Raw genomic sequence first — 57671 nt, 5'->3', positions numbered from 1 at the left:
CCCCTGGTCATCGTCAATGTCATGCGCGGCGGGCCATCCACGGGCCTGCCCACCAAACCCTCGCAATCCGACGTCATGCAAACCCGCTGGGGCACGCACGGGGATCATCCCATTATCGTGCTCACCCCGGCATTCGCGTCAGAGCTGTACGCGGAAACCGTGCGCGCGTTCAACCTTTCTGAACGCTTCTGGAACCCCGTCATCCTGCTGTACGATGAAGTACTGGCCAAGGCGCACGAAGACATCGAGCTTCCCTATAAAAAAGACCTGAGTATTTACAAAGAAAAGGTCCACAAGATCAAGGACCTCGATATCTACGACCGTGAGATCGGCCAGAACCCCCACCGGGTGGATTTCTTCAAGGGTTATCCCATCCACATAGACGGCCTGGAACACGACAAGCACGGCTGGCCCACATCCGAACCCGGAACCGTGCAGAAACAACAGACCCTGCGCATGCAGAAGATCTACCATTACCTGGACGACATCATCAAGTACAACGAATACTACATGGATGACGCGGAAATCCTGGTATTCGCCTTCGGGGTTTCCGCGCGTGCCGCCCTTCCCGCTGTTGAGATGGCGCGAGAACTGGGTATCCGTGCCGGTCTTTTTCAGCCTCTGACCCTGTGGCCGTTCCCCAAACAGATCCTGCGCCGGCGTTTTTCCCGCATCAAAAAGGTGTTGACCGTTGAGCTCAACATGGGCCAGGTCCGCTACGAGATGGAGCGGGTGGCCGCAGACGACGTGGAAAAACGCGCCCTTTTGCGGGCAAACGGCATTCCCTTTACTCCGGGGGAAGTCCTGGACCAGATCAAGGAGTTTTAGCATGAGACATTACGAACGATACATCCGCTACCGCACCTTCCCCACTCCCTGGTGCCCGGGATGCGGTGACGGTGTGGTACTCAAAAGCATCGCCATGGCTTTTTCCGAGTTGGAACTGGACCCCAACCACATCGTGGTGGTGTCGGGAATCGGCTGTTCGGGACGCATGCCCACCTTCTTTAACACCAACACCCTGCATACCACCCACGGCCGCGCCCTGACCTTTGCCACCGGCATCAAGCTGGCCCGGCCGGACAAAATGGTGGTGGTGATTTCCGGAGACGGAGACGCCACCGCAATCGGCGGGAACCACCTCATCCATGCCGCCCGCCGCAACATCGGCATCAACCTGATATTGATCAACAACGGCGTATACGGCATGACGGGCGGGCAGGTATCGCCCCTGACGCCCCAGAAATTCATTACCGAGACCACTCCTTACGGCAATATCGAGCCCAAGTTCGATATCGCCGAACTCCTGATCGCGGCCAAAGCCTCTTTTGTGGCCCGCGAAACGGTCAACCGCCCGGTGCAGTTAAAGGATGTGGTCAAGAAGTCTTTTCAACATAAAGGCTTCTCCGTGGTGGAAGTAATCAGCAATTGCCACATCAACCTGGGAAGGCGCAACCGCATGAAAGACCCCATCGCCATGACAAAGTGGATCGAGGGCCGCACCGTCAGCAAGGCCCAATACGAAAAGATGACTCCGGAAGAACGCCTGCACAAGTATCCCACGGGGATCCTGTTTGAAGACACGGAGCGATTGGAATACTCCGACCTCTACTACCAGCACATCATTCCCGCGGCCCAGGCCGCTGCCGAAGCCGCCGCCCTCAAGCAGGCGGAACGAAACAGCGCCTCCAAGAAGGTGAAATCATGAGCAACCTGGATAAACGCTTTGAGATCCGCTACGGAGCCGTCGGCGGCCAGGGCATCATCACCGCCGGGGCCCTGCTGGTGGATATCGTGGTACACAAAGAGAACGGCTTCGCCCTGGAAAGCCCGACCTATACCGCCACGGTTCGGGGCGGCCCCACCAAGGTCGACGTCATTTTGTCGAACAAACCCATCCTCTTCCCCCAGGCCACGGCCATCGATTTCTTTGTGTGTACCTACCAGGTTCCTTTTGACCTGTACAAATCGCGCTTGCGCGACGACGCCATCGTGGTGGTGGACTCCCACCTGGTCACGGACCTGGGGGATACCCGTTCATGGAAGCTCTACTCCATTCCCATCATCAACGAAACCAAGAAGCAACTGGGCAACGTGATCCTGACTTCCGTGGTCACCCTGTCACTCACCCAGAAGCTGACCGGCGTGATCCAGTACCGCAACATGGTGGATTTTATCCGCCAATGGGCGCCGGCGGATTTCCTGGAACTCAACATGGAGGCCATTGAACTGGGCCGCGGCCTGGTTTGATCAGGGCCATCATGGCGCAGAACCTGGTTGATTCCCTGAAACAGCGCGGCATGATCCACGACATCATGCCGGGCACCCGGGAACTCCTGTCCGCAGGCATGGTCACGGCCTACGTGGGTTTCGATCCCACCGCGGATTCCCTGCATATCGGCCACCTGGTTTCCATCATGCTGCTGCGCCACCTCCAGGCCGCGGGACATCGTCCCATCGCCCTTATCGGGGGAGCAACGGGCATGGTGGGCGACCCCTCGGGAAAATCATGTGAACGCAACCTGCTGGACCCGGAAGAACTGCTGGCCAACCAGGACGCGGTCGCCCGCCAACTGGAAAGATTTCTGGACCCGGATCCACCCGGCGGCAATGCCGCCATGATCCTCAACAACCACGACTGGCTGGGGGCATTCAACCTGCTTGATTTCCTGCGCATGGCCGGCAAACACCTGACCGTCAACTACATGATGGCCAAGGAGTCGGTGAAAAACCGGCTGGAGAGCGGACTTTCTTTTACGGAGTTCTCGTACCAGTTGCTCCAGGCCTGGGACTTTTTTCACCTCTACACCCACCATGACTGCCGGCTGCAAATGGGGGGATCCGACCAGTGGGGCAACATCACCGCGGGCACGGAACTCATCCGGCGCAAAGCCGGTGGTGAAGCCTTTGCCCTGACCTGCCCGCTGATCACCCGCGCGGATGGACGCAAATTCGGAAAGACCGAATCCGGCAACGTATGGCTGGATCCCCGCCGCACTTCACCCTACCAGTTTTACCAGTTCTGGCTCAACGTCTCGGACATAGACGCCGCCCGCTACATGCGCATCTTTACCCACCTGGATATGGACGAGATCGCCGAATTGACGGCATCCCACATGGAGGCGCCCCACCGTCGTTTGCTGCAGCAACGGCTGGGCCGGGAAGCAACGGAGATGGTCCACTCCCATGAGGCCTGGGAATCGGCCCGCGCCGCCTCGGAAATCCTGTTCGGCCGGGGCTCCACGCAAACCCTGCGCTCCCTGTCGGAAGCGGACCTGCTGGACGCCCTGGAAGGTGTGCCCCGCGCCGTCCTGCCGCGCACGCAATTAGAGAAGGGTGTGGACGTGGTGGACATGCTGGCCGTGCACACGGACGTTTTCGCCTCCAAGGGCGAGGTCCGCCGTCTGGTGGGGAACGGGGGCCTGAGCCTCAACAGAGAGCGGGTCGCGGATCCCTCCCGCATCGTGTCCGCCGGGGATCTCCTGCACAACCGCTTTATCCTGGTGCAACAGGGAAAAAAGCACTATATCCTTATCAGTGTTGAATAGCCGCCGCCACGCGCCCTGAAGCGGATACTGTAGAAGGTAGAACGTAGAAAGTAGAAAAAAGCCATGTCTCGCCCCTTGCCAATAGCCTCTAGCCACTCACCCGTCACCTTCTTTCACTTCCGCCAGGGCTTTGAGGGCGCGGCGGCGCACCCATTGGTTGGCGTCCTTGCTCAGCGTTTCCAGCAAAGGCCGGGTTTCCTCATTTTGCAGCAAACCCAGGGCTTCCGCCAGGCTCAAGCGTACATCCACGTTGGCATCGCCCACCAGGCGCCGGGCCAGGTCGGGAAGTACGCCACTGTGACGGCGGCCGAGAATCTGCACCACGGAACTGCGTACGTACCATACAGCGCCGTTGACCGCGTCGGCCAGCACGGCTTCATCCAGGTTGATATCGGGGCTGAGATTGGCCACGACTTCTTCGCGCACACGGAAATCCTCGATCTGCAGCAAAGACAACAACAGCGACTCACTCATGGTGTCGCAATCCTTGAGCAGGTTGCGCACTACGGCCGGGCGATCGGCGGGATTCTCCCGTTTCACCATGTCGGCCAGGCGGATCTCTCCGCTGTCATGGCTGACGGTACTGGTTTCCATGGCTTTGCGCGCGGCATTGGCCACGGAGCTGTCCTGGTGATACAGGAAGCGGCGAAAGAAAAAGCGGTCGCGGTACTTGAGTTCACGCAGGATCTTTAACGCGGAAGCCATGGTCTTTGAAGAGGTCTCCGACTGCAACAGCTGCTTGAGGAAACGGATGCGTTCCGGGGGTGGCCACCGGGTAAATTCCCCTTCCTTGAGAAACTGAATCTGGTCCGATGCGCTCAGGCATAGGAAATCAACGATGGCGTCGTTCATTGCAGTTTTTCCAGCAAATGGCCCATTTTATCTTTCTTGGTCTTCATGTAATGCAGGTTGACCTTGTTGGGCTCTTCCTCCAACGGGACTCGCTCCACGATCTCCAGCCCGTAACCGGCCAGCGCAATGTACTTGGCCGGGTTATTGGTCATCAGGCGCAACTTGCGCAGCCCCAGGTGAGAGAGGATCTGGGCGCCGATACCGTAATCACGCAGATCCGGGGCGTGCCCCAGCTCCAGGTTGGCTTCCACCGTGTCCAGCCCCTGTTCCTGCAGTTTATAGGCCTTGATCTTTTCCAACAAGCCGATGCCCCGGCCCTCCTGATTGGTCAGATAGAGCAGCACGCCGCGTTTTTCCGCCGTAATCCGTTCCATGGCATGCTGGAGCTGGGTGCCGCAATCACAGCGCAGCGAACCGAACGTATCGCCGGTCAGGCACTGGGAGTGCACCCGCACCAAGACGGGCTCATCCCCGGCCACGTCCCCCTGAACCAGGGCGATGTGGGTCTCATTGTGAATCGCGTCCACAAAGCCTTTGATGGTAAAATAGCCCCAGCGCGTGGGCAAAGTGGCTTCGGCCACTTCGCGCACCAGGGATTCCTTTTGCACCCGGTATTTGATGATCTCTTCAACGGTGATAATGGGGATTTCGTGGCGGCGTGAGAACTCCTCGAGGTCGGGCATGCGCGCCATGGTTCCGTCCGCTTTCATGACCTCGCAGATCACGCCCGCGGGTTTCAGGCCGGCGATGCGCGCCAGGTCCAGCGAAGCCTCGGTCTGGCCGGCGCGCACCAGTACGCCGCCTTCATGGGCCTGGAGGGGAAAGATATGGCCGGGTCGCGCCAGGTCTTCCGGCCGCGTTTCGGGATCCACCAGGCTGCGCACCGTGACGGCCCGGTCGTGAGCGGAGATTCCCGTGGTGGTGCCCTTGCGCGCATCCACGGAAACCGTGAACGGGGTCTCGAAGTTGGACGTGTTTTCCGTCACCATGAGCGGAAGTTTGAGCTCCGCGGCCCGTTGCGGCGTCACGGAGACGCAGATCAGGCCACGGGCGTGGGTGGCCATGAAGTTGATGGCCTCGGGGGTGACTTTTTCCGCGGCGATCATGAGGTCGCCTTCATTTTCGCGGTTCTCGTCGTCGGTGATGATGATCATGCGGCCACGGCAAAGGTAATCCACTGCCGTGGACACGTCGATAAGTTGATTATTTTCCATGAATATGTCCGGTCAAGACGAAATTATAGAGGTATTTACCCACCAAATCAAGTTCCATGTTCACCCGTTCTCCGGAACGCAGGTCGTCCAGGTTGGTGGAGCGCAGGGTCTGGGGGATGACCTCCACGGAAAAGCGAGAACCCGCCACATCCACCAATGTCAGGCTCACCCCGTTGACGGCCACCGAACCCTTGTCCAGTAGCAGGGGACGCCAGTTCTTGTCACCGTACGCAAAAGTAAAACGTTCAGCGCCGCGCCCGGCACGGCGCGAGTGCAACCGGGCCGTGCCATCCAGGTGCCCGCTCACCAGTTGCCCGCCGAGGAAATCCTCCATTTTCAAAGGCAGTTCCAGGTTGAGCCGCCGGCCGGCCGCCAGGTCGGCGAAACGGGAACGCGCCAGGGTTTCTCCCGAGAGGTTGAAAGCCAGTTGACCTTTGGACATGGATACCACGGTGAGGCAGGCGCCGTCCACAGCCACCGAATCCCCCACCCCTACCCGGGAACCCAGGTCCGAGGAAACCACCAGGCGGGGTTCGCGGCCCCGGTCCAGGGAAACCAGGCGACCGACGGCCGTCACCAATCCGGTAAACATCAGGCCACCCCCCGAAAAATGAACCCTCCGGGCATTTCAAAGATCCGTTGCCGTTTGAAGCGCAGGGGTCGCTCCACCGGCATGGCCCGGGACAACAGGCCGGGCGCGTTTGTTCCCCCCAGTAAAGCGGCGGCACAGAACAGGATGACTTCATCCCACAAGCCCCGGCAAAGAAACGCATTCAGCAGCATGGGGCCACCCTCGACCATCAGCGAACCCACCGCCATTTTGGCCAGTTCACGCAGCACCTCGTCCAGGTTTACGCCGCCGGAGGCCGCGGAAACAAACCGCTGCAACGAAGTCCGGGGCAGCTTGTTTTCAGCGGTTTCGGCACTGAAAACCACGGTTGGAAAACGCTCCTGGTCGCCAAACAGGTGCAAGTCGGGCGGCAGGATGTTGCGGCTGTCCAGCACCACCCGCAAATGGCCCTTGCCCTGCCAGTCCGCCTGGCGCAGGTCCAGCCGGGGGTTGTCTTTGCGCGCGGTTCCCGCCCCCACCATGACCGCGGAGAATTCCCCTCGCAAACTGTGGGCGGCGTCCCGCATGACTTTCGGTGTCACCCATTGAGAGCAACCCGACTCATCGGTCAAACGGCCGTCCAGCGAAAGGCCGGCCTTGAGAACGACCCAGGGCCTGCCCCGGCGGTGAAAAGCCAAATAACGCTGATTGATGCGGGCGTGTACGTCCTCCAGGCAACCGACATCGACTTTTACTCCCGCTTCACGCAACCGCGCGAACCCGCGGCCGTTCACGCGGGGATCGGGATCCTGGGCGCAGGCCACCACCCGTTCCACCCCCTTTTCGAGGATCAGGTCCACGCAGGGCGGAGTGCGTCCGAAGTGAACGCAGGGCTCCAAGGTGACATACAGGGTTCCGCCACGGCTGTTTACTTTTTCCAGGGCCACGCGCTCGGCGTGGGCCGTGCCCACGCGGTGATGAAAGCCGGAAGCCAGGAGTTTTCCATTGCGCACCCAAACGGCTCCCACCATGGGATTGGGTTCGGTAAAGCCGCGGCCGCAACGCGCCAGCCACAGGGCCTGCTGCATCCAGGCAATGTCATTGCTTTTCCACTTCATGGTTACAGGGGCAAAAGCGAGTCGATGAAATCGTTGACGGAAAAGGGTTCGAGGTCTTCGGCCTTTTCTCCGGTGCCCGCAAACACCACGGGCAGTTTTATTTCGTTGAGGATGTTGAGTACCGCGCCGCCGCGGGCCGTCCCGTCCAACTTGGTGAGCACGATGCCGGTGATACCGGAGAACTCACGGAAACGCCGCGCCTGGTCCAGGGTGTTCTGGCCCATGGTGGCGTCCACCACCAGCCAGACGTGACGGGGTTGATGCGGCAGAAATCCGCGCACGATGCGGGTGAGTTTCCCCAGTTCCTGCATCAGGCCGGTGCGCGTCTGCACCCGGCCGGCGGTATCCACCACCAGCAGGTCAAAATCACGATTGACCAGGGAGGTGAGGCTGTTGTGCACAACGGAGCCGGGATCCGCCCCGCGCTCGCCGCCGACAACCGGCATATTCAGCCGTTCCCCCCACAGCGACAGTTGTGAGCTTCCCGCGGCGCGAAACGTATCCGCCGCCGCCAACAGCACCTTGCGTCCCCGGGCGCGCCAGAACAGGCCGATCTTGGCCGCGGTGGTGGTTTTGCCGCAGCCGTTCACCCCCACCAAAAGGATCACCTGTTTGCCCGGGGGCAGTCCCAGCGCCGGCGCTTTCGTGTCCAGCAGGCCGGTCAGCTCCCGCCGCAAGGCGCGGATAAACTCGTCGGCGTCAAACGGGTAACCCGTGCGCTTCTCCGCCGCCCGCAGCAGGGTTTCGGTCAGGGGCGCGGATACATCGGCCAGGATCAGGGTTTCTTCCAGTTCTTCCAGGGTGGATTCGCGGTCACGGCTGGAGTGGATCACCCCTCGCAACGCTTCCGACAAGGGGGCGGTAAACAGGCGGCGCAGTTTCATGCCCCGATTATACTCCGGGGGCTTCCGCCGCGCAATGGCGTTCAGTGAACCTGGACCTGCTCAGCTCCCCGGCGCAGATCGAGCAAGATCTCATGGTGGCTGGTACCGCCGTGATTGTCGTCGGCTTCGATCACCAGGCGTACGATATGGAAATCCTGTTCTTCTTCCAGAGGCGGATGCGGCGGGTCCGGCAAGGGAACGGGAACGGCCATACCCTCTTCCCCGGACGGCTGAACAGCCGGAGGAGGAGGCGCTTCGGGAACATTGTCGATGCGCCAGCGGATCACGCCGGTATCCGGATCCAGTTCGATGCCCCGGCCCAGGGGCGAAATCAAGCGATAGGTGACAGAGTCGTTGTCGGGATCCGCGGCAAACACCTGGTGGAAAAACTCGCCGGGCACATCAAAGGCAGCCACCGGCTTGGAGCGGAATCGCGGCGGCGCGTTGGCCACTTGCACGGTTTCACTCTTGATCCAGCGACCGCCGGCATCCGGACGCACCCGGCAGCGGATGCGGTCCCCGCGCCGGTACCGCTCCCGGGGCAACAGCGATTTTCCAACCCCCGCGACCCTGTCTCCGTTGACGTACCATTCGTAAGCCAGGGGAACCGTCCGGCGCGGATCGTCCCGGAATCGCGGCAACGCGCGCACGCCGGTTTCGACTGTGGGCGCGACGGGTTCGATCACCACCGCCTCCAGTTTGGCCGGCGGGGTGTCTTTATCCGGCTTCACAACTTTGTCTTTGTGGTCGCCGCCGCAGGCGCTGACACACACACAGACCGTCAACAAAACCAGGAGCCCGCGCATCAGGTTTCCTCCGCGGCGGCTTCGCCCTGGCTCTGATCCGGCGCTTGAAATTTCAGGGTCACGGCGCGCCTGGCCTCGCCGCCGTCATTGTCGCGCACCACCACTTCGAATCCCAGCACCTCGGGGGGGTCTTCGCCGGGACTGAGCAGGATGCGGCCGTCGCGTTCGGCGCGCAGCCAGGCGGGCAGGTCGACGCCCTCTATTTCATAGGTCAACTCTTCCCCGTCGGGATCGCTTGCCTTGATGGTGATCACGTAATCTCCCGGCCCGCGGATTTCGGGAAACTCCACGGATTCGATTTCGGGGTTGGAGTTTTCCACCAGCACGAGGTCCGTGCGCCGCCGGTCCAACTCCCTGTCGCCGGCCATAAGGATGACGTCGGCAAATACCCCGTCCCCCTTGTGAATTTTTTCTTTTGACAAGGTGGTACTCGGGGACTCCTGCGCCTTGCGGCCGTTGATCCAGAAAACAACCTTCAATGAGGTTCCCGGAGCCTCGCGGGGACGAATCCCGGCTTTGACTTCCGGTATGGAATCCCTGTACAGGCGCTCGGGCAGCAAACGCACCTCGGCCAGACGCGCGTCGGCGGGATCCGTTGCGTCCACTTCGGAGGCTTCGGCGAAATCGGCAGCGGATGCGGCCTCAGCGGTTTCGTTTCCGGCCGGGTCCGGGGCGGACACTTCCTCTGGGGATGAATCAGCACTGGAGGGCACGGGTGTATTGTCCCCGCCCCCGCCGCAGGCGGCGGGAACGAACAGCAACAACAACAGATATACCGCGGCCAGGGGCCGCGCTTTCATCGCTTGCGCTCCTTGATGAATATCACGCCGCCCGGGTACGGCAAACGCTTGTCTTCCACGCGATCCAGGGGCGGCACGGAGCCCACGGCGCCGGTGCCCAGGTATTGCACGAACTCCTTGCCCTGGTAGATGCCGCCTCCGGCGATGCGGCCCTCTTCGCGGCCGCCTTCCACCACGTCCGGGCCGCAGAACAGCGCGATGTCGTAGAGCATCATGGCGCCTTCCTGGGGAGCCACGCAGGGGTTGTCCACCGTCTGTTTCACTTCCTCGCCCGGGGGGGTATAGGTGTTGAAATAGATATGGGGTACCCCATTGAGATCGGGTATGATCAGGGGTTCGGGATCAAACAATTTGTCTTTTGCTCCGGGGAAGTTGAGGTACCAGCCCTGGTTGGCGGCCAGGTCCAGGGTGGTTTCCGCCAGTTCGGTGCTGTCCGTACCGGACAACGTCAACTGCTGCAGGTCGCCCAGGGCCACACCGGCGGTATTCCTTCCCTGGATGGCGATGTAGCGGCCGCCGGTGGGATTGGTGCGCGGGCGGTCGCGGTCGCCGGTGCCGAAAGTGACCCACAGGCGCTGGCACTGGTCGTAGGCCACGGCGGGCTGCAGGTGGATGGGGGCGTAATCGCGGGTCTTGACCGTTTCTCCGGTCACAAAGGTACCGGAGTGGATCTCGACGGTAATGGTTTTCTTGGCCCCGTCCACGGCGGTGACAAAACCGTGGGCGCCCGAGGTCTGGCCTACCACGCTGTAGCCGGCCACAAAACTGCTCGCATCCTTGCCGACTTTAAGGACATTGCCCTCGGTAATCTCCGCAATCACCCCGGATGCCAGGTCGGTGATGTTGTGTTCGTAAACCGGGTAAACCCGCCAGTTGGCGCGATCGGGGCTGGAGATGTCGATGCGGAACAGGTGGCCACCCACGTTTCCGGCATAGATCGTATCCAGCAAACCGTCGTTGTTGATGTCCACCGCGGTCAGGGCCGAAGGGATGGCGAAGTTGAACAGGGGGGACTTCGTCAGGTAGCGGACATCATCTGTTGAGCCCAGCTCCAGGTGCTCCGTGGTTTCCTCGTCTTCGGCGCCGTCACTGGCGTTGTAGCCCGCCATCCACAGGAGTTCGCCGGTGGAGGCGTCAACCACGAACACCGCTTTGCCGCGGCTGTCGGCGGATACCTCCGCATTGGGCGCGAATCCGCCGGCCAGCACGGTCACCCAGCGCTGCACCAGGTTTTCACCGTCCATGTAGCGAAGCTGGCCCGTCACGGGCTTGGCCCAGCTCTGACCGCTGTAGTCGGCGTCCTTGAACTTCCAGGCAAAAGCGGGCTGGCTGTCCACGTTGGTGACATCCATGGCGTAAAACACGTCGCCGCCGCGGCGCAAACCGTAGTAAAGCATGGTTTTCCAGGCCTGGGTGTTGCCGTCGCGGAAATAGATGTCCTCGGCCAGCATGCGCCCGTCCACGGTGTAGTCGTGCTGGTTGTCCAGGGCAATGGTTTTGAGCGTGGGCAGGACTTCATCGGGAATGAAGCCCCAGAGCTCGCTGCCGTCATCCACGTCGATCATGTGCAGGATGCCGTCGTTGGTGCCCACGTAGATCACGGGCGTGCGCGTGCTTTTCTGGGCGGCAAAGTAACCGTAGCAGTCGGCGTCGCCGGCGGGGTCACCGCTGCATTCAGCCGGGTTCTGGTTCTGCAGGTAGACCTTGCCCAAAAGCGGCGGTCCCACGAAGCCGATGTCGGAGTGGAAGATGTCGCCGAACTGCTTGCCGTTGATCTTGTTCACGATGGTTCCGGCCTCTTCCTGGGTGCAGCCGATCAACGGCGCCAGCGCGGCCGTGTTGGCCTGGGTGAACGCCACGTTGCTGGTGCCGCTGTGGGTAAACAGGGCCCGGTCGGTGGAACGGTTCTGCAATACCTGGGCCGCGTCCCAGTCTTCGGTATTGGAGAGGTTGAGCACGCGCGAGCAGGTTTCTCCGGGGTTGGCGTTCTGGCAGGCCGTCTCGGTCGCGTACAGTTCATCGGAAGCGAACTGGCCGTCTTCGTCGGCGTCAAAACCCCAGCGCTCGATCAAACGGTTGGCCAGCAAATGGCCTTCCCAGATGGGGGCGGCCGCCGAGGGCATGAAGTAGCCCACGTAGGAGACGCCGTCGGCGGCGATGGAGGCGGTTTTCTTGGGCGCGGTAATGGCCGAAAAGGCGAAGTTGCGCAGCAGGATGGAGGTGATCACGCTCTCGAACGCGGCCACCAGTTCGTCGTAGTTGTTGGCGGTGTAGTAGGCGCCGTCGCCGTTGACGGCGGTTTCCCGCAGCATGTCGTTGTCGGCGTTGAAACCGATCACGTAGGTAAATATGCCCTGGTCACCGGGCCAGCCCGTGACCGGGTCGTCGCCGAACCAGTCATCGGGAAACATGTCCTGGTTGCGAATGAAATAAGCCACGTCGTCAAGGTAATCGGTACCGCCGCTGCCGCCCAGCCAGCAGGTCCAGTTGGGGCAATAGGTGGCGGTATCGGGATTGTAATTCAGGGGAATACCATCATAATCGGTGGTATCGGCCTCGTTGGAGTCCAAATCGCCCCAACCGTCGTCCCAGGACTCCCAGTTGGCGCTGCGTTTCACGGGCTTTGTTTTGAAAATCGAACCGTTGAACTTGGGGTTGTTGAAGTAATCCTGGGAAGATTCGCCGTCGGTCATGATCACCACGTAGTTGTTCTGGCACCACCAATCGATGTCGGAAACCGCGTTGCTGACGTTGATAATGCCGTTTTCCAGTTCGTAATCCACGGGCCAGTAGGTCTTGGAAGCGGGCCCGGGCTTAATGTAGTACCAGATATCCGCCAGGGCCTCGGCCAGGGGGGTGTTGGAGTTGCCCTGAATTCCCCAGATGTTGTTCAGGTAGGCGATCAGGGAGACTTCGTCGCTGCGGTCCCCCAGCCCGTCCATGCGGTAACCGCCATTGGCATAGTCAAAAACGCCCTTATTATCGTCAAAGGTGAACAACCCCAGCATCACCTGGGTGTTGGAATTGCGCGCCACGTGGCAGAGTACCTCGCGCGTGACCTGGATGCGGGTAAAGCGCTTCATGGGCTTTTTGTAGTTGTCTTTGTCGCAGATCGACCAGGCGCCCAGCAGCGAGGTGTCGCTCACGTCAAAGGTGCCGTACATGGAGTGGTGCGAGACAGCGGCAATCTGTGCCGCATCGGCATGGATAAACACCCATTTCAGGTACTCCTTGTCCAGGCGCGTGGGGCTTGTGGTGACGTTGGTTCCCTTGGGGTCATCGTATTCGCTGTAGAGGCGCACCACCACTGGAGTCTGGCCGGGTGCCCTCTGGAAGTGGCCTTCGCCCGCCACTATGGGACCGCCCACGATGTCGGAGAGTTCGAACCAGTGGTTGCCGTCTTTTTCGTACTTGCGCGCCAGTGTGGCTACGGCGTAGTTGTAGGGCGATGTGGTGTCGGCGTACATGATGCGTTCACCCACATTGAAATTCACCGCGGCGGTTCCCACCTGGAAGTTGTTGGGGGTGCCGTCATTGGCGTAACACCCGGTCCAGGTGCCCACGTTGTTGATGTACCGGGATCCGCTGCAGTTACTTGCATAATTGCTGTCGTTATGATACAGGTACGCATTGCCGTTGTGGCGCCAGCGCCCGTACCACTGCGTGGACTGATTGGTCGCGGTCCAGTAACTGCCCCTGTCATTGAATTCCTCGGTCGAACGGCAACCATAATTATAGTAGTAACGAACTCTATCTAGGGTTCCCGGATAAGTGACGCGCGGGTCGAAGCCGTCATCGGCGGTGCCGGGGATGTTGTCCAGGCCGTTCTTGGGGTATTGGATCAGGGTGTTCATGGAACCCGAGGTATCGGCCAGGATTACCACGTTGGGTTTGACCAGGCCCGAAGTGAAGCCCATGAAGAGTTCCTTGTCGTCCCCGCCCAGGCGCGGCGCGGCCATGGTCAGAACCAGGATTGCCACCAAGATTGCAAAATTGCGCTTGTTCATCTCTTCCTCCAGGGGTTCAATACCCCGTTGTCAATATCGAGTAGATCCCGGTCTGCAGTTCCGAATAGGCACGGCGGCCGCCGGCGCGGATCTCCGATGAAATGGTTACGTTCCAGATCACCGGTGAAATCGAGGTGATGCTGCCCAGCGAAAGCCCGGGAAAGGGCGGCGGCTGAAAACCGCTGAACATGCCCACGGGTTGGGGCGTTCCCGCCAGCAGGTCACGCAGGGTGCCGGTGACATAGCCCTCGCGCAGCGGCCCCTGCTCACTGGAAGTGCTGTAGAGGTCGCGGTTGATGGCGGTGACGTACTCGGGCTGGGGCTGCTTGTAGATCTCGTTGCGGACCTCTTCCACGCCTTCAATGGCGGAGTAGTAGGCCACCTTGTTGAGGTAGTGGTTGTGGGTGGTCTGTACTTCGGTGGTACCCACGGTGAGCAGGCCCACCACCAGGATCGACAGGATCATCACGGCCATGACGGTGAGCAGCAGGATGCTGCCGCCTTGGTTATGTTTGTTTTGACAAGGTTTCATGGTTGGCTCATTTGTGTTCATTTTTTTTCTATATGGCAACGTTGTAGTTGCGCGGCTCCACGGCGAAACGGAACAGCTTGTAACGGTACTTGCCCGCGGGCAGGGTGTTTGCCGGCGCGTCTCCCAGCGCGGGCACCTGGTTGACGGCCTCGTCCACGCCGCCGAACTCATCGGTCAAGGCCACCACCCACACGCGGAACTGCTTGACCCGCTTCAGGCGCAGGTCGTCCTTGAGGTCGTCGAGCAGGTTGCCCGACACCCCGTCAAAGTAGTTCACGGCCCCGGTGGCTTCCGGCCAGTTGGGATAGGCCGTGTACGCCACTTGAAGATCGTAGATGTTTTCCGACACCACCCCCCAACCATCGGTGTTATTGCCCACGGGGTCACTGTCGCCGCGGGCGTCGGTGATGCGCAGCAACTGGCGCACCATGCGCTTCTGCGTGGTGGAGTAGACGTCGCGGAACACGTAGATGCTGAAACCGGCCAGCCGCACCACGGGCGCGTCGACGGGGTAGGTCACCTGGTCACCCGTGGTCGAGGGTTCGCTGTCCTGGTAACCCGCCATGTTGAGCAGGCCCGAGTGATACACCGAAGTACTTCGTACACTGAGCGTGGATGCAGTCGGCGGGGTCGCGGCATCCACCTCGAACACGTAGTAACCGTCGGTGGCCACCACGATCCCTTTGTCGCCCCCTTTCCAGGCGTCGATGGCCACGGTGCTGTCCACCGTGGTGTCTTTCACGCTCAGGGTCGTACCGCCCGTGGGCGAGAACGCCTGGGTCAGGCTGGTTACGGCGATGGGGTCGCCGCTGGCCAGAATGATGCCGTCCGGATAACTGGTGTTGTTCAGCGGGGTCACGCCCACGAAGTGGGCGGAAGCGCCCAGGAAAGCGCCGCTGTTGGCGATCGACAGGATGGAACCGGCGTTCTTTAATTCGGTGCTGAATGACGAGAGCAGGTAGCGCGCCTCCTGCTGCAGGTTGATGCGCGCGTTCTCGGTCCGGGCGCTCTGGCCGAACTGCATCATCAGCATGTATACCCCGCCCAGGATCACCAGGGAGAGGGCCATGACCACCATCAACTCCATCAATGAAAAACCACTGTCACGCCGGCCCATTTCAGTTCCCCCTGCGCGTGGACAGGGTGATGGAGAAGGGATACTCACCCCGCGTGTAGCCGTATTCCACGCGAACTCTGACATCCATGAGGTCGCCGGCGGCGGCGATGGTGGTGGTGCGGCGCATGCGGTCGGGATGCGTTGGTTCCGCGTCGTGGATGGCATAGGTGCCGCCGGTGGGCACGATATAGTCGACCTGGGTGCCGGCAATCAACTGGGAAGCGGGGAACTTGATGGTCTCTTCCATGCGTTCCTCGGCCAGGGTGACCGCCAGGTTCTTGCTGAAGTTCTTTTGCGTGGACACCTGCTGCTGGGTGAACCCGGTCAGTATCGCCACCAGCACAAAGGCCACCAGGGCGATGGATATGAGAATTTCCATTAAAGTAGAGCCTTGGTTACTGGTCAATTTTGATTCCTCCTGTGGGAAAAATGCGCACCTGGCGCTGGTAATCCACCTGGCTGGTCCCCGGCTTGTAGATAAAAAACGACATGTTGACATTGGTGGACTGGGGAACCGTACCGGTCACGGGATAGGCGAATACTTCACCGGTGGAATTGACCATGAAGTCACCGGCTTCACCGGCCACGAAAAAGGGTTTGCCTTCCATGGGGGTCACCGTGCGCAACGACTGCCAATTGGCGAAATCATCGAGGTTGCGCTGGCGCAGAATGGTGTACCCCGTGCCCGCGGCATTGAAGTCGATCACCATGTAGCGGTTCTCCGTGGAGGCCTGCTGTTTCAGCGCCGAAAAATCCGAGACAAAACTGTTGACCGCACTGGAAAAGGCGGCGCGCTGCATGGAACTGCGCCCCATGTTGATGGCCAGCACGGCCAGGATTCCGAAGATCGCCAGGGCGATCAACAATTCCACCACGGTAAAGCCCGGGGTGCGGCCTGAACGCTTCATCATGTACCTCCGTAAGCAAACTGGATTCCAAAAGGCCCCGGTCGGGAAACCAACTGCAGGAAAGGGTTTTCCGGACACGAGTCTCTTGACAGCATATCTCAACGGGGAAATTTTACCCACATGTAGTCCCTGATCCACCCATTATTCGTCCGCCTCGGCCGGAGAACGCAGGGCGCTGTCCAACGGTTCCACGGGCGGAAGGTCCTGCTCCGGCGCCGCGCCCAACTCGCGGAAACGCCGCGCCGTAACCAGCACCCGTCCCTCCAGCGAACCCACGGCACGGTTATACGACTGCACGGCACGGTCCAACCCGCCCTTCAAGTCTCCGAAATGCCCGGCCAGGGTGCGGATGCGTTCATACAATTCCCTGCCCAGCCTGGATATCTCGTCGGCGTTGCGCGCCAGGCGATCCTGGCGCCAGCCGTAGGCCACGGCCTTGAGCAGGGCGATCAGGGTGGTGGGCGTGGCGGGAATCACGCGGTTTTCCACGCCGTACTCGATCAGTTCCGGGGCCTGGCGCAGCGCGGCGGAAAAAAAGTTTTCCCCCGGCAGAAACAGCACCACGAACTCGGGGGTGGAAGAAAACTGCTCCCAGTAAGCCTTCTGACCCAGACGCTGCAGGTGGCGGCGGATCAGTTCGGCGTGCTCCTTCATGAACTTTTCCCGTTCCCCTTCATCAGCGGTTTCCGCCGCCTGCAGGTAGGCCTTCAACGGCGCCTTGGCGTCCACCACGATCACCTTCTCCCCGGGCAGGCGGACAACCAGGTCCGGCCGCAGGCGCGAGTCGCCGCCTTCCGCCACGGCCTGTTCCTGGAAATCGCAGTATTCAACCATGCCCGCCAGCTCCACCACCCGGCGCAACTGGATCTCTCCCCAGCGGCCGCGCACCACCGGCGTCTGCAGTGCGCGGGAAAGGCGCCCCGTTTCGTCACGCAGGTGGCGGTGGGTCTCTACCAGCGAGCGGATCTGGTCCGTGAGCCCGGAGTAGACCTGCCCGCTCTGCTTTTCCGCATCGCGGATGTGACGGTCCACTTTGTCCAGGGTTTCGTGGATGGGTTTCACCAGCAGGTTGACTTCGTCGCGGCGTTTTTCCAGGTCGTGGTCGGCCAGTTGGCGCATGCGCTCCAACTGGGTACCCGCCAGTTGCAGAAAACTCTGGCTGTTGCTTTTCAACGCTTCCAGGCTCAACGCCTTGAATGACTGGGACAACTGCTCCCGCGCCTCTTCCAGCAGGCGGATCTTTTCACCGGCGTTGTGGCGCTCATTCTCCAGATCCCGCGCCATCACCGCCAGGTCGCGGCGGGCGGTTTCCAGCTTTTCCGCCGCGGAGCGGTTCTCTTCCAGGCGCTGGCGCAACATATCGCTCTCCAGTTGCCGCCTTTCCCGTTCCCGCTTCAGCAGCAGCCAGGATATCAGTCCGGTTAGAAGCAACCCCAGCGCCAGACCGGCAAGGAATTCGGGAAACCCGGGAAACAGCATGGAATCATCTCTCCGTTTGCTTTTTCTTTGCAAGGATGCTATCATAGCGCTTCTCTGTTTGCAATTCGCGCGCCCACCGGCCGCGGCCAAGGAGGAGGCATGAAACCACTACTCGGCATCCTGATCACCACCCTGATGACCCTGACACCCGGCATGGCTGCAGATGAAGCCGCACCCGGGTTCGGCGACGGCGACTTCAGCCTGGCGCTCGGCGCAGGCATGCGCTCCATCAACGAAGATATCGCCGAGTCCCTGTACGGCAAAAACAACCTGGTCTACAGCCTGGACCTGGCCTACAGCGCGGCGGATTTTGTCGATATATTCATACACACCGACTTCTTTAAAGTAAATGGGGAAACCACCTTTACAGGTGAAAGCACCAGTCTGAGCATCGTTCCCATTGAAGCCGGGATGCGTTTGCGCTTGAGCGGCCACCGCCTGGAGCCCAACCTGGGTTTCGGCGCCGGCTACTACATGATCAAAGACGAAATCGATATCGCCGGAGAAACCTTTACATTTAAAAAGAACCAGGTGGGTTTCTTTATCGACGGCGGCTTGAGGCTCTACGTGACCCGCACCCTGTTTGTCTTTGCCCAGGGGCGCTTCACTTTCCTCAAGGTCAAACCCGAAGACTCCACGGATGAAGACGAGACCGGCATCATCTACTACCCCGAACGCGACCTGGGCGGGTTCCTGGTCTCCGCCGGCCTGGGCATCCGCTTCTGATTTCCTCCTCCAGAGAATAATGATTGAGAGTTGGAAAGAAGGGATCTCTTCCATTCTGTGTGGCTTTGGAGAGCTATTCGTATTTGAAAAAAAGAAAAAGCTGCACTAGGGTACCCTCTGGGTACTCATCACAACAATTTCTCGCTCATCATCTATGCGGATTTACCCACACAAAACGTAATAGAACCAAAAGTTGAAGAGGTAAGAAGTTTAGAAAGTTGGAAAATGGGAGAGTTGGAGAGAAAAGGCCGTGTCCATCCAGCATTCCGTGTACAAGGGGCGGTTAGGGAACCGCCCACATTTGCTCCGATTGCAAGGCAATGCGCATAAAATGAGGTCGTCATGAAAACCATCGGCATGATCGGCGGTACAGGCTGGGTATCCAGCGTGGATTATTATCGTGAAGTCAACCGCGCGGCCGCGCGCCTGCGCGGCGGCGACTTCACCGCGCCCTGCATCCTGTGGTCACTGGATTTCGGCGAATTAGCGGCCCGCAAGGAAGCGGGAGACCAGGAGCAGGTATACGCCCTGTTCCGCGATGCCGCCCTCGGGCTGGAGGCGGCGGGATGCGGCCTGCTGATGCTGTGCGCCAACACCCCCCATCTTTACGCGAACCGCCTGGAAAAAAAGTTGTCCGTGCCCCTGGTTCACATTGCCCGGGCCACCGCCGCCGAGATCCGGCACCGGGGCATGCGCCGGGTGGGGTTACTGGGCACGCGCATCACCATGGAAGGCGTGTTTTACCACGAAAAGCTGGCCGATGCCGGGATTGAAGCCCTGGTACCGCCGGCGCAGGACCGAGAGCTGATTGATCACACGATTTTCAACGAACTCATGCGCGAGGATTTCCGTCCGGAGCGGCGGCAACGCTTCCTGGAGATCATGGATGGGCTGGTGACACGCGGTGCCGAGGGGATCGTACTGGGCTGCACGGAAATCCCACTGCTGGTACGGCCGGAGCATACCGGGCACGTCTTGTTCAACACCCTGGAAATCCATGCCAGGGCCGCGGTGAGCGCGGCGCTCGAGATAGGCTGATTCGCTTCGTCAGTCCTCGATCTCCAGAGCGGCCAGGAAGGCTTCCTGGGGAATGTCGACTTTGCCGATGCGCTTCATGCGCCGCTTGCCCTTTTTCTGCTTTTCCAGCAGTTTCATTTTGCGGCTGATGTCGCCGCCGTAACACTTTGCCAGCACGTTTTTGCGCAGGGCCTTGACCACGGTGCGGGCGAGGACGCGTTTGTTTACCGCCGCCTGGATCACCACCTCGAAGAGTTGGCGGGGGATCACCTTTTTCATGCGCGAAGTGACCGCGCATCCGGCGTGGTAGGCGTTGTCGTTGTGCACGATCATGGCCAGGGCGTCCACGGCTTCGCCGTTGATGAGGATGTCGAGCTTGATGAGCGGGGCTTCCCGATACTGCTTGAATTCGTAGTCAAAAGAGGCATAACCCTGCGAGATCGATTTGAGTTTGTTGAAAAAGTCGTAGAGTACTTCCGCCAGCGGCAGTTCATAGGTCAAATGGATGCGCTGGTCGCTGATGTAGTCCATCTTTTTGTGAACCCCCCGGCGCGACTGCAACAGTTTGAGCACACTCCCCAAGTGGTCCGCCGGCGTAATTACGATGGCTTCGATAATCGGTTCTTCTATGCCGCGGATGTATTGGGGTTCGGGAAGCTGTGCCGGGGACTCGATCTCCGATACTTCGCCCGAGGTGTTGGTGATGCGGTAGCGTACGGAAGGCGAGGTGGTAACAATGGCCAGGTCGTATTCCCGTTCCAGGCGTTCCTGGATAATCTCTTTGTGCAGCAGCCCCAGAAAACCACAGCGAAAGCCGATGCCCAGGGCCGGAGAGGTTTCAGGTTCAAACGAAAGCGAGGAATCGTTGAGCACCAGTTTTTCGATGGCTTCGCGCAGTTCTTCGTGGCTGGTGCCTTCCCCGGGGTAGAAGCCGGCAAACACCATGGGCTGCGGTTCCTTGAATCCCGGCAGCGGCGCAACCCGGGTCTCTTTGGCCAGGGTAACGGTGTCGCCGATCTTGACTTCCGACACGTTCTTGATGCTGCCGATAATATAGCCCACCTCTCCGGCGGACAACTCGGCAAGGGGTGTCGGCTTGGGTGTATGCACGCCCAACTCGTTGATTTCGTAGACTGCGTTGTTGGACAAAAACTTGACCCGTTCGCCCTTGCGCAGCCGGCCGTCCAGGACGCGCACCAGGATAATGACGCCGCGGTAGGAATCAAACCAGGAGTCAAAGATCAAACCTTTCAGGGGTTTGTCGGGGTCCCCCTGGGGGGGCGGCACCCGCGCGATAATGGCGGGAATAATCGCTTCCACTCCCCGGCCGGTTTTGGCGCTGACCAGCAGGGCTTCCTCCCTGGAGATGCCGATGATGTTTTCCACCTGGTCCAGGGATTTTTCCAACTCCGTATTGGGCAAGTCGATCTTGTTCATCACCGGAATCAGCGCCAGGTCGTTGTCCAATGCCAGATAGGTATTGGCCACGGTCTGGGCTTCCACCCCCTGGGTAGAGTCGATAACCAACAGGGCGCCTTCGCAGGCGGCCAGGGAGCGGGAGACCTCATAAGTGAAATCGATGTGTCCCGGAGTATCGATCAGGTTAAGGCGGTAGGTTTCACCGTCGGAGTGTTTGTAGGTCAGGCGTACGAAGTGACTCTTGATGGTGATGCCCCGCTCCCGTTCCAATTCCATGCTGTCCAGTTGTTGTTCCTGGCGTTCACGCACGGGAATGGCGCCCACGATATCCAATAGGCGGTCGGAGAGGGTGGTTTTGCCGTGGTCGATGTGGGCGATGATTGAAAAGTTGCGGATGTGTTTCATGCTTGAGCGTCCTTGTGCAATAGCCGGGCAGCGCCCAGAATGCCGTAGTCATCACGGTCGGCGACTTCGATGCGGGTGCATTCCCGGGCGTGCTGGTGGAGGCGGACCGCCATTTCGGCATGGGCCGGGGCCAGGATGGTTTCCCCGGCCGCGGCGACACCGCCGCCGATGGTAATGATATCCGGGTTCAGGCAATTGGCAATATTGGAGAGCAGGATACCCAGGTAGCGGCCGGCCCGTCTAAAGGCCCGGCGCGCGTCGGCATCGCCGGCTTCCACGAGCTGATATACCTGGCGGGCGCTAGAGATTTCGGAATCGGGCCGGGCCTCGCTCCAGGTGCGCAGGATACCGGTTTCCGAAGCTTCGGTCTCCGCGCAGCCCCGGCCGCCGCAGCCGCACGCCCGGCCCTGGGGATGAACCACCACATGACCCAGTTCGGCCGCATAGCCGCAGGCCCCGCGCCAGGGACGGCCGTCCAGGATGATCCCGGAACCCACGCCCGTACCCAGGGTCAGGTGCACCAGACAGCGGGGACGTGGTGGCGGCTGTGAGACCCATGCTCCCAGTGCGGCGCAGTTGGCGTCGTTTTCCACCTTAACCGGCAACGAAACCCGGCGACTCATTTCAGTCGCGAATGCCGTTCCGTTCAGAAACATCAGGTTGGGGGAACGCACAATGACCCCGTCTTGCAAACGCATGAAGCCCGGTACCCCGATTCCCACGGCGGCCACGTTCCATTCTCGCCGCGCCGTGGTGACAAGTCCGCCCAGCCATTCCAGCAATTCCTCCAAGCTTTGGGGAGTGTCCGCCCGCATCACCGGGACCGCGATTTCACCATTTCGCACCGGCGCGTACTTGGTGGCGGATCCGCCGATATCGATACCCAGAACGGTCAAGGGCGCACCCCGCGGACGGCATAGACCGAGGGGCCGAAGAGCAGGGCATTCAGACGGTCCACGTTGGTGTTGAATTCACGGGCTCCCGGCAGGTCGGGCGGGATCTCCAGCAGCGCCTCTGCCTGCGGTGGCGGACCGTAAAGGATGTTTATGTCACGAAAACCACGGCTGTCTAAAAGAAAGCGCATGTATTCGGGATGCAGGGGTTTTTCGTGGGTCACATCCAGAAAGAAGATGCGGCTCAATGCAAAAATGCTAAGCGGGTTGATGGTTTCCAACAGCAGGATGCCCCCGGGTTTCAGTACCCGCCGGCAATGGGTCACCATTTCCCGCAACACCCCGGGAGCAAGGTGCTCGATCACCTGGGCGGAAAACACGCCGCCAAGGGATGCATCGGGCCGTTGCGCGAGTTCTTCCAGGATATCGGCGCGGCGGCACGGCAGCCCCCGCTGCTCGGCTTCTTCCAACATGGTGCGCGAGATGTCGATGCCCTCGGCTTTGCGTCCGGCGGAACGCAACATCTGCACGAATTCCCCGCGACCGCAACCCAGGTCCAGGACGTTTTCTTTGGCGAGGAACTGGTCCACGTAGCGAGCCAGTTGGGTTTCCACCGATTCCCAGGTACCACGGAAGCGCGCCTCAAAGTCACTGTAACGGAAAGTGCTGAGGCGTTCCCGGGCGGCTTCCACCTGTTCCCGTTCCTCTGGACCGGCGCCCGCATTGTCGATGCGTTCCGCCAGGTGTTTGAGGGATTCCTCCAGGTTGAGAAAGCCGGTGATCAAGGCACGCACGTTGGCGTATTCCGCCTCCAGGGTATCGATCTTCCAGTGCAGGGATCGAAACACCTCGGATGTGTGGTTGTTGGAATAGGCATCCCATTCCCGGTCCTGGGCGGTGACCAGTTCAACGACGTTGTTGTAAAGGGTTTCGAGGATTTCCTTTGCCTGCCGGCGCCGCCTGCCCCGCAGGCCGTCCGTCAGCAGGTCGCCCAACCGGCTTAATGTATCCTTGAGTTGCTCCTGCCGTTCCTGCCTTTGCTGGATGCGGGCGTCAATCGTCCTTCGCATTCGTGTCTTTTCCCTCATTTTCGTTTTGATCTTTGCGGGAGAGGGAATCCCTGAAGTTTTTAATGCCTTCGCCCAGGCCGCGGCCCAGGTCCGGCAGCTTGCGACCACCGAAAAGCAGGGCCACTACGAGCAGGATCAACAATATTTCCCAAATTCCGAGGCTTCCGAACATGGTGTCTCCTTTATGCCCGCATTCTAGCTTCCAGTCGGGGTGGTGTCAAGCCGGGGCCGGGGTACAGTCCCGCGGCATGGCCCCGGTGAGGTTGGCGAACTCATGCAGGGCCCAGTGGGTATTCTCTTCGGCCCGGGGGTCTTCGGGATGAAAGAAAATCACGTGGATCAGTATGCGGGTGCCGGTGGTGACGCGGGTGCGGGCCGAGTCAGCGGAGGGGTTGCCGAAGGGGCCGTTCTCATCCCGCAGCATGGGTTTGCCCGCCAGGTCAATCCATCCGCGTCCGATGCCTTCGTAACCGCTGTTTTCCGCCCCGGCCGCGGCCGTAATGCCGCCGCGGATGCGTTCGGCATCGTAGAGGCCGAACGGAACCTGGAGCTGGAGTGAAAGGAGGTTTGTGGCGTCCACGGCCGGGTGGAGGCGGGGGAAGGCGAGGCCTTTGCGGATGCGGCGCCACAAAGATTCCGAAGATGGACGATAGCGGGTGGGGTCCACGCCGAAGTTGCGGTACAGGCGGCGGCTGAAGTCAAACCCCAGCGGAGGGGATGACGCGTTTCGTACCTGTTCGCAAACCGCCGTCACGTATGCCTCGTCCACTTCCCGGGGCGGGAGAGGCAGTTCAAAGGCGTTCACGCCCAGCAGCATTCGTTCCGGTTCGGTGTTGACCAGGGTGGGAAGAGATATGGGCATGGGCGTGGCTAATCGCCGTTTTCGCCGTAGTGCCGTTGCAGCCACTCGCGGTAGACGCCGCTGCGGATGCGTTCCACCCAGGCCGCGTGTTCGGCGTACCAGGTCACGGTGCGTTCCAGTCCCTGAAAGAAATCGACCCGGGGGCGCCAGCCCAGTTCCTGTTGGATGCGGCGGCTGTCAATGGCGTAGCGGCGGTCATGGCCCGGCCGGTCCTTGACGAAAGTGATCAGGTCCCGGTGGCTGGACAGGGGCCGGCCGCTGGTATCACGGGACCCGGGGTCCAGGGGCCGCAGGGTGTCGAAAAGGTCACATAGTTTTTGGACCAGGTCCAGGTTGGAAAATTCCGCGTCTCCGCCGATATTCCAGGTGGTGCCGATTTCCGCCGCGATGAGGATGCGCCACAACGCCTCGCAGTGGTCCTCTACATACAGCCAGTCGCGGATATTGCCGCCGTCGCCGTAAATGGGCAGGGGATGGCGGCGGGTGAGGTTGAGGATCATCAGGGGGATGAGTTTTTCGGGAAACTGATAGGGCCCGAAGTTATTGGAGCAATTGGACAGGGTTACGGGCAAACCATAGGTATGGTGGTAGGCCCGTACCAGGTGGTCGGCCGCGGCCTTGGAAGCAGAGTAGGGACTGCGCGGGTCGTAGGGGCTCTCTTCGCAAAAACGCCCTTCAGCACCCAGGGAACCGAACACTTCGTCCGTACTCACCTGATGGAAACGGACGTCGCGGCGGTCTTTCCACCAGTTTCGCGCCGCCTCCAGCAGGCGGAAGGTGCCTTCGATGTTGGTGCGCACAAACTCCGCTGGTGAGTGGATGGAGCGGTCCACGTGGGATTCGGCGGCAAAATGCATCACCGTATCCACCTCGTAATCAGCCATCACCCGGGCGACCAGTTCCGCGTCGGCCACGTCGCCGTGGACGAAAGTATAGCGTTCATCCGCGGAGAGGTCTTCCAGGTTCTCGGGGTTACCGGCATAGGTCAGTCGGTCCAGGTTGACCACCCGGCCGCCGAAGTCCTTGCGGTTAAACAGGAAGCGGATGAAGTTGCTGCCGATAAAACCGCACCCGCCGGTGACCAGGATCGATTCCAGGGCCGGTTTCATGACAACCCCGTACCGTCACCGCCGCCGGCCAGGTCCAGCAGATAGCGGCCGTATTCATTCTGTTGCAGCGGTGTGGCCAGGGCCTTCAGGCCGGCGGGGTCGATCCAACCTTTGCGGAAAGCAATCTCTTCAATGCAGGCGATCTTGAATGACTGGCGTTCCTGGATGGTACGGATAAAGGATGCGGCATCGTGGAGCGATTCATGGGTACCGGTATCCAGCCAGGCGAAACCCCGACCCAGGCACTGCACCCGCAGATTGCCGGCCTCCAGGTAGCAACGGTTCAGGTCCGTGATCTCCAGTTCCCCCCGATTCGATGGGGTGAGGGCGGCGGCGTATTCCACTACGCGTTCATCGTAAAAATACAAACCGGTCACGGCCCAGCGGGAACGCGGCTTGGCGGGTTTCTCCTCGATCGAGGTTGCCTTGCCGTTTTTGTCCAGGGTGACCACGCCGTAGCGATGCGGATCCCGCACGGCATAGCCGAATATGACCGCGCCTTTTTCCAGGTTGACCGCGGATTCCAAATGCTTGACCATGCCCTGGCCGAAAAAGAGGTTGTCTCCCAGAATCAAAGCGGCCGGCCCGCCGGCCAGGAAGGTTTCTCCCACCAGGAAGGCATCGGCGATACCCCTGGGCTCATTTTGGGCGGCATACTCGATACGCATCCCCAGGCTGCTCCCGTCTTTCAACAACTCCTTAAAAGCGGGCAGGTCCCTGGGGGTGGAAATGATCAGGATCTCGCGGATTCCCGCCAGCATGAGCACGCTGAGGGGGTAGTAGATCATGGGCTTGTCGTAGACCGGCAGCAATTGTTTGCACAGGGGGCGCGTGAGAGGAAAAAGGCGGGTGCCGTGTCCCCCGGCCAGGATAATGCCTTTCATGAGACCTCCAAAGTTATTCCACCGTCACCGACTTGGCCAGGTTGCGCGGCTTATCGATGTCGCAACCCTTGTGACGGGCGATGTAGTAGGCAAAGAGTTGCAGGGGAATGATGTTGAGAATTGGTTGCAGCAGTTCAATGGTGCGGGGCACCACGATCACGTCGTCGGCAATGCTGTTTACTTTGCCCGCGGCTGAGTTGGTCACCGCCAGAATGCGGCCGTTGCGCGCCTTGATTTCCTGGATGTTGCTGATCATCTTTTCATACACTGAATCCATCGGTGCAATGGCCACGGTGGGGAAGTTTTCGTCGATCAGGGAGATGGGGCCGTGTTTCATCTCGCCGGCGGGGTAGCCCTCGGCATGGATGTAGGAGATCTCTTTGAGCTTGAGGGCACCCTCCATGGCGGTGGGGTAATTCAACATGCGCCCGATAAACAGGAAATCGCGATAATCCGCGTATTTGAGGGCGATCTCCTGGATGGCGTCTGCATCTTTCAGAATAGCACGAATCTGGTCCGGCAGGCGCTTGAGCGCGCAGATGATCTCAAATCCCTCGTTAAAAGAGAGGTCCTGGTAGCGGCCGATGAGCAGGGCCATCAAGGTAAGGATCACCAACTGGGACGTGTATATCTTGGTCGAGGCCACGCCGATCTCCGGGCCGGCGTAGTTGTACACTCCCGCTTCGGTAAGCTGAGAGATAGAGGATCCCACCACGTTGACGATTCCCAGCGGCAGCGCGCCCTTGCGCTGGGCCTCTTTGACGGCGGCCATGGTGTCGGCGGTTTCACCCGACTGGGAGATGGCCACTACCGCGACACTTTCATTCAGGCGCTGGCGGCGGTAGCGGAACTCTGAAGCCAGGGCCGTCTCCACGTTCAGACGGGTCAGGTTCTCGAAGATGTAGCGGCCCACCATGCCGGCATAATAACTGGTACCGCAGGAAACGATAACGATCTTGTCAATGGTTTTCAGCCGTCCAATCACCGGCTCCAGGCCCCCGAGTTTGGACACCCCCTCGTTTTCAATCAGGCGGCCGCGAAACGCGTTTTCAACCGATTCGGGTTGCTCGAAAATCTCTTTGAGCATGAAGTGGGGAAATCCCTTGCGGTCAATGGTAAAGTGTTCTTCATCGAGGATTTCAATGCTTTTTTCCAGGATCTCGTTGCGGGCGTTCTTGATGACGTAGCCGTCGGAGTTCAAGATGGCGATCTCGTCGTCTTCCAGGTAGATCATGCGGTTGGTGTAAGGACTGAGGGCGTTGGAATCCGAGGCGGCGAAGTACTCGTCTTCTCCCACGCCGATCAGGATCGGGCTGCCGCGGCGGGCCACGATGACCTTGTGGTCCACGTCAGCGTGGATCACGGCGATGCCGAAAGTTCCCACCAGGAAGTTCAGGGATTTCAGCACCGCGGTTTCCAGATCGCCTTCAAAATACTCTTCAATCAAGTGGGCAATCACCTCGGTGTCGGTTTCGGAGTGGAATACATGACCTTTTTGAATCAACTCGTTGCGGATCTCCACGTAATTTTCAATGATACCGTTATGCACCACTGAAATCTTGCCGTTGCAGGCGGATTGGGGGTGACAGTTCTCTTCTGAAGGCCTACCGTGGGTGGCCCAGCGGGTATGGGCAATGCCGAAAGTGGCCCGGGTTTTCAAACCCACCTTTTTCTCTTCCAGGCGCGCCACTTTGCCCACGGAACGCACGGTCAGAGTGCGTCCGTCTTCCACAACGGCAAAACCGGCAGAGTCATAGCCGCGGTATTCCATGCGTTTCAGGCCTTCCATGAGGATGGGCAGGGCTGGTTGGCGCCCCACGTAACTGATGATTCCGCACATATCTGCCTCCTGCGGTTCAGAATGAATTCAACGCGCGGCTGCCCAGGGGATAGACCTGGAAGCCGATTTTTCGAAGCGCGTGGTGGTCGAGGATATTGCGCCCATCAAACAGGAACGCGGGCTGGCGCATGGAACGGAAGATGCGTTCAAAATCCAGATCCCGATATTGGCGCCACTCGGTGAGTACAGCCACGGCGTCGGCGCCCTCGGCAGCGGTATAGGGGTCGGGGGTATAGGTGACGCCCTCCCCTGCGTCCGCCAGGTCCATGCGGGCGTTCTCAAGGGCCTGGGGGTCGCTGACGATCAATTTCGCCCGTTCATCCAGGAGCAGGCGAGCCACGGTAATGGCGGGGGATTCCCGGGTATCGCCGGTGTCGGCTTTAAAGGCAAATCCGAACAGGGCGATCCTTTTGCCCGCCACGGTGTTGAACATTTCGCGTACCATGCGTTGCACGAAGCGGTGCATCTGGAATTCGTTCAAGCGCACCACCATCTCCCAGTAATCCGCCACTTCGTGCAGGTGGTAGGAACGAGCAATGTAGACCAGGTTGAGGATGTCCTTTTTAAAGCATGAACCGCCGAACCCCACGCTGGCATTCAGGAACCGCGACCCAATGCGGGAATCGCTGCCCACGGCCCGGGCGATCTCGCCCACGTCGGCATCGGTTTTTTCGCACAGGGCGGATACGGCGTTAATGGAAGAAATGCGTTGGGCCAGGAAAGCGTTGGCAACCAGTTTGGATAGTTCAGATGACCATACGCTGGTCATGATTATGCGGTCTTCCGCCATCCAGTGGCGGTAAATGTCCGCCACGGATTCCGCCGCGGCGCGGCCGCTGTCGCTTTCGTGGGCGCCGATAAGTACCCGATCCCCCTCAAGCAGGTCACGTACCGCCGTGCCTTCAGAAAGGAACTCCGGATTGGACACCACCTCGAAACGGCGTCCCCGGGTATTGGCCTTAAGGATGCGTTCCATGGCTTCGGCGGTGCGGACCGGCAGGGTACTCTTTTCTACGATGATCTTGTCACCTTCGGCGTGCTCGACGATTTCATGGGCCGTGCGTTCCCAGTACTGCAGGTCCGAGGCCATGCCCGCGCCTTCGCCGAAGGTCTTGGTGGGGGTGTTGACGGAAACGAATATAATGTCCGCGGCGCGGATGCCATCGGCGATATCGGTTGAGAAGAAGAGGTTGCGTCCCCGGGCCCCACGCACCACCTCGTCGAGGCCGGGCTCGAAGATGGGCAATTGGTCGGAGTTCCAGCGGGCAATGCGATCGGGGTTGATGTCGACCACATCAAAACGGTATTCGGGACATTTCATTGCCATGACCGCCATGGTGGGGCCGCCGACATATCCGGCCCCAATGCAAAGGATACGTTTCTGGTGACTCATCATTACCTCTTTAGCCTTTCCTTACACGTGTCCAGCCACCATCAAAGCCGGACAGACAAAACTCTCCCCTTGCGGAGAGGGAAATTATAAGAGGGAGAGACGGGGATGTCAACCCGGCGTTGACACCCGGCGCGGCTTGCCGCGCCCTGGCGGATCGTGTATAATGGCGCCATCATGAACACCAGATCCCTGTTTACCTTTATCGTTGCCTGGTTTTTTCCCGGTGCCGGTCATTTCCTGCAGAAGCGCTGGCTGCGCGGCGGCGTTTTTCTGGGCGGCACGGTCCTGTTGCTGGCTCTGGGTGTCTTCATGCAGGGAAAATTCTATACTGTGGACAACACCTACCACCCCCTCATGATCCTGGGTTTGCTGGGAGACCTGGGCAGCGGCGTATTCTTTTTCCTGATTCGTCTTCTGGGCCTGGATTCCGGTGATGTGCGCTCAATAACCCACCATTACGGCACCACCTACCTGGTAACCGCGGGGTTGATCAATTACCTGGCGGCCCTGCACGCATCCCGCCTGGTCTTGAAAGAGGAGAAAGGCGAATGATCTTTCGCAGCCACCTGTTGTCCATGGTCGTGTACGCCATTATCGTTTCCGTGATGCTGGGTTTCCTGAAATATGAATCCTTGCGCCAGGTCTGTCGTTACAGCCTGAAGCTTTTTATCTACATGGTGGGCGGGGTCATTGTGTTCAGCTGGGTCATGTATTTTGTGTGATTATTCAATAAAAGTTGAAGAGTTAAAAAGTTGAAAAGAAGGTGACAGGTCTCAGGAGACAGGGGGTAGGAACTGATTTCAATCGAAATGCAGGCGTAGGGGCGACCGGCCGGTCGCCCACGAAAAAGGGGCGCGGGCATGGATCAGGGCTCGGAAATGTCTAATTTTGAATTTCTTCTAATTTCGTATGGGTTTATTGAATAACCTTTTTTCACGAAACGCGGTCCCATTGTTTTTCCGCTGGTTTCCTCCGATTGCGGTGTATGCCCTTATTTTCTGGTTATCCGCGCAGACACCGGCCGGCCTGCCCAAGGGCATTCCCGACATTATTCCCCATTTCCTGGAGTTCCTGGTGTTGGGGTTCTTGCTGGCCCGGGCCATCTGCCCTCGCAACCGAATCGGTATGCTCCTGGTGTTGCTGTTGCTCCTCTTGTTGGCCTTGGGGGACGAGTTTCACCAGGCGTTTGTGCCCGGCCGGGTTTGTGCCCTCAATGATTTTCTGGTGGATTCTGCCGGCGCCCTGGCCGGAATCATGCTCTGGGGAAAGTTGGAAAGAAGGGGGCAGGCTTCAAGAGACAAGAGGACGCTTGACAACAGTGAAAAGTTGAAAGTAAAAAAGTAAGGTTCTCTTCCATTTTGTGTGGGTTTGGTGGGTCTGGAGTTTATTCAAATTTGAAAAAGGGAAATGCTTCATAAGAGTACCCTCTGGGTAATCATCCCCACAACCTCTCGCCAATCAGCAATGTGCTTACCCACACGAAACGTAACAGAACCCGACTTTTCACTTTTCACTGCCTGATCCGGAGGCGGCTCCAGCAGGTGGATCCACCACATCGAGCGGGCGGGCCACTCTTCCGGTGGCGGCGGCTCATCCATATCTTCCGGAGGAACCGTAACCAGCTTGGCGGCGATTTTTTGCGTATCCGGGATCTCTTCCTCCAACAGGTAGAGGGTCATGAAACGATCGTTGCGGGGCACCATGGGCAACATTTGGTTCACGTCCAATATGATGTTGGCGGCTCTTTCGCGAAACACCACGGTGCAGCGGTACTCCGTCTCGCTTTCCTGCAGCCGGATCAACGCTCGAAACGAAACCCCGTCCAAATCGTGATCCTTGTACACAGCCGCACCGGCAAACGATACCGCCAGCATTAGAAGCATCATAAGAAACGCGCTTAAGCGATCCCTTCCCATCGGCATGACCTCCCGGTATTAAATATAACATTCATTCGCGTCGTTTTCTCATTCATATTGCCATTAGCGATTTCCGTGAGCGGCAGCCGATTGCCAGCCGCGGCGGATTCGGGTAAAATGCCGCTTCGTCAGCAGAGGTGCTAAAAATGGAATTTAATTTTGATCAAATTGTCGACCGTACCGGCACCGCATCGTTAAAATGGGATTTTCGCGCGGAAAACACCGGCATTCCCGATATTCTTCCCATGTGGGTTGCAGATATGGACTTTCCGGCTCCGCCGGAAGTAGTCGAGGCGGTGAAGTCCCGGGCCGCCCACGGTGTGTACGGCTATACCGGCCACCCGGAATCCTTTTTTCAAGCCACCCGAAAATGGTTCGGCTCCGTTCACAACTGGGAAATAAAAGAGGAATCGATCATTGTCACCCCCGGAGTTGTTCCCGCCATCAACCTCGCGATTCAAACCTTTACCCGGCCCGGGGAAAAAATCATCATTCAGCCCCCGGTGTATTACCCATTCATGTGGGCCGTGGAAAACAATCAGCGCGAAATCGCCGCCAATCAGCTGGTGCGGGTGCACGATACCTGGCGTATGGACCTGGAGGACCTGGAAAATAAAATTGGCGCCGGTGCAAGCATGCTGATCCTGTGCAGCCCACACAACCCCGTAGCCCGGGTGTGGACCCGAAAGGAATTGGAAGAACTGGCGGCGCTCTGCCGCCGTCACGACATCCTGATTGTGAGTGACGAGATCCACGCCGACCTGGCCATGCCTGGGCACATTCACCTCCCCCTGGAGACGGTCGCCCCGGATCTGAGGGAACGCATCATCACCTGCACCTCCCCCTCCAAGACCTTCAACCTGGCGGGACTGCAGGTTTCCTCTACCATCATTCCCGATCCAGGGTTGCACGCCCGATTCAACACCGCCATGAAAACCGTAGGCCTTGGATTAAGCAATCCTTTCGGTATCGTAGCCGCCGAAGCCGCTTATCGCCACGGCCGCAAATGGCTGGATAAACTGCTGGCATACATCAAGGCCAACCACACGTACCTGGCGGGAATCTGTCGCGAAAAAATCCCCTGGGCCAACCCCATGCCCCTGGAAGGCACCTACTTGGCCTGGATCGACTGCCATGCGGCCGGCCTGGAAGATGAAACGTTAAGCAAACGTCTGCGCGAAAAGGCCCGCGTATGGCTGGACGAAGGCCCCCTTTTTGGTCCCGGAGGCGAGGGTTTCCAACGCATGAATCTGGCCTGTCCGCGGGCAATCCTGGCTAGAGCCCTGGAACGGATTGCCGGGATACCTGTATCCTGACACATCATCATGATCAGAATCACGCGCATTTCAAGGGGTTGAGCGGGGAAAGGCACATCACTTACTTGACATTCCACCGAATTTAACTGATAATTCAATTTCGGTACCAACCCCATCGCCGGATTCAAGAACAAACATTTTGATTCCGTGGCGACCAGACGAAAACGGGTCTTTTCACGCCGATCCCGGGAGGCAATCATGAATCCAGACCAGCCCGAATACGACCGCATGTACCTGAAGGTCGAGCAGATGTGCCGCGATTTCGCCCTGTTCCCTCCCTCGGAGCACCGCGCACTCCACCGGCGGGTACGCGGCTTGCTTTCTCCCAGCGTGATTGAAACCCGCTTGAAAGAGTTGGAAAAGCTGGACCTGAACGACTACATCGCCCGCACGGTGCAACCGGCCGGGGAGCCATCACGGCCCGGCTCAATGGCGGTGATCCACCGCCTGGGTGGAACCATTTTGCGCAAAGTACTCATGGGGCCGTTGGCCATAGTGGAAATGGAAATGGATTTCAGCGCACGGCGGCGACGCATCGGCATCATCGCCCAGGAAAGGACCATTGCCAACGGGGTGTGGATGCCGGAACACCACGAAGCCGCGGCATGGCATGCGCGGGAATTCGCCAACCTGGGCATTCCCATCATCACCTTCATCGACACGCCCGGGGCGGATGCCGGTGAAATCGCCAACCGCGGCAACCAGGCCCACCAGATTTCACGCCTCATCGCGGAAATGGTGAACATCGACGTTCCCACTGTGGCGGTTATCCTGGGGAACGGGTACTCGGGCGGGGCCATTCCCCTGGCCGCAGCCAACCTTTTGCTCAGCGTGCGCGACGGGGTGTTTAATACCATCCATCCGTCCGGGCTGGCCAGTATTGCGCGCAAACTTAATCTTTCATGGCAGGAATGTGCACGCTTCGTGGGTGTTTCCGCCATGGAACTCTTTTCTCAGGCTATCATCGACGGCATCATTGATTTTGTACCCGGGGAGGATCAAACCAAACTGGAGAACCTGAGATCAGCTCTCACAACTGCCATAAAATGCATCGAGACCGAAAATCTCGATTTCGTGAGCCGTACCCCTGAAATCCACAGTCACTACCGACGCAGTGTATATCGTTTTATCGATCCCTCGTTGCGATTGCGGTTTTTGAAGGAACACGGCGTGTTTCATACCGCTCCGGGTCCGACCGAGCACTTGAACGTATTCGGAGCCGCATGCCGCTACCAGCGTTACCTGAACCTGAGATCCCGGGTCCGGTCCACCACAAAAGAACAATACGGACGCCTGGCACTCGCTCCATCACCTCCGGGGGTCGACATGAACCTGCGGCTTCAGCGGCAGCAGCAGGCCATCTTCCAGGCCTGGCTGCAAGACCCCGACCGCGTGGCTTACGACGATCGCATGCTCCGGGCCCTGAAAAGTTTTCACTATTGGTTCGATAACGTGCACCGCCAGCGGGGACGGCTGCATACCTTGCTGCTGGGGGATGCGCACTCCAACCTGGAATGGTCACGGGATCACCTCCAACTTCTGCTGGGGTTCTTTGTGTTGAACCGCTGGAAAACCGACGCCCCCGCAAACTTCCGCTTTCTGCTCGATGCCTTGAAATCACCGCAACGCACGTGCCGACTTTTCACTAAAGACGCCCTCGCGGACCCGGCCGGGCTGGCCGCCATCATCCTTTCCGGAACAGATCCGGTCGCGAAAGCAATCAAGCAACGAATTTCTTTCGAGGCACGGCAGGTTTTCAGCCTGACCATAGACGATCCCGGGGCCGGGGAACAACTGCGCCGCACATTAACGGCTGAGTTGAACCGCATCCTGGCGGACCCGGATTTGGATGCGCCACCCATGGCTGGAGACAAGGATTCCCAGAAGTTTCCTCATGAACGCAACCGCCGCTTGCTGGAAGAGGCCTTTCCCACACTTTTGCGTCCTGCGCCGGACCGCCCGGGAACTTACTCCCCGGCAGAGGCCACCGTGCTTGACGTTATGCTGGACCCCGGTCTGCGGCCGGGATTCATTCGGGAAATCCGGGATCTGCTGGTGTTCGACCTGGTTTACGACCAATTCGTGGTTCAATTGCCGCGGATGGCAAAAGCGGCTCACCGGACCTGGAGCCTGCCACAAAACACCGTAGCCGAATTGTTGGAGAATGCCATTGCACAGGCCGGGGCCGGACTCAAGACCAGTGATCCAGACCTTTTCGCGGCCATGGAAGAGACCGGGGGAGTACGAGCCCGCATCCTGGCCTGGCTGCGACGCCTGTCGGCTTATCCCCGCCGCCACCAATTGCTCGCCCCCCTTGAGGAATGGAAAAGCGGTGCCTATCCCCGCATATCGGAAACCCTTTTTGTGGTCATCACGGACATCTTCTGCCGCCTGCTTCCACAGTATTTCCGGGCGGAAACCCATCCCGACGCCTATATCGGCCGCATCAATCCCGCGCGCATCGGGCGCAAAAAGGATTTCTGGAACCGTTTGTCCGTGGCCTACCAGGATTTACTGATCCATGAAGTCCTGGCGGAACTCAAGCAACAGGGTCGAATCCCGGCCTGCCAGGTGATTGACCGATTCTTCACGGATTTCCAGGAAATGGACGCCAATGTCATGACCGCCGACCCGCGGAGATTCCCGGGCTTCCGGGCGTCCATAGAAAAGGCGCTGAACAGTGGAATCACCCCCTGCGGCGCGGTAACCGGATTGGCGCGGTTTTCCAGGCCGGACCTGGACTGCCGGGTGGGTGTACTGGTATCCAACCCGGAATTCCAGGCCGGCGCCTTTGACATGGCCGCAACGGAAAAGCTGTGCCGGCTGCTGACCCATTGCGCCCGGCGCCGGCTCCCGTTGATCGGATTCGTGAGTTCCGGGGGCATGCAGACCAAGGAAGGCGCCGGAGGCCTCTTCCCCATGGCTGTTGTCAATGCCTTGATCACCCGTTTTGTCCGCGACCATGACCTCCCGGTCATCATGTTCGGTTTCGGTGATTGTACCGGGGGCGCCCAGGCCAGTTTTGTTACCCATCCCCTGGTGCACTCCTGGTATTTTTCCGGAACCAACATGCCTTTTGCCGGACAAATCGTGGTACCGGCCCACCTGCCCGCCCGTTCAACCCTGTCAAACTACCTTTCCACTGTTCCCGGATTCATGTCCGGACTGGTGGCCCATGCCTTCGCGCCGCAACTGGACGACCGCCTGCGGGAAATCGACCCCGATATCCCCATACCGCATACAAGCGTGGAAGAAGTGATGTCCCTTATTCTCCGTGATACGCATCCCCACGCGCAGTCCGGCGCGACGGATCCGCCGGCGCCGCTGCGGCCGGTATACCGCCCCATCCAGAGGGTCCTGCTGCACGCCCGGGGTTGTACGGCCGCGCGGCTGATTGAACAGGCCCACCGCCGGGATCATCAGGTGGTTCTGATCCAGTCCGATCCGGACATGGATTCCCTGCCCGCGGCCATGCTCAAGGAGTCGGACCGCCTTGTCTGTATCGGGGGAAATACACCCGGAGAAAGTTATCTCAACGCCCTCAGCGTTTTGCGTGTGGCCCGCATGGAAGAGGCGGACGCCCTGCACCCGGGCATCGGATTCCTGTCGGAAAACGCTGATTTCGCCCGGCTCTGCCTGAAACACGGGCTCAATTTCATCGGCCCGCCGGTAGAGAGCATGGAAGCCATGGGCAACAAATCAAACGCAATTCAGACGGCGCAAAGGCACGGGGTGCCGGTTGTGCCGGGCAGCCACGGGATTCTCGCGGATTCCGCGCATGCAGCCAGGGTCGCTGCGGAAACCGGCTACCCGGTCCTGCTCAAAGCCGTTCACGGGGGTGGCGGTAAAGGCATCCGAGTGGTTCGGGACGCTGACGCCATCCACCAGGCATTCATGCAGATCTCAACCGAAGCACATAACGCCTTCGGCAACGGCGACATCTACCTGGAGAAGTTCATCACCCGCCTGCGCCACATAGAAGTCCAGGTCCTGCGTGATTGCCATGGTAACCTGGTGATTCCGGGCATCAGGGATTGTTCGGTGCAGCGCAACAACCAGAAACTGGTTGAAGAATCCGCCTCCACCCTGCTGCCCGTCGAACTGGAGCGGAGCGTGCGGGATGCCGCCGCCAGGCTCTGCGACGCCATCAACTATGTGGGTGCGGGCACGGTGGAGTTCATTCTCGACCTGGACGGACCGGCCGTTTATTTCATGGAGATGAATACCCGCCTCCAGGTGGAACACCCGGTCACCGAAGTTGTCAGCGGCATTGATATCGTGGACGCCCAGTTCCGCATCGCCGAGGGGAAGCGGTTGAAAAACGTGAGAGTAAAAAATGAGGGGCACGCTCTGGAGGTCCGCATCAACGCGGAAAAGCCGGTAATGGACGCAAAAGGCCGCATGAGTTTTGTCTCCACCCCGGGAACCATCACAAGCTGTCGTCTGCCGGAACAACGCGGAATCCGAATCATCACCATAGCCGCAGAAGGTCGTACGATCTCGCCTTATTACGACAGCCTCATTATCCAGGCCATCGCGCACGGCCGGAACCGTGAACAAGCCGTAAATCGCATGCTGAAGTGGTTGGCCGGGGTGGATATCCAGGGAATTCCCACCAACATTCCCCTGTTGCGGCGCATCCTGGCCGACGCGGATTTCCGAAAAGGTGATTTCTCCACGAACTTCCTGGAGCAATTCACCCGCCGTCTGGACACGGTGGAATTGATCCGGGAAACCGAAACGGCCGCGGGCGTGGCCGCAGGTGGAGACGTGTCACTGCGGATACCGGATTCTTTGAACCTGAAAGTACTCAGCCCTTCCACCGGGGTTTTTTACCTGACCCCCTCTCCCAATGAACCGGAATTCGTGCAGGTCGGAGATGTCGTGGACGTGAACCACCCCCTGTGTCTGCTGGAGGCCATGAAACAGTTCACCCAGGTCACCCTGGCCGGGTTCAACACCGAAACATCCACACGCTATTCACCCGATACGCGTTTCCGTGTGGAGCGCATCAACATGACCTCCGGACAGCCGGTCAACGCCGGTGACCTGCTCTTCATCATCCGCCCAATGACGGAATGATCCATGGAAATGTCCCGCAAAAAACAACACCGCGATACACCGTCTTCTCAATCTTGCAAACAAACTGCCGCTGCTTAAGGGAATCTTCATATCCAATCTCCCCGCCATCGACAAACGCAGTACCATTATAGTACTATATTGTTGTGCCAAGAAAAATCAGAGAGTTGATTCGTGACTTGAAAAAAGCGGGATTCGTTGATCGCGGCGGCAAGAGAAGTCACCGCAACTTCACACACCCGAAAGGCACGAAGATAACTCTCAGCGGAAACCCTTCGCAAGACGCGAAGAAGTACCAGGAGCGCGATGTCGGCAGAGCCATTCAAGAGGTGACGGAATGAAAAAGAGTGACAGATATCTCAAAATTATCGAGTGGTCGGAAGAAGATCGTTGCTACATCGGCACGTGTCCCGGGTTGATGCTCGGTGGTGTTCATGGAGATGATGAAGCCGAGGTGTACCGGGAACTCTGCCGGGTGGTAGATGAGTGGATAAAGATATACGAGCGGGACGGCGAGCCGCTACCCGCCGAAACCGCGGGCAAAGAGTACTCCGGCAAGTTCGTTCTGAGAGTCGGCAAGGATTTACACAAGGAGCTGGCCATCGACGCCCTGCGTCACGGCGAAAGCCTCAACGCCCATTGCCTGCGTCTCCTGTTCGAAGCCCAATCCCTCCCCGAAAAGAACAAACAACCATAACCCCCCCCACCCCGGATCAGCAACCTTATATGTTACACCGCTCCAGTGGGAAACTCGATTCTCAGCGGTCGGGCCATACATAACCAACGCAATTCCCCCGCCGGCCTCAAGTTATATGAATGTAAGACCCTACCCCATTCGCGAAAGGGTACTCACCTACAGCCTTTTCCCTTTTTCAAATAAGAATAATCCCCCAACCCACACAGAATGGAAGAGAACCCAATCAACTAATCTGCCGTGGCCAGGCCCAGGCCGGCTGACCCGGGTTAATCCCGATAGCGGGCGGTGACCGCGGCGGCGGTCTCCGCCACCTGGCGGCGCAATTCCTCCGGGGCGATCACTTCCACTTCCGCGCCGAAACGCAACACATCCCCGGTAATTTCCCGAAAATCCGCGACCGGGAAAGACAAGTCAACCGATCCATCCGGATGCTCCTCAACCTGCTGGCCGGGATACCAGACCTGGTCCCGCACAAGGGCTGCCGCACGGGGCCGGAAACGCAGGCGCACTCGCACGGGAGGGCCGTCAAAAAAAATCCCGTAATTGCGTTCCAATTGATCGGCGATCGGAATTTCCCATTGCTCATCACTGACACGCTCATCCGTGAGTTCAATGGAAATGATGCGGGAAAGCACGAAATCCCTTACCCCCCGTCGCACCTCGCAATAACCCAGAAGATGCCAGTTCCCCATGTAGAGCAACAAATGCAGGGGCGCCACCATTCGTTCGGTTTCTTTACCCCCCCAGGGGGAGCGATACAGCAACCGCAGTTTGCGCCGCCGCCCCATGGCGTACACAACAGTAGAGAAGATTCCGGTGCGGACGCGGTGGACCTGGATGTTTTTCAGCGAGATGCGATCCTCCAATTCATGCAGATCCAGGCCGGTCCGGGCGTTTACCTGGTCAAAGAAACAAAACACCCGCGTGCGGGTGGTTTCGTCGGGAATCACAGTAGCCAGTCGCTTGGTTACCAGCAAAGCGACAATCTCCTCCTCTGAGATCCACATCCCGGGAAGTTCAAAGGAGTCATCCGCATAAGCATACCCCCGATCCAGGGCTGAATATTCGATCGGGGCACGAAAGAAGTCGCGCATGAATTCAATGTCGCGTGCGGCCTGGCGGCGGGAAATTTCAAACGCTTCCATGAAAGCGGCCAGAGACAGATAACCACCCCGTTTCAAGCGGTTGTGCACCCAGAGGTAGCGTTCAAAAGCCAGGCGTTTGGACATGGATCAGCGCAGAATGCGTCCGCTCCAGTACGCCACGACTTCGGAATCATCACCGGTCACGATTCCGGAATGGGTGTAGCAGACCTCCTCCACCCGGGTAGCCCCGATTTCCCTGGCGGCCGCCAACAGCATGACGGTAGGCGCCACGCCGCACATGGATATGCGCTTGCCAACCACTTCCCGGAACAACCCTTCCGGATCCAGGGCTAGAATGCGATCAATGGCCCGGCGGTCCAGGCGTTGGGCCTCTTCCGCCCGAATATAATGACTCATGTCGGTAGATGCGACCAGGGTCAGATTCGGTCGCCTGGAAAAGAGAATTCCGGCCAACATGCGGCCGGCCTCAAGAACGGTTTCCAGATCCACGGCGCCGACGACAATGGGCAGAATGGCGACCCGGGGTGAAATTACCTGGATAAAGGGCACCTGGACTTCCAGAGAGTGTTCTTCCAGTCCGGCCCGGTCATCCAGGGTGAATATGGGAGCCTCGCCCGCCAGCATCTCGGCGAGTTCCAGGTCGACCGACACATCACCCAGCGGCGTGCGCCAGGCTTCGTGGTTGTCCACCGCCAGGGGCGCACCGCTTCCACGGTGATTCACGCCCAACACCACCACTGTGTCTTTGGGAATCACGCCGGACCAGGCGCGTCCGGCACAAGCTCCGGAATAGATATAACCGGCGTGAGGCGCTACGATACCCAGTACCGGCACTTCACTCTGTGCCGGGGGGATCATGGACTCAACCTGCCGGCGGAGTTGGACGGCATCGCCGGGATAAAACATTCCGGCAACAGCAGGTTGACGAATCATTGTCACCTCCCCCGGCAAGTCAGCGGTTGAAAAGGGGTTGATAATCCTGTACCACGACTTCACCGGATTTCACGATGGTGTGCCATGGCATCAACCCCGGGTGATAAGCCAGGTAGCTGTAATCTGGAATGTCCGCCAACAGAACATCCATTTTCTTTCCCGGTACCAGGGACCCAACGGAGTCCTGGCGGTCAATGGCATAGGCGGCGTTAATGGTGACCGCGTTCAAGGCTTCTTCGATGGTCAAACCCAGATGAAACACCCCCAGGTGAAAAATAAACAGTTGGGAGGAAATCATGGAGCTGCCGGGATTGAAATCGCTGCCCAGGGCCACGATACCGTTCTCACTGATCACGGATCGCGCCGGTGCATACTTTGACATGCGCAAAAAGAAAGAAACCCCGGGAAGAAAAATACACGCGGTGTCCGAGGCGCTGATGGCGGAGATCTCATCGGGTGTCATGGCAATGAGATGCTCGGCGGAGCGGGCCCCCTTATCCACAGCCAGTTTAGCGGCGCCGTTGGAAGTAAATTCATCGGCGTGAATCTTAAGCTTGAATCCCACTTCCCTGGCACGGTCCAGGTACTCCGCGGCTTCATCAACGGAGAACACACCTTCCTCACAAAAGATATCGGCAAATTCGGCAAGATTTCGCTCACGCACTCCGGGCATGACTTCCCGGACCTGGAAGTCAATGAAATCGCGGTTTCGCCCAACGAATTCCTCGGGGATTTCGTGGGCGCCCATAAATGTGGGCACCAGTTCAACCGGATGAAACTCGTTGACCGCATCGATGACTTCGAGTTGTTTGATCTCTGTATCCCGGTCCAATCCGTAACCGCTCTTGGCTTCGCAGGTGGTGGTTCCGGAAAGAAGCATCCGGTCCAGTCGCTTTTCCACGGATGCGGCCAGCTGCTCCCGGGTCATGGCCCGGGTGTCCGCGACAGTGCGCTTGATGCCGCCTCCCTGGCGCGCGATTTCGCGGTAATCCACTCCCTGCAACTTGAGGCGGAACTCCTCCTGGCGGGTGCCTCCGAAGGGCAGGTGGGTGTGGGGATCCACAAAACCGGGAAAGGCAACCATGTCGGAACCATCGATCTCCACCGCGTCCGGGGCCAGGCGGCAATTTTCTTTGAAATCGGTTTCAAAGCCCACAAAGCGGATATGCTCGCCCTGGGCGCCGATCCAGACATCGCGGGACAGGCGCAGTGAGTTAAGCCGCCCCCCCCGAACGACTGTGTCGTGGGCGGGATTGACCAGTTCACGGACATTGCGGATCAACAGGGTGATTTCAGTCATTTCCTCTCCGTTACCTTGGGGCGCTGAAACACGGGGACATCCAGAATATCTTCAAAGTCTTCCGGATTCGGCGCCATGCTGGGCAGACTGCTGTCGTTGATATACTCGATATTTTCGGCCAGGTTAACCGATGATTCACGTTTTCTGAACACGTAACGCTCAGGTTCCCGTGCTTCATCCTCTATAGCGGGTTCCGGCCGCGGCACCTGGATCGGGGTTCTGGGACGTGCCGGGGGCGGCGTGGGTTTGGCTTTGAAACGCAAATAGTTGCGTTTGGACTCATCGTTGAATCCCGTGGCAATCACAGTAACCCGGAGAACATCCCCCATACCTTCATCGTCCACGATACCGAATTTCACTTTGGCCGTCGGAGCGCTATTGCCCTTGATAATCTCGGAAATCAAACCGATCTCCTTGAGCGTCAGGTTCGAGGCCGCGGTTATGTTGTACAAGATGCCGGTCGCGCCGTCAATAGAAACATTATCCAGAAGAGGCGAAGTCAGGGCTTTGCGCGTGGCTTCCTCGGCACGGTTTTCTCCCTTGGCTTCTCCGGTGCCCATAAGCGTCATCCCCTTTTCACTCATGGCCGCGCGCACGTCGGCGAAATCCACGTTCTGGTACCCCGGGCTGTTGATAATATCAGAAATGCCCTGCACCGCTTTCAGCAGGATCTCATCGACCTGTTTATAAGCGTCTTTGTAGGATACGTCCGCGTCCTCCAGTTCGAACAAGCGCTGGTTGGGAATCACGATAATGGCGTCCACACTGCTCATCAGTCCCTGGATACCCATTTCCGCCACTTCACTGCGGGACTGGCCTTCGAACTCAAACGGCCGGGTCACTACCGCCACGGTCAACACGCCCATGGAAGAGGCGTGATTGGCCACCACTTGTGATGCACCGGTACCCGTTCCTCCGCCCATGCCGGCCGTGATAAAGACCATATTGGCCCCTTCCAGCAGGTCAATGATGGCCTCGGTGCTCTCCAGAGCGGCCTGCATTCCGACTTCGGCATTGGACCCCGTTCCCAGACCACGGGTGATTTTCTCTCCGATCTGCAGGGTTTGCGCAGGGGATTTGATGTTGGAGAGATCCTGGATATCCGTATTGATAGCAACAAACTCCACTCCCTGCAATCCTTCAGCAATCATGCGGTTGACGGCATTGCCTCCGGCGCCGCCCACGCCGACCACCTTCAATACCGCGCCTTTTTTCGCCTTTTCCTTGGCGTAAGTGATTCGCACTTGATCTGCCATGACACCCTCCTAGAATCCCAGCTGGCGTTTGACCCGCTGGAAAAAGCCTTCCGGCTTCTGCTTCAGAATTCCTCTATCTTTCAGGTCAAGCATTCCATATTTAATCAAACCCGTGGCCGTGGCGAAATCGGGGGAGTTGACTTTATCGATCAGTCCTCCCAGGCCAAAAGGCCGGCCAACACGCACAGGAGCGGCAAAAATATCATCGGCGATCTCGATCAATCCTTCCAATTGCGCCGAACCTCCGGTAATCACCACCCCGGCATTGATGGAATTGGACAAACCCTGGGAATCGATCTTTTCCTTGGCCATTTCGAATATCTCTTCCGCACGCGGTTTGAGAATATCCGTGAGCAAGGCTACGGAAATGCAGCGGCGCTTCTTGCCACCCACGCTGGGGATCTCGATGTTCTGGTTTTTCCAGTCGGGATCCATGCCGCAGCCGTATTTGCGTTTAATCATCTCCGCCCGATCAATGGGAGTACGGGTACCGATGGCCAGGTCATTGGTGAAGTTGTCTCCACCGACACCGATGGTGGCTGAATAGCTCAATGCTCCTTTTTCAAAGACCGCGATGTCGGTGGTCCCAGCGCCGATATCGATGAGGGCGACACCCAGCTCCTTTTCATCCGGCATCAGTACCGACTCCGCGGTGGCGATATGAGACAGGACCATGCGAATCACATCCATCTTGGCCTTCTTTAAGCAGATCAAAAGGTTTTTGGTTGCCGTCAGTGAAGCCGTGACGATGTGGATGTAGACCTCCAGGTTGGTTCCGATCATGCCGATGGGGTTTTTAATGCCCTCCTGAGAATCCACGATAAACTCCTGGGTCAACACATGCAGGATATCCTTGTCATTGGGGAGCATAATGCTGCTGCCGTGGGTTACGGCCCGGTCCACATCGTCTTTGCTGATTTCGCGATTGCGGCCGGTGATGTTGATGCTGCCCTTGGCGTTGATGGACTGGATGTGGCTGCCGGAGATATTCACGTAAGCCGATTCCGCCTCCACTCCCGCGGTAATCTCTGCTTCCTTGACGGAACGGCGGATGGACTCCACGGTTCCCTGCATATCCACGATAACGCCTTTGCGCACCCCGTTGGTTTCCGCCATGCCATAGCCGATGACTTCCATTTCTTCCTGGCCGTTGTCCGCTTTGACCTGGCCGATGATGGTGCAGATTTTTTTGGTTCCGATGTCGATTCCCACCAGGTAGTTGTCTTTCATGGTCCTCAGGCCTCCTGCCTGTATGCAAAATAAAAGCGGTTTTCAAATCTTAAGTCTACGTAGCGGATATCGCGGTGAAGTCCCAGGCGGCTTTTCCATTGCGTGTACTCCCGAAGACGCAGTAAGAGGTCCCGGGCCGGGGGATAGACCAACTCGGGGAGGCCCCGCCATTTGATTACCACGCGGTGAAATGAATCCATGCCCACGTATTCCACCTGGTCACGGACGGTTTCCAACTCCGCCAGATAGGGGGTCAAGCGCGGCAGATCCGATTCATTTAAGTGCCGGACCGTGATCAGCCCGCTTTGGGGTTCACGGCTCTGTTCCAGTACCACGCCATCACGATCAATGATCATGTGTTGCCCGTTGCGATCGAACTGAAAAACCGGCGTGCGCAATTCAAAATTCACTTCCACCGTGGACGGCAAACGCCGTGTCAATGACACGGAACGGACCTCACGCAATTGCATTAACTCTCTGCGCAAGTCGTGAAAATCAAGGACAAGGATATTGCCTCGATAGCGCTTAACCATCTGGTGAACGCGCTCCCGCTCATAGTGGGGAGGATTTACCAGGTGGAAAGACTGCACATCCAGCCGCTTCCAGGTAAACAGGAAATCCGCGGCCCGCCAGGCCAGCATGGCGCCCATGCCCAGCACCATCAGAATCAGGACCACGTGCAGCCCACGGACCTGGATGGTACGGATGCGTTTTTGCCGGGTCAGGGTGCGGTTGTTGACGCGGCGGAAAAACTCCGCTTCGCCGCGAATCCCCACTCCGGATAATTCCCTCATCGGCTGAACCTCTCCATGCGCGCGGCAAAATCATGGGCCAGGTGGCTCAAATCACCGGCGGAAAGGAACACCACCGCATCCCCGCAACAGATCTCTTTTTCCAGATAGGCGGTAATGGCGTTAAAATCCTCCAGGAATCGCGAAGATGTGCCGCTGAGTTGGTCGACCCGTTGCGCCAATGTCATGCCGCTGACACCGGGAATCGCCTTTTGACCGGCGGCATACGGAGGCGCCACCAGGACTTGGCTGATTCCCGCGAACGCTGCCGCAAAACCCTCTTGCAACAACTGCAACCGTGTGTAACGATGCGGTTGAAAAACCGCGATTATGCGACGGTAGTCACCCTTTTTCAACGTGTCCAGGGTCGCCCTTATTTCAGTTGGGTGGTGGGCGTAGTCGTCCACCACCAGGAAATCGTGGGAACGAAACAGCACCTGAAACCGCCTTTCAGGCAGGTAAAATTTTTCCAGGCCGTCAAGAATCTGTGGCGTATCCAGCCCGACCTCCAGGCAAGAGGCTGAAGCGGCGAGTGCGTTCATGATGTTATGACGCCCGCCCACGTTGATCACCGCTTCGCCATGGGATTCGCCATCCAACAAGAGCTCGAAACTGGTGCGAAACAGCGATTCCTCCATAACCCGGCCCCTTACGGACGCACTTTCCCCCAGACCGAAGCTGCGCACCCTCTTGTTCAGTTGCGGATAAATACGCCGGCAATTGGGACAATCACTGTTGAGTACAATTGAACCGTAAAAGGGCACCCGGTCTCCAAAGGTGGTGAAAGCCGTGAGAAGATGGTCCATATCTCCGTAATGATCCAGGTGATCGTCCTCGATGTTGTTGATAACCGCAACGGTTGGAAAAAGCTGCAGAAAACTTCCGTCCGATTCGTCGGCTTCGGCGATCAGGTAATCGGATCGACCCAGTTTGGCTCCGCTTTCCTCGGTTTTTAAGCGCCCACCCACCACGTAGGTGGGATCCAGACCGGCGAAATGAAGAATGGTCGCGATCATCGACGTGGTGGTGGTTTTTCCGTGTGTACCCGCTACGGCGATAGAGAACTTCAAGCGCATCAACTCACCCAGCATTTCCGCACGGGGGATCACGGGGATGCGGCGACGCCTCGCTTCCACCAGTTCAACATTGTCTTTGCGAATGGCACTTGAGTAAACCAGGGTTTCCGCATCGTCCAGGTTCAGGGCATTGTGACCGATCGCAACGGGAATGCCCATCCTTTGAAAACGCTTTACAGCACTGCCTTCGGCTATATCGGACCCGCTGACCAGAAAACCCATGTTGTGCAATACCTCGGCAATGCCGGACATGCCCGCCCCGCCGATACCGGTAAAGTGCACCCGCTTGATTCGACTGTATTTAATCATTGGCAAACACCGTTTTTCCGTGCCTGGAAACGTTAGTGATAATTCCCGCGATCAGCATCGCCGAAATCAGGGAGCTGCCGCCAATCGAGATAAACGGCAGCGCAATGCCTTTGGTGGGAAAAATGCCTATGGTGACCGAGATGTTGACAAAAGCTTGCGCCACCAGCAGAAAGGTCAACCCCGTGACCAGCAGGTAGGCCTGGCGGTGGCCGGAATTGCGCGCGATGTTCAGGCCGCGCTTCAAAAACAGGCCGAACAATCCGATTACCAGCAAGCAGCCGATGAGACCCACTTCTTCGGCGATAATGGCGAAAATAAAATCCGTATAGGCGTAAGGAAGGAAAAAAAGTTTCTGGGTCGAACTGCCCAGCCCTTGACCGAAAATACCCCCGGAACCGACGGCATAGAGGGATTGAACGGCCTGGAAATTGAATGTGCTCAAAAACTTTTCCGGATTGAGAAAGGCCAGGATGCGTTGCATTTTCTCTGGATCCAGGCGCAGCAGCAAGTAAGCGACCGGCATGGCCGCCGCAGCAAATACAAAAAGGTAACGCAACTTCAAGCCGGCCACAAACAACATGGCCACCGCGATCAAGGCCAAGAGAAAAAACGTGCCGTAATCGGGCTCTTTAAGAATGAGAATCTCCATCACAAGGAAGGGGATCAGGATCACGGTTAAGCGGGGCAAGTGATTGACATCCCCATTGCGCCTCCCCAAAACCAGCGCCAGATACATGATCCCAGCCACCTTGGCAAATTCCGAAGGCTGAAGCGAAAATCCCGCCAGGTGTAGCCAGCGGTATGTGCCGTTGATTTTGCCGCTGAAAAAAACCAGGGTCAACCCCACTATGGCAAGCAGCACGAAAGCATAGACGATAGCCGGCTTGAGGTACACCGCACGTTTCTGCATCACCATAACCGCAAATACGATCAAGCCGACGGTCAGCCACAGGAGTTGGCGTTTCAGAAAATAAAAACTGTCACCGTATTTCTCTTTTGCCAGGATCATGGTGGAACTGTAGGCCATAATGAGTCCAATCAGGATCAACATGGCCATGACGCCCATGAGGATGCGGTCAATTCCCACGCGACGCACCATGATCAGCCTCCTCCAAGACAATTCGCGCGCATACCCAATTCGGTCACCGCGGCACGAAACACATCTCCCCGGTGTTCAAAACTGTTGAACATGTCGAAACTGGCGCACCCTGGAGCCAACAACACCATGCCATCGCCGCCGCGCAAAAGGGCGAAACCGCGGTCTACGGCTTCGGCCAAGTCTTCTACCTCCTCCAGGATGCCGGAAACGCCGGTAAGTTGGGCGCGAATCCGATCCGTTGCCTCCCCCAACAACAGCACGCGCTTGATGCGTTGATGAATCAACGCTTCCAGACCGGCGAAATCACCGCCTTTGTCCTTGCCGCCTAGGATCAGCACCGCGGGAACATTCACACTGAGAATCGCTTTTTGCGCGGCATCCACGTTGGTGGCCTTGGAGTCGTTTACGAACCGCACACCTTCCACAATGCCCACGGTTTCCATACGGTGCGGCAAGCCGCAAAAATCGGCCGCCCCGGCGGCGATATCACGACCACTCACGCCCAGCAGGTGCACGGCCGCGGCCGCGGCCAGGTAATTTTCCAGATTGTGGGGCCCGGGCAATGGAAACGTGTTCAGGGGCACGCGGTCTTTTTTTAAAGAAAAATCCAGGTGGATTTCATCTTTTTCCAGATACACGCCACCGCGAAGATGCCCGGCGCTTGAAAACCATATCTTTTTCCCGCGGCTGACCGATTCCAGCAATTGCCTGACCAGGGGATCATCCCCATTGGCGACCGCAAAGTCGCCCGGTTGTTGATTGACAAACAGACGTTGCTTGGCTTCGGCATAGGCATCCACTCCGGGATAGCGGTCCAGGTGATCGGGAGTAAGATTCAGCAGCACACCCACGTGAGGTCGGAAATCACGGATCTCTTCCAGTTGGAAACTGGATATCTCCAATACGGCCACGTCACTCTTTTTCATTTTCCGCACCAGTGAAACGAACGGCGTGCCGATATTTCCGGCAAGAAAAGCAGACCGTCCGGCACGCCGGAGCAGGTGATGAATCAAACTCACTGTCGTGGACTTGCCGTTGGTGCCGGTAACGCCCACAATGGTTGCCTGGTTGCAGCCGGCCGCGTACTCGATTTCGGACACAACCGAAACACCACGATTCCTCAAATCCTGAAAGCGCTCCGCACGTCCATCCACACCGGGACTGAGCACTACGGTATGCGCCGTCCCCAGGCGGGCAAAGTCGCCCGGCCCGGCCAAAAAGCACACGCCCCTGCGTTTGTACGTTCTGACGGTTTCATCGCGATCCGGCGGTTTGTCGGTATACAACATTAAAGAAGGTGGATCCCCGCTTTCCAGGAGGAAATCGAGCATGGCGCGACCGGTTCGCCCGAAACCAACCACGGCCACTCCAGACTCAATCATGAGATAACTCCTCCAGGATTCGCTCCAGGCCTATTCCCCGCGATGCTTTCAATACCAAAACACAGGGGTCAGAAAAGCGACTTTTCAGGTATTGCGCCGCTGCTGCGGCGTCGGGCAGAGCAACCACGCGCTTCGGGTCCGCGCCGGCTTCGAGAGCGGCCTGAAATATCACTTGCGCCCGGGGGCCGACCGTAATCAGGGCGGCGTATTCGAGACCGGCCCAGAACTCGCCGACTTCGCGATGAAATTCCAATTCCCGTGGCCCCAGTTCCAGCATGTCGCCCAGAACCGCCACCCGCGGCAGGCTGAACTCAGTCGCCACCCAGGCCAGCACCCGTTTCACCGCTTCGGGATTGGAATTGTAGGTTTCATCAACCACGGTGAAGTGTTTCAGCCTGCGGATCACACCCCGACCGTTTACGGGCTCCATGCGATCCATGACCCGTTGCATTTCACAATGGTCGACGCCGAGCTGGTAGGCCGTGACCATGGCGGCAAACAGGTTATCCAGATGCACATGGTGAATCAGGTTGGTGTGGAAACGGGCCGACTTTCCCCACCAGATGGTTTTCATGACACAACCATGACCGCTTCGCTCCACGCCGGCCAACACCACATCGTTGCCGTGCGGATTGCGACCAAAACGCACCATCCGGCCGGGACGCTCCGTCAGGACCGCGGCCAGAAAAGCATCATCTCCGTTCAGCACCAGGCAATCATCTGCGCAAAGGAAATCGGTAATCTCGCTTTTGGCCCGGGCCACGTTTTCAACGGAACCCAGGAATTCCAGGTGAACCGGTAGTGCATTGAGAATCACGGCGACATCGGGCCGCAAAATCTTTGCCAGGCTATGAATTTCACCGCGACCGGGATCGCTCATGGCCAGTTCAAACACAGCGGCTTCGGTGTCATCACCCATATTCAACAAAGAAAAAGGCAAACCAATGCGGTTATTCCAGTTTCCCCTGGAACGGTACGCCCGAAACCTGGATCCCAGGAGTTGAAACAAAAACTCTTTGGCCGACGTTTTGCCCGCGCTGCCGGTAATGCCCGCATAACGCACCGCTGAACCGTGAGCGCGTATATGGGACGCAAGTTGCTGTGCCGCTGCCAGGGGATCCTTGACACGTATGACCGGTACGGAAACTTTTCCCCGCCAATCCTCTGACACCACGGCGGCGCTGCCGGGAAAGGCGCCCAATTTATCAAGGAAACAATGCCCGTCCGTATGCTCTCCCCGCAAGGCGAAAAACAAACAATCGGATTCATTCAGTTCGCGGGTGTCAAACAGAAACCGACGTACCGGTTGGTTCAAAGATCCACCTTCCAGATCTCCTGCCGTGGCGGAAGCGATCATTCCGAGTGCTAATTCCGGCACGTCAGGCCTCCTTTGAACCCTGTTGCTCGAGCCAATCCCGAACGACTTCGGCATCATTGAAATGCACTATTTCACTGCCGATGGTCTGCGTGGTCTCATGACCTTTGCCGGCAATCACCACCGTGTCACCTTGCCGGGCCATATCGAGGGCAAAGAAAATGGCCTGCCTGCGATCCGGCTCCAGTTTGAACCGGGAAAAATCACGCGGAAATCCGGCGGTAATGGCCGCGGCAATGGCATGCGGATCTTCGGATCGGGGGTTGTCGCTAGTCACCAGAATGAAATCCGCGTTATCCGCCGCCACTTGCCCCATGCGCGGGCGCTTGGTCACATCCCGGTCGCCTCCGGCTCCAAATACCAGTATCACCTTTCCGGAAGTGACTTCCCGCAAAGACAAGAGGAGTTGCAGCAGGGCGCGATCCGTATGCGCGAAATCCACCACCACCGCAAAGTCCCCGCAATATACCGGCTGCAACCGCCCCCGCATCGGAGGCGTGACGGCCATAGCGGAAACAATATCTTCCATGGGTACCTTCAGCACCGTGGCCGCGGCCACGGCGGCCATGATGTTGAGCAGGTTGATGCGACCCACAAGCGGTGATTGCAACTGCGCCTCGCCCAATGGAGTGCGAACCACCGCCCGCAGGCCATGCAGGGAAAAATGGCAATCCCCGGAGGTGATATCCGCTCCCGCGGCAAAACCGTAGGTCAGGTAGCGACATTGCAGTTCAGGAACGATTCGCGAGGCCGCGCGATCATCGATATTGATAACGGCCCAGTCGTCTCGCCCCAGGCTCTGGAACAAGCTGAGCTTGGCCCGGAAATACTCCTCCATGGTGTGATGGAAATCGAGGTGATCACCGGAAAAAGTCGTGAACACACCAAGACTGAAAGGAATATCAGCCACCCGCTTCAGAGCGATGGCAGCGGAAGACGCTTCCATCACCATAAAGCGGCCGCCGCCGGCAGCCACTTCCGCTCCAAATTCAAACAAGTCCACTGATTCAGGAGTGGTGAGGCGGGAGGGATGAAAGGATGATGACGTTTCAGCGCCCTGCAACGTCATCCCCAGGGTGCCGCACAAGCCGGTGGGGGCAATGCGGGAAAGAATGGCCGCGATGAGGCCCGCCACCGTTGTCTTGCCGTTGGTCCCCGTAACGCCGATCATCCGCACCCCTCCCGCCTCGGATCCAAGGAGGTTCGCCGCCATGCGGCTTAGAGCGGCCCGATCATCCGCCACCCGGACCCAGGCCACAGGAGGAAGACCCGTCCGGGGAGCGTGCTCAGTCACCACGGCCACCGCTCCATTGGCCAATGCTTGATCCAGAAAATCCAGGCCGTCACGCTTGAATCCGCGCACGGCCACAAAACAATCCCCGGGTTTCACCCGGCGTGAGTCATAACGCAGACTCCGTATTTCAGGATTCCCGCCCAGACGCTCCAGTACACGCACGCCTTGGATTAATTGTTCCAATTTCATTTGATCAGCCCTGGGCCAGCTCCAAGGGAAAAACCCTTTCCGTTATGCGCATGCGCTCACAGATGGATTGAAATAGTGGGGCCGCCACGTCGCCACCGTAATAAAGGGTGCGTGGTTCGTCCACCACAATGAAAAGTGTATAGCGCGGTGACGGCAGGGGGAAAAACCCACCGAACGAGGACACGTAACTGTTGCTGTACTGCCCGTTTTTCACTTTTTTCGCAGTGCCGGTCTTTCCGGCGATCGTCAGCCCGGAAACCCGGGATTTCCGGCCGGTACCCCGCTCAACCACCTCACGCATGATGGTTTGAATCTGCCGCGCCGTATCCGTTGAAATCACACGATAGCCTTTTGCATGATCCAGCGAGATGCCTTCCACTTTTTTCAGCAGTCTGGGTTCAACCATCCAGCCGTCGGCAGCGATTGCGTTAAAAGCACGGGCCATCTGCAACGGCGTCACCATGATTTCGTAACCAAACGCCATGAATGCCGGTGACACCTCGCTCCAACTGCGGGCCGGTTTCAGCAATCCAGCCTCATTTCCCGGCAGATCCAATGCCACGGGCCGGCCAAACCCGAAGGCCCGGATGGCGTGGTAATAACGTTCCGACCCCAGGGCCAGCCCCACCCGGGCCGCGCCCACATTACTGGACTGAACAATGATATCGCGAAAACTGAGGCGATCGAAAGGGTGCACATCCTCAATGCGGCGGTTGCGGATTACGAAATGCCCGTTTCCGCAATCAAACTCCTGGGAAATTGTCACCACACGGTTTTCCAGGGCCGCCGCGGCCAAAACGACTTTAAACGTGGATCCCGGCTCATATAAAAAAGACAACGCCTTGTTGCGGACCCGCTTGTAGGGAACTTTCCAGGCCAGATCCGGGCTGAAATTCGGATAACTGGCCATGGCCAGGATGGAACCGTCATGCACATCCATAACAATAGCGGCCCCCGCGCGCGCGTTGAACCGCCGCACTCCCAACTCCAGTTCCCGCTGGACCATGTATTGCAAGGGGACGTCTATGGTGAGCGTTACATCCCGGCCGGGCCGGGTTTCATCAATGGGTTCCACGGCAAATACCCTGCGCCGCGCATCCCGTTGGACCCGCACTTTGCCTCCCCGGCCGCGCACCATTCTGTCCAGGCCATACTCGATACCAAAAAGCCCTTGCTCATCGATCCCCACTCCGCCCAGCAGGTGCGCCGCCACCTCTTTCTGGGGATAGACACGCCGGTATTCCTTAATGAAGTGAAGCAACACGGGTTCTTCCAGGCGCTTCTGCAATGTAGCCAGACGCTGGTAGTCTTCGTCGTTCAGCTTGCGACGATACCAGATAAAACGATCTCCACGCCTGATGCGGCGGCGAATTTCGCCGGCATCCGGGGTGGAAACCGGCAAGGTGCGCTGCAGATGCTCAAACAACTTCAAACAACGATCGGGTTCTTTTGCGGTTAAAAAGGCCGAATGGGATTGCACGGAAATGGCCAGGATTTCACCGTTGCGATCGTAGATGGTGCCGCGGCGGGGATGAAGCGTTACAATCCCCTTGCTCTGGGCCTTCACCCGTTCCAGATAGCGGCTGTAATTGAACACCTGGTGACGCACCAAGGTAAACACAATTCCCAAACCCCAGATTCCGAAAAACAGAAAAACCACGAAAGTCCGGTTGCGCTCCTGCCGGTTAATCTTCATGGCTCCCCCTTACCGCACGGATCACCTGTTCAGGCGTCGGTGGAGCCAAACCAAGCCGGGAACGGGCCAATCGATCCACCCTTTCAAGGCTGACCAGGAACGCCCGTTTCGCCAGTAACTTGTCGATCTCTATCTCCAACGTTTCCGCTTGTTGGGTCAACGTCTGCATCTTGTAGCCGTAATCGATGCTTTTCAAATTCAGGCTGGAATAGGTAAACAGCAGGATAAACAGCATAAAGACCACGAAGATGGAAACCGCGGCGGTGCGGCGGCGGACGGGAGCATTTTTCTTCATGCCACCTCCGCAACCCGTAGCCGTGCCGAATGAGAAGGGGGGTTCTCCAGCCGTTCGGCCGCTTGCGGCAAGATGGGAAAGGGCCGCAGGCAGTTGACCTTGCCGTCCGCCTGCAAGCGGCGCAAAGACTGCTTCACCAGGCGATCCTCAATAGAGTGAAATGAAATAAAGAGAATCCGCCCCCCGGATTCCATTTTAGCGGGCAAACGCATGATAAAGGTTTCCACACCATCCAGCTCACGGTTAACACAGATGCGCAGGGCCTGAAATACCCGGGCGGCGGGATGCACCACTCCACGGGGGAAGCGCGAGCCGAACACCTTTTCCACCACTTGCTTTAGTTGGGCCGTGGTACGGATCGGCGCGAAAAGACGCGTTTCAATAATGCGCTTGGCCAGTTCGCCGGCACGCCGAATATCTCCATAGTTGCGGAACACGGTCTCGAGACGTACCTGATCCCAGTTATTGACCACATCCGCGGCGGTGATTCCAGAACCGCGATCCTTGCGCATATCCAGGGGCCCGTCAAGATTGTGGGAAAAACCGCGGACGGCATCCTGAAGCTGCCAACTGGAAATACCCGGATCCACCAGCACGGCGGTTATGTCGCGATTCCGGATTTCGGGACGATCCAGGCTCGTCGTGTAATCCGCCTGGATCAGTACCACGCGCTCTTTCCAGCGGTCCAGCCGCCGTTTGGCCTCTTTCAAGCTATTGCTGTCCATATCCATTCCCAGAACCCGCAATTGCGGCACTTCCTCTAATACTCGAAGCGCGTGTCCCCCCAGGCCGACGGTCCCGTCAATCATCCACCCGGGCGGCACATTCCGCAGCAGGTCGATGATTTCATTGCTCATGACCGGGTAGTGGCGGGGTTCCATTCAAGATCCTTGCGATACGGTGAAGCTTTTCCTTGCTGTACTGTTCACCCAGTTCACGCTCCCGGAAAAATTCCGCGTTCCAGATCACCAGGTGATTGGCCTTGCCGAATACCCGGACTTCCTCTTGCAAGCGGCTTTCCCGGCGCAATTCCGGAGGCATCAGAATGCGGCCTTTGGAATCAATTGCACTCTCTACGCCGAAAAACCCCAAACGGTTCATAAAATCATCCATATCCGGATCCCACGACCCGTGGGATTCAATCCGGCTTTCCATCTCTTCCCAGACGCGAATGGGATAGAGGATGACATGATCGCCGTTCAGAGAGGTGACAAACACCTCGCGCCCATACTCTGTCTCGAATACAGACAGAAAGCGGGCGGGGATTTTCAGACGACCGCGATCATCGATTCTGGCACTGTAACTACCCCGAAAACGCTGCATTATCCCATTTTGTCCCATTTTGTCCCACTACATGATAAAATATATTAGTATAAATTGTCAAGAATATCAAAATTTTTCCCGAGACATTGTAATTTTCCCTTGACACACCATATATGGGGCTCTAAAATACATGAGTACTAGATAAGGAGAAGGGGATGGAAGGATTCACGGAAAACGCCATAAAGATCCTTCGGGCTCGCTACTTTAAACGCAACGCCGCTGGTGAACCGGAAGAGACCCGCCCGTCCCAGTTGTTCAACCGCGTGGCGCAATACGTCGCCCAGGCTGAAAAAAACGCTGACGCAAAACGCAATTGGGAAAAGCGTTTCCTGGAAGCCATGATGAAGCGTGATTTCATGCCCAACTCGCCCACTTTAACCGGAGCGGGGCGGGGGCTTTGCCTTTCCGCCTGTTTCGTCCTGCCAGTGGAAGATTCCTTGGAAGCCATTTTCGAAACCGTGAAAAACGCGGCCCTGGTTCACAAAGAGGGGGGAGGGACCGGATTTGATTTCTCACGGATCCGGCCCCAGGGCAGTTATGTGCGCAAGACCCAGGGTATCGCTTCCGGACCGGTTTCCTTTCTTCGTGTAATTGACGCCGGAACGGAAGCGGTCAAGCAGGGAGGAACGCGCAGAGGCGCCAACATGGGCATCCTGCGCGTGGACCACCCCGATATCCTCTCTTTTATCGATATGAAACGCGACGGGCACACGGCGCAGAACTTCAATATCTCCGTGGCCGTCACGGAAACCTTTATCCATGCCCTGGAAAACCAAGCCGATTACGAACTGTTGGATCCCCAGTCCGGTAATGCCACGGGCAGTCTGCCGGCCCGGCAGGTGTTTGAAGCCATGGTGGATTCAGCCTGGCGCAATGGCGACCCCGGACTGGTGTTTATTGAACGGGTCAACCAACTCAATCCCACCGCGGCCCAGGGCCCCATTCGTGCCACCAATCCCTGCGGCGAACAGCCCCTTCACGATTACGAGGCATGCAACCTGGGTTCCATCAACGTGGCCAACTTTTATCAATCCGGCCACGATGATCCGGTTCAATGGGAACGCCTGCGTGAAACCATCCACATGGGAGTACGCTTTCTGGACAACGTGATCGACGTGAACCGTTACCCCCTGGAACCGATCCGGGAGATGGCCGAGGCCAACCGCCGCATCGGCCTGGGAGTAATGGGGTTCGCGGACCTGTTGTTGCTGGCCGGTATCCGCTACGATTCGCCGCAAGCCCTGGACCTGGCCCGGCGCATCGCCGGTTTTTTCAAACAGGAGGCCACCGCCGCATCGCGTGAATTGGCCGGAGAACGCGGATCGTTTCCCCGCATTGAGCAATCGATTTACGCTGGATCCGTCATGCGCAACGCGTCGGTCTTGAGCATCGCTCCCACCGGCACCATCTCCCGCCTGGCCGGATGTTCCTCCAGTATTGAACCGGTGTTTGCTTTTGAAGTGGTGTCACGTATCCTGGACAGCGAAATCCGGGACGTCCACCCCATTTACGCCAAGTGGCGGGAAGATCATCCGCAAGAGACCCACCCCGATTGGTTTGTCACCGCCGGAGAGATCGCCCCCGAAGACCACCTTAAAATGCAGGAGGCTTTCCAGGAATCCGTTGACAGCGCGGTGTCCAAAACCATCAACTTCCCGCACGAGGCCTCGCGGGAAGATATCGCCGCCGCTTTCCGCATGGCATTCTCCATGAATATCAAGGGGTTGACCGTATACCGCGACGGTTGTCGTGCGGTCCAGGTGCTCAACCGGGCCGACGCGGAAACTCCCCAACCCATGGAGCGCCCCGATGCCCTGACCGCGTTTACGCACAAGATTCCCACCGGTTTCGGCAACCTGTACATTACCGTCACCTTTTTTAACGAGCGCCCATTCGAGGTATTCTGCTCAATCGGGAAAAGCGGCTATTCCACCATGGCGGACGCCGAAGCGATCGGCCGCCTGGCTTCCCTGGCCCTGCGCAGCGGTATTCCCGCCAGCGACGTGGCCCATCAATTAAAGGGGATCGGCGGATCGGAGCCCACCTTTCACAACGGCGAACTGGTGCAATCCATTCCCGACGCCATCGCCAAGATATTGGAAAGTCACGTGGGAACGGTCAGCGGCGGCGGCAGGGACCTCAACACCATCAACTGCCCGGTTTGCGGCGCCACCCTCACGGACGAAAAGTGCCCCACCTGCCCCAATTGCGGCTGGACCCGCTGTACCGGGACGTGAGAAAAAGGTGACAGGTATCAGGTGACAGGAGACAGGACACGGCAGTCGAAAGTAAACAGACAAAGCCTAGTGACGGCACTAAGGAGTATAAGTGATGAGGAAACCGGCCAGGCAGCTCAGCTCAGAATGCCTGTCCGAACTGTGATGATGTGTTTTTAAGCGCTGTGATGCAAAAATGGGGTGTCCCCAAAATCGGCGAACACCTGTCTCCTGTCACCTGCCTTCCTGTCACCTGATACCTGATGTTTTTTCCCCTTCCGTGTGTTCCGTGGTTTTGTTGAAATTTCCGGTTCGTGGGCGACCGGCCGGTCGCCCCTACATCTTCCCTCTTCAACTTTT

50 protein-coding genes (1 of these 50 running past the window's edge) are annotated in these 57671 nt (G+C 58.5%); 13 read left to right on the top strand and 37 right to left on the bottom strand.

The features are described from left to right. The 4 genes in view from ENN40_08060 to ENN40_08045 are tightly spaced (at most 11 nt apart) and all read left to right on the top strand, a layout consistent with a single transcriptional unit that may run on beyond the window. Window positions 1-828 carry the 3' portion of a 2-oxoacid:acceptor oxidoreductase subunit alpha gene (locus ENN40_08060; protein HDP95299.1) on the top strand. Its footprint begins 297 nt before the window's first position, so 828 of the gene's 1125 nt are visible here — the last part of the coding sequence; its start codon lies off the left edge, out of view; it ends in the stop codon at window positions 826-828. 1 nt (window position 829) lies between these two features. Then, window positions 830-1708, top strand: coding sequence for a 2-oxoglutarate ferredoxin oxidoreductase subunit beta (locus ENN40_08055; GenBank protein HDP95298.1), 879 nt, complete (start codon window positions 830-832; stop codon window positions 1706-1708). Continuing rightward, on the top strand, window positions 1705-2250 hold the full coding sequence (oorC, locus tag ENN40_08050; GenBank protein HDP95297.1) for a 2-oxoglutarate:acceptor oxidoreductase: 546 nt from the start codon (window positions 1705-1707) through the stop codon (window positions 2248-2250). Before ENN40_08055 ends, oorC begins: the two co-directional genes overlap by 4 nt. An 11-nt stretch (window positions 2251-2261) precedes the next feature. Next, window positions 2262-3548 (top strand): tyrosine--tRNA ligase, encoded by a 1287-nt coding sequence (locus ENN40_08045; GenBank protein ID HDP95296.1) that lies wholly within the window; start codon window positions 2262-2264, stop codon window positions 3546-3548. A 96-nt stretch (window positions 3549-3644) separates the two neighbouring features. Here the strand turns inward: ENN40_08045 and ENN40_08040 are convergent, their stop codons facing one another. The 12 genes from ENN40_08040 to ENN40_07985 all read right to left on the bottom strand — a co-directional run bounded on the left by ENN40_08040 (window position 3645) and on the right by ENN40_07985 (window position 17815). Next, window positions 3645-4400, bottom strand: coding sequence for a hypothetical protein (locus tag ENN40_08040; protein HDP95295.1), 756 nt, complete (start codon window positions 4398-4400; stop codon window positions 3645-3647). Beyond that, window positions 4397-5614, bottom strand: coding sequence for a bifunctional 3,4-dihydroxy-2-butanone-4-phosphate synthase/GTP cyclohydrolase II (locus tag ENN40_08035; protein HDP95294.1), 1218 nt, complete (start codon window positions 5612-5614; stop codon window positions 4397-4399). Before ENN40_08035 ends, ENN40_08040 begins: the two co-directional genes overlap by 4 nt. Beyond that, window positions 5604-6206: a riboflavin synthase gene (locus tag ENN40_08030; protein ID HDP95293.1), complete on the bottom strand. Its 603-nt coding sequence runs from the start codon at window positions 6204-6206 to the stop codon at window positions 5604-5606. Before ENN40_08030 ends, ENN40_08035 begins: the two co-directional genes overlap by 11 nt. After that, window positions 6206-7282 (bottom strand): bifunctional diaminohydroxyphosphoribosylaminopyrimidine deaminase/5-amino-6-(5-phosphoribosylamino)uracil reductase RibD, encoded by a 1077-nt coding sequence (ribD, locus tag ENN40_08025; protein HDP95292.1) that lies wholly within the window; start codon window positions 7280-7282, stop codon window positions 6206-6208. The genes ENN40_08030 and ribD overlap by 1 nt, the downstream gene beginning before the upstream one ends. A 2-nt stretch (window positions 7283-7284) precedes the next feature. Then, complete coding sequence (gene ftsY, locus ENN40_08020; GenBank protein ID HDP95291.1) at window positions 7285-8166, bottom strand: signal recognition particle-docking protein FtsY; 882 nt, start codon at window positions 8164-8166, stop codon at window positions 7285-7287. A 41-nt stretch (window positions 8167-8207) separates the two neighbouring features. Next, window positions 8208-8972, bottom strand: a complete 765-nt coding sequence (locus ENN40_08015; protein ID HDP95290.1) for a cadherin repeat domain-containing protein — start codon at window positions 8970-8972, stop codon at window positions 8208-8210. Further along, window positions 8972-9772 (bottom strand): cadherin repeat domain-containing protein, encoded by an 801-nt coding sequence (locus ENN40_08010; protein ID HDP95289.1) that lies wholly within the window; start codon window positions 9770-9772, stop codon window positions 8972-8974. The genes ENN40_08015 and ENN40_08010 overlap by 1 nt, the downstream gene beginning before the upstream one ends. Beyond that, complete coding sequence (locus tag ENN40_08005) at window positions 9769-13779, bottom strand: hypothetical protein (protein HDP95288.1); 4011 nt, start codon at window positions 13777-13779, stop codon at window positions 9769-9771. Before ENN40_08005 ends, ENN40_08010 begins: the two co-directional genes overlap by 4 nt. A gap of 16 nt (window positions 13780-13795) precedes the next feature. Further along, the gene (locus tag ENN40_08000; protein ID HDP95287.1) at window positions 13796-14311 is read right to left on the bottom strand and encodes a hypothetical protein; all 516 of its coding nucleotides are present in this window, start codon (window positions 14309-14311) and stop codon (window positions 13796-13798) included. Between the two features lie 28 nt (window positions 14312-14339). After that, on the bottom strand, window positions 14340-15593 hold the full coding sequence (locus ENN40_07995) for a prepilin-type N-terminal cleavage/methylation domain-containing protein (GenBank protein ID HDP95286.1): 1254 nt from the start codon (window positions 15591-15593) through the stop codon (window positions 14340-14342). A gap of 230 nt (window positions 15594-15823) precedes the next feature. Next, window positions 15824-16339 carry a prepilin-type N-terminal cleavage/methylation domain-containing protein gene (locus tag ENN40_07990; GenBank protein HDP95285.1) on the bottom strand — a complete coding sequence of 172 codons (516 nt, stop codon included), beginning with the start codon at window positions 16337-16339 and terminating at the stop codon, window positions 15824-15826. Between the two features lie 138 nt (window positions 16340-16477). Further along, window positions 16478-17815 carry a DNA recombination protein RmuC gene (locus tag ENN40_07985; protein ID HDP95284.1) on the bottom strand — a complete coding sequence of 446 codons (1338 nt, stop codon included), beginning with the start codon at window positions 17813-17815 and terminating at the stop codon, window positions 16478-16480. A 99-nt stretch (window positions 17816-17914) separates the two neighbouring features. On the opposite strand from ENN40_07985, the gene ENN40_07980 reads away from it, so the two are divergent. Both ENN40_07980 and ENN40_07975 read left to right on the top strand, forming a co-directional pair. After that, the gene (locus ENN40_07980; protein ID HDP95283.1) at window positions 17915-18541 is read left to right on the top strand and encodes a hypothetical protein; all 627 of its coding nucleotides are present in this window, start codon (window positions 17915-17917) and stop codon (window positions 18539-18541) included. A gap of 342 nt (window positions 18542-18883) precedes the next feature. Next, window positions 18884-19579 (top strand): amino acid racemase, encoded by a 696-nt coding sequence (locus tag ENN40_07975; GenBank protein ID HDP95282.1) that lies wholly within the window; start codon window positions 18884-18886, stop codon window positions 19577-19579. Between the two features lie 9 nt (window positions 19580-19588). On the opposite strand, the gene ENN40_07970 is transcribed toward ENN40_07975, so the two are convergent. The 9 genes from ENN40_07970 to ENN40_07930 are packed head-to-tail and all read right to left on the bottom strand — an operon-like array spanning window position 19589 to window position 29433. Beyond that, a complete protein-coding gene (locus ENN40_07970) occupies window positions 19589-21382 on the bottom strand; it encodes an elongation factor 4 (protein ID HDP95281.1) in 1794 nt (597 codons plus the stop codon). Then, a complete protein-coding gene (locus ENN40_07965; protein ID HDP95280.1) occupies window positions 21379-22353 on the bottom strand; it encodes an ROK family protein in 975 nt (324 codons plus the stop codon). The genes ENN40_07970 and ENN40_07965 overlap by 4 nt, the downstream gene beginning before the upstream one ends. Beyond that, on the bottom strand, window positions 22275-23363 hold the full coding sequence (locus ENN40_07960; GenBank protein HDP95279.1) for a class I SAM-dependent methyltransferase: 1089 nt from the start codon (window positions 23361-23363) through the stop codon (window positions 22275-22277). Before ENN40_07960 ends, ENN40_07965 begins: the two co-directional genes overlap by 79 nt. Next, on the bottom strand, window positions 23329-23517 hold the full coding sequence (tatA, locus tag ENN40_07955; GenBank protein ID HDP95278.1) for a twin-arginine translocase TatA/TatE family subunit: 189 nt from the start codon (window positions 23515-23517) through the stop codon (window positions 23329-23331). The genes ENN40_07960 and tatA overlap by 35 nt, the downstream gene beginning before the upstream one ends. Before the next feature lie 45 nt (window positions 23518-23562). Beyond that, complete coding sequence (locus ENN40_07950) at window positions 23563-24207, bottom strand: hypothetical protein (protein ID HDP95277.1); 645 nt, start codon at window positions 24205-24207, stop codon at window positions 23563-23565. An 8-nt stretch (window positions 24208-24215) separates the two neighbouring features. Continuing rightward, the gene (gene rfbB, locus ENN40_07945; GenBank protein HDP95276.1) at window positions 24216-25316 is read right to left on the bottom strand and encodes a dTDP-glucose 4,6-dehydratase; all 1101 of its coding nucleotides are present in this window, start codon (window positions 25314-25316) and stop codon (window positions 24216-24218) included. Further along, window positions 25313-26200 carry a glucose-1-phosphate thymidylyltransferase gene (gene rfbA, locus ENN40_07940; GenBank protein HDP95275.1) on the bottom strand — a complete coding sequence of 296 codons (888 nt, stop codon included), beginning with the start codon at window positions 26198-26200 and terminating at the stop codon, window positions 25313-25315. The genes rfbB and rfbA overlap by 4 nt, the downstream gene beginning before the upstream one ends. 13 nt (window positions 26201-26213) lie before the next feature. After that, window positions 26214-28040 carry a glutamine--fructose-6-phosphate transaminase (isomerizing) gene (gene glmS, locus ENN40_07935; protein HDP95274.1) on the bottom strand — a complete coding sequence of 609 codons (1827 nt, stop codon included), beginning with the start codon at window positions 28038-28040 and terminating at the stop codon, window positions 26214-26216. Window positions 28041-28056: 16 nt separating this feature from the next. After that, complete coding sequence (locus ENN40_07930) at window positions 28057-29433, bottom strand: nucleotide sugar dehydrogenase (GenBank protein ID HDP95273.1); 1377 nt, start codon at window positions 29431-29433, stop codon at window positions 28057-28059. Window positions 29434-29607: 174 nt separating this feature from the next. On the opposite strand from ENN40_07930, the gene ENN40_07925 reads away from it, so the two are divergent. Next, window positions 29608-29985 (top strand): hypothetical protein, encoded by a 378-nt coding sequence (locus tag ENN40_07925; GenBank protein ID HDP95272.1) that lies wholly within the window; start codon window positions 29608-29610, stop codon window positions 29983-29985. 357 nt (window positions 29986-30342) lie between these two features. After that, complete coding sequence (locus ENN40_07920; protein ID HDP95271.1) at window positions 30343-30777, top strand: VanZ family protein; 435 nt, start codon at window positions 30343-30345, stop codon at window positions 30775-30777. Between the two features lie 68 nt (window positions 30778-30845). Here the strand turns inward: ENN40_07920 and ENN40_07915 are convergent, their stop codons facing one another. Beyond that, complete coding sequence (locus ENN40_07915; protein HDP95270.1) at window positions 30846-31349, bottom strand: hypothetical protein; 504 nt, start codon at window positions 31347-31349, stop codon at window positions 30846-30848. A gap of 146 nt (window positions 31350-31495) precedes the next feature. Between ENN40_07915 and ENN40_07910 the strand changes: the two genes are divergently transcribed. The 4 genes from ENN40_07910 to ENN40_07895 all read left to right on the top strand — a co-directional run bounded on the left by ENN40_07910 (window position 31496) and on the right by ENN40_07895 (window position 38441). Continuing rightward, window positions 31496-32665 (top strand): pyridoxal phosphate-dependent aminotransferase, encoded by a 1170-nt coding sequence (locus ENN40_07910; protein ID HDP95269.1) that lies wholly within the window; start codon window positions 31496-31498, stop codon window positions 32663-32665. A gap of 198 nt (window positions 32666-32863) precedes the next feature. Then, window positions 32864-37747 carry an ATP-grasp domain-containing protein gene (locus ENN40_07905; protein HDP95268.1) on the top strand — a complete coding sequence of 1628 codons (4884 nt, stop codon included), beginning with the start codon at window positions 32864-32866 and terminating at the stop codon, window positions 37745-37747. A gap of 143 nt (window positions 37748-37890) precedes the next feature. Continuing rightward, the gene (locus ENN40_07900) at window positions 37891-38085 is read left to right on the top strand and encodes a type II toxin-antitoxin system HicA family toxin (GenBank protein ID HDP95267.1); all 195 of its coding nucleotides are present in this window, start codon (window positions 37891-37893) and stop codon (window positions 38083-38085) included. Continuing rightward, on the top strand, window positions 38082-38441 hold the full coding sequence (locus tag ENN40_07895; GenBank protein HDP95266.1) for a toxin-antitoxin system HicB family antitoxin: 360 nt from the start codon (window positions 38082-38084) through the stop codon (window positions 38439-38441). The genes ENN40_07900 and ENN40_07895 overlap by 4 nt, the downstream gene beginning before the upstream one ends. Window positions 38442-38707: 266 nt before the next feature. Here ENN40_07895 and ENN40_07890 read toward each other — a convergent pair whose 3' ends face one another. From ENN40_07890 to ENN40_07820, 15 genes are read right to left on the bottom strand one after another with little or no spacing between them, the layout of a single operon-like run. Further along, window positions 38708-39670, bottom strand: coding sequence for a WYL domain-containing transcriptional regulator (locus ENN40_07890; GenBank protein HDP95265.1), 963 nt, complete (start codon window positions 39668-39670; stop codon window positions 38708-38710). Window positions 39671-39673: 3 nt separating this feature from the next. Then, a complete protein-coding gene (gene amrB, locus ENN40_07885) occupies window positions 39674-40480 on the bottom strand; it encodes an AmmeMemoRadiSam system protein B (GenBank protein HDP95264.1) in 807 nt (268 codons plus the stop codon). Between the two features lie 19 nt (window positions 40481-40499). Then, entirely contained in the window at window positions 40500-41780 is a 1281-nt protein-coding gene (locus ENN40_07880) for an imidazolonepropionase (GenBank protein ID HDP95263.1), read from the bottom strand. Then, window positions 41777-43036, bottom strand: coding sequence for a cell division protein FtsZ (gene ftsZ, locus ENN40_07875; GenBank protein HDP95262.1), 1260 nt, complete (start codon window positions 43034-43036; stop codon window positions 41777-41779). Before ftsZ ends, ENN40_07880 begins: the two co-directional genes overlap by 4 nt. Before the next feature lie 9 nt (window positions 43037-43045). After that, on the bottom strand, window positions 43046-44266 hold the full coding sequence (ftsA, locus tag ENN40_07870; GenBank protein HDP95261.1) for a cell division protein FtsA: 1221 nt from the start codon (window positions 44264-44266) through the stop codon (window positions 43046-43048). A gap of 5 nt (window positions 44267-44271) precedes the next feature. Continuing rightward, entirely contained in the window at window positions 44272-45060 is a 789-nt protein-coding gene (locus tag ENN40_07865; protein HDP95260.1) for an FtsQ-type POTRA domain-containing protein, read from the bottom strand. Continuing rightward, a complete protein-coding gene (locus ENN40_07860) occupies window positions 45057-46442 on the bottom strand; it encodes a UDP-N-acetylmuramate--L-alanine ligase (GenBank protein HDP95259.1) in 1386 nt (461 codons plus the stop codon). Before ENN40_07860 ends, ENN40_07865 begins: the two co-directional genes overlap by 4 nt. Next, a complete protein-coding gene (gene ftsW, locus ENN40_07855; protein HDP95258.1) occupies window positions 46435-47541 on the bottom strand; it encodes a putative lipid II flippase FtsW in 1107 nt (368 codons plus the stop codon). Before ftsW ends, ENN40_07860 begins: the two co-directional genes overlap by 8 nt. Window positions 47542-47543: 2 nt before the next feature. After that, window positions 47544-48923 (bottom strand): UDP-N-acetylmuramoyl-L-alanine--D-glutamate ligase, encoded by a 1380-nt coding sequence (gene murD / locus ENN40_07850; protein HDP95257.1) that lies wholly within the window; start codon window positions 48921-48923, stop codon window positions 47544-47546. Further along, the gene (murF, locus tag ENN40_07845) at window positions 48916-50358 is read right to left on the bottom strand and encodes a UDP-N-acetylmuramoyl-tripeptide--D-alanyl-D-alanine ligase (protein ID HDP95256.1); all 1443 of its coding nucleotides are present in this window, start codon (window positions 50356-50358) and stop codon (window positions 48916-48918) included. Before murF ends, murD begins: the two co-directional genes overlap by 8 nt. Further along, window positions 50303-51781: a UDP-N-acetylmuramoyl-L-alanyl-D-glutamate--2,6-diaminopimelate ligase gene (locus tag ENN40_07840; GenBank protein ID HDP95255.1), complete on the bottom strand. Its 1479-nt coding sequence runs from the start codon at window positions 51779-51781 to the stop codon at window positions 50303-50305. Before ENN40_07840 ends, murF begins: the two co-directional genes overlap by 56 nt. 4 nt (window positions 51782-51785) lie before the next feature. Beyond that, window positions 51786-53477, bottom strand: a complete 1692-nt coding sequence (locus ENN40_07835) for a penicillin-binding protein 2 (GenBank protein ID HDP95254.1) — start codon at window positions 53475-53477, stop codon at window positions 51786-51788. After that, entirely contained in the window at window positions 53467-53772 is a 306-nt protein-coding gene (locus ENN40_07830) for a hypothetical protein (protein ID HDP95253.1), read from the bottom strand. The genes ENN40_07835 and ENN40_07830 overlap by 11 nt, the downstream gene beginning before the upstream one ends. Beyond that, window positions 53769-54653, bottom strand: a complete 885-nt coding sequence (gene rsmH, locus ENN40_07825; GenBank protein HDP95252.1) for a 16S rRNA (cytosine(1402)-N(4))-methyltransferase RsmH — start codon at window positions 54651-54653, stop codon at window positions 53769-53771. The genes ENN40_07830 and rsmH overlap by 4 nt, the downstream gene beginning before the upstream one ends. Then, window positions 54619-55113: a hypothetical protein gene (locus tag ENN40_07820; GenBank protein HDP95251.1), complete on the bottom strand. Its 495-nt coding sequence runs from the start codon at window positions 55111-55113 to the stop codon at window positions 54619-54621. The genes rsmH and ENN40_07820 overlap by 35 nt, the downstream gene beginning before the upstream one ends. Before the next feature lie 137 nt (window positions 55114-55250). Here ENN40_07820 and ENN40_07815 point away from each other — a divergent pair, with 137 nt between their 5' ends. Beyond that, the gene (locus tag ENN40_07815; GenBank protein ID HDP95250.1) at window positions 55251-57332 is read left to right on the top strand and encodes an adenosylcobalamin-dependent ribonucleoside-diphosphate reductase; all 2082 of its coding nucleotides are present in this window, start codon (window positions 55251-55253) and stop codon (window positions 57330-57332) included. Window positions 57333-57671: the final 339 nt, after the last annotated feature.

The organism is Candidatus Aminicenantes bacterium (assembly GCA_011049425.1).
Classification (GTDB): Bacteria; Acidobacteriota; Aminicenantia; order UBA2199; family UBA2199; genus UBA876.
This window is presented reverse-complemented; position numbering and strand designations above follow the sequence as displayed.

Excerpts from the sequence above, each read along its gene's own strand:
- ENN40_08055 (HDP95298.1), top strand. The coding sequence starts at position 830 with ATGAGACATTACGAACGATACATCCGCTACCGCACCTTCCCCACTCCC.
- oorC (HDP95297.1), top strand. The coding sequence starts at position 1,705 with ATGAGCAACCTGGATAAACGCTTTGAGATCCGCTACGGAGCCGTCGGC.
- ENN40_08045 (HDP95296.1), top strand. The coding sequence starts at position 2,262 with ATGGCGCAGAACCTGGTTGATTCCCTGAAACAGCGCGGCATGATCCAC.
- ENN40_08040 (HDP95295.1), bottom strand. The coding sequence starts at position 4,400 with ATGAACGACGCCATCGTTGATTTCCTATGCCTGAGCGCATCGGACCAG.
- ENN40_08035 (HDP95294.1), bottom strand. The coding sequence starts at position 5,614 with ATGGAAAATAATCAACTTATCGACGTGTCCACGGCAGTGGATTACCTT.
- ENN40_08030 (HDP95293.1), bottom strand. The coding sequence starts at position 6,206 with ATGTTTACCGGATTGGTGACGGCCGTCGGTCGCCTGGTTTCCCTGGAC.
- ribD (HDP95292.1), bottom strand. The coding sequence starts at position 7,282 with ATGAAGTGGAAAAGCAATGACATTGCCTGGATGCAGCAGGCCCTGTGG.
- ftsY (HDP95291.1), bottom strand. The coding sequence starts at position 8,166 with ATGAAACTGCGCCGCCTGTTTACCGCCCCCTTGTCGGAAGCGTTGCGA.
- ENN40_08015 (HDP95290.1), bottom strand. The coding sequence starts at position 8,972 with ATGCGCGGGCTCCTGGTTTTGTTGACGGTCTGTGTGTGTGTCAGCGCC.
- ENN40_08010 (HDP95289.1), bottom strand. The coding sequence starts at position 9,772 with ATGAAAGCGCGGCCCCTGGCCGCGGTATATCTGTTGTTGTTGCTGTTC.
- ENN40_08005 (HDP95288.1), bottom strand. The coding sequence starts at position 13,779 with ATGAACAAGCGCAATTTTGCAATCTTGGTGGCAATCCTGGTTCTGACC.
- ENN40_08000 (HDP95287.1), bottom strand. The coding sequence starts at position 14,311 with ATGAAACCTTGTCAAAACAAACATAACCAAGGCGGCAGCATCCTGCTG.
- ENN40_07995 (HDP95286.1), bottom strand. The coding sequence starts at position 15,593 with ATGCCATCCACGACGCGGAACCAACGCATCCCGACCGCATGCGCCGCA.
- ENN40_07990 (HDP95285.1), bottom strand. The coding sequence starts at position 16,339 with ATGATGAAGCGTTCAGGCCGCACCCCGGGCTTTACCGTGGTGGAATTG.
- ENN40_07985 (HDP95284.1), bottom strand. The coding sequence starts at position 17,815 with ATGCTGTTTCCCGGGTTTCCCGAATTCCTTGCCGGTCTGGCGCTGGGG.
- ENN40_07980 (HDP95283.1), top strand. The coding sequence starts at position 17,915 with ATGAAACCACTACTCGGCATCCTGATCACCACCCTGATGACCCTGACA.
- ENN40_07975 (HDP95282.1), top strand. The coding sequence starts at position 18,884 with ATGAAAACCATCGGCATGATCGGCGGTACAGGCTGGGTATCCAGCGTG.
- ENN40_07970 (HDP95281.1), bottom strand. The coding sequence starts at position 21,382 with ATGAAACACATCCGCAACTTTTCAATCATCGCCCACATCGACCACGGC.
- ENN40_07960 (HDP95279.1), bottom strand. The coding sequence starts at position 23,363 with ATGAGGGAAAAGACACGAATGCGAAGGACGATTGACGCCCGCATCCAG.
- tatA (HDP95278.1), bottom strand. The coding sequence starts at position 23,517 with ATGTTCGGAAGCCTCGGAATTTGGGAAATATTGTTGATCCTGCTCGTA.
- ENN40_07950 (HDP95277.1), bottom strand. The coding sequence starts at position 24,207 with ATGCCCATATCTCTTCCCACCCTGGTCAACACCGAACCGGAACGAATG.
- rfbB (HDP95276.1), bottom strand. The coding sequence starts at position 25,316 with ATGAAACCGGCCCTGGAATCGATCCTGGTCACCGGCGGGTGCGGTTTT.
- rfbA (HDP95275.1), bottom strand. The coding sequence starts at position 26,200 with ATGAAAGGCATTATCCTGGCCGGGGGACACGGCACCCGCCTTTTTCCT.
- glmS (HDP95274.1), bottom strand. The coding sequence starts at position 28,040 with ATGTGCGGAATCATCAGTTACGTGGGGCGCCAACCAGCCCTGCCCATC.
- ENN40_07930 (HDP95273.1), bottom strand. The coding sequence starts at position 29,433 with ATGAGTCACCAGAAACGTATCCTTTGCATTGGGGCCGGATATGTCGGC.
- ENN40_07925 (HDP95272.1), top strand. The coding sequence starts at position 29,608 with ATGAACACCAGATCCCTGTTTACCTTTATCGTTGCCTGGTTTTTTCCC.
- ENN40_07920 (HDP95271.1), top strand. The coding sequence starts at position 30,343 with ATGGGTTTATTGAATAACCTTTTTTCACGAAACGCGGTCCCATTGTTT.
- ENN40_07915 (HDP95270.1), bottom strand. The coding sequence starts at position 31,349 with ATGGGAAGGGATCGCTTAAGCGCGTTTCTTATGATGCTTCTAATGCTG.
- ENN40_07910 (HDP95269.1), top strand. The coding sequence starts at position 31,496 with ATGGAATTTAATTTTGATCAAATTGTCGACCGTACCGGCACCGCATCG.
- ENN40_07905 (HDP95268.1), top strand. The coding sequence starts at position 32,864 with ATGAATCCAGACCAGCCCGAATACGACCGCATGTACCTGAAGGTCGAG.
- ENN40_07895 (HDP95266.1), top strand. The coding sequence starts at position 38,082 with ATGAAAAAGAGTGACAGATATCTCAAAATTATCGAGTGGTCGGAAGAA.
- ENN40_07890 (HDP95265.1), bottom strand. The coding sequence starts at position 39,670 with ATGTCCAAACGCCTGGCTTTTGAACGCTACCTCTGGGTGCACAACCGC.
- amrB (HDP95264.1), bottom strand. The coding sequence starts at position 40,480 with ATGATTCGTCAACCTGCTGTTGCCGGAATGTTTTATCCCGGCGATGCC.
- ENN40_07880 (HDP95263.1), bottom strand. The coding sequence starts at position 41,780 with ATGACTGAAATCACCCTGTTGATCCGCAATGTCCGTGAACTGGTCAAT.
- ftsZ (HDP95262.1), bottom strand. The coding sequence starts at position 43,036 with ATGGCAGATCAAGTGCGAATCACTTACGCCAAGGAAAAGGCGAAAAAA.
- ftsA (HDP95261.1), bottom strand. The coding sequence starts at position 44,266 with ATGAAAGACAACTACCTGGTGGGAATCGACATCGGAACCAAAAAAATC.
- ENN40_07865 (HDP95260.1), bottom strand. The coding sequence starts at position 45,060 with ATGAGGGAATTATCCGGAGTGGGGATTCGCGGCGAAGCGGAGTTTTTC.
- ENN40_07860 (HDP95259.1), bottom strand. The coding sequence starts at position 46,442 with ATGATTAAATACAGTCGAATCAAGCGGGTGCACTTTACCGGTATCGGC.
- ftsW (HDP95258.1), bottom strand. The coding sequence starts at position 47,541 with ATGGTGCGTCGCGTGGGAATTGACCGCATCCTCATGGGCGTCATGGCC.
- murD (HDP95257.1), bottom strand. The coding sequence starts at position 48,923 with ATGATTGAGTCTGGAGTGGCCGTGGTTGGTTTCGGGCGAACCGGTCGC.
- murF (HDP95256.1), bottom strand. The coding sequence starts at position 50,358 with ATGATGCCGAAGTCGTTCGGGATTGGCTCGAGCAACAGGGTTCAAAGG.
- ENN40_07840 (HDP95255.1), bottom strand. The coding sequence starts at position 51,781 with ATGAAATTGGAACAATTAATCCAAGGCGTGCGTGTACTGGAGCGTCTG.
- ENN40_07835 (HDP95254.1), bottom strand. The coding sequence starts at position 53,477 with ATGAAGATTAACCGGCAGGAGCGCAACCGGACTTTCGTGGTTTTTCTG.
- ENN40_07830 (HDP95253.1), bottom strand. The coding sequence starts at position 53,772 with ATGAAGAAAAATGCTCCCGTCCGCCGCCGCACCGCCGCGGTTTCCATC.
- rsmH (HDP95252.1), bottom strand. The coding sequence starts at position 54,653 with ATGGAACCCCGCCACTACCCGGTCATGAGCAATGAAATCATCGACCTG.
- ENN40_07820 (HDP95251.1), bottom strand. The coding sequence starts at position 55,113 with ATGGGACAAAATGGGATAATGCAGCGTTTTCGGGGTAGTTACAGTGCC.
- ENN40_07815 (HDP95250.1), top strand. The coding sequence starts at position 55,251 with ATGGAAGGATTCACGGAAAACGCCATAAAGATCCTTCGGGCTCGCTAC.